Source organism: Streptomyces sp. NPDC005728, assembly GCF_040630895.1.
Taxonomy (GTDB): domain Bacteria; phylum Actinomycetota; class Actinomycetes; order Streptomycetales; family Streptomycetaceae; genus Streptomyces.
In genome coordinates this window covers 1-41,989 of record NZ_JBEXYL010000074.1, presented here as the reverse complement: position 1 = coordinate 41,989, position 41,989 = coordinate 1, and the positions used below count along the sequence as shown (strand labels likewise).

Below are 41,989 nucleotides of genomic sequence, written 5' to 3'. Positions count from 1 at the left end.
ATCTGCCGCAGGTCCCGCTGCAGCCCCAACCGCATGAAGTCAATCGCCAAAGCCATTCTCACCCTGGAGCGGCAACGCTGAAGAGGCTCAGTGAGTACCCGCGCGACATCGAGAAGTGTCCGCGTGCCTGGGCACAGGAGCGGTTCCGACGGATCGTCCGATGGAGGGCACCTGAAGCCGGGGGACATTTTCCCGTCGCTGGAGGTCCCCGAGTATTTCGTCAAGGATCCGCAAGACGGCCTCGCGGCAGTGCTGGCCGCTAACGGTACCTGGTCATGAGGCTGTCGACGCCGACTCCGTGGCGGCGCCCCGCCGGTCGACGAGGGCCTCGACCGCCTCACCCAGCGCGGACGGGAGGTCCTGCCCCTCACCGCCCGGGTGGGCGACGGCGCGTCGGCTGGTGTGAGCCTCCGGGGACGGACCGAGTCGGGTGTCAGCGTGGGCGGAAGAGGTAGGCGAGGTTGAGGACCACCAGTCCGGCCCAGGAGATGAGCAGTGCGGTGGTCCCGCCGGGAGTGAAGGTTGTTGCGACGGTGCCGAGGATCAGTGAGAGCAACAGGACCCTGAGCTCCGCCCTTCGGTCGCGGACCACAGCTCGCTGAAGAGGGCCGGGCTCCGCCAGCCGCTCGGCGCACAACTCGTCGAACGACGCGGCGACGCGGTCGTCGATCCGGTCCCCGAGCCGTTCGACGAACAGGTCCACGATGGCGTTCTCGCCCCCGCCTTCCGGGCGCTCGGCGGGCTTGGGGCGTTTTGCCGGTGCCGGGGGTTGCTCGGTCATCGTGGTCTCCTCCAGAGGTGTGGGCGGGGGCGTGGCGGCAGCACCCGCAGTGACATCGGGTCGGCGATGGTGGGGCGGACGATCGTGGCCGGGGAAGCCGGGGCGGCAGGAAGCGGTGGCCAGCACGACGCACAAGGCCGCCATCGGTAGTTCCGCGACGGCGGCCATCGCGATCGCTGCGGCGAGTTCGGCTCCGCGGGCAGAGGTGACGATGTCGAACCAGGCGTCGACGATCAGCAGCGCGGCGGTTGCCGCCGCGGTGAGCGGGTGCCGAGGATCCCGGCGCAGCAGCAGTGCTCCGGTGGCGGTGAGGCCCAGGGCCTCCAGCGCATCCAGCCCCACCCACGCGGCCGACCAGTGCGGGACGCTGGGTGCGGTGGGCAGCGCGGCCGCCAGCACCAGCAGCCAGGGCAGCAGCGCGAGGCCGCACCCGATCAACGCCATGCCGGGCCACCGCCTCCTGTCGATGGTGCCTTGCTCTCGCAGCACAGCGGTGCGCGACAAGAAGAGCACGTCCGCGATGGCGGCGGGCAGCGCGTCCGCAGCGCCGCAAGCTGCCGAATCGACGAGGGCCATGGGGCTGCGTCTCCTCCCGGATGCGGGCTTGTGTGCCTTACATGGACAAGCTTTCCTGCGGCGGGTGCGCGCGTCGGTAACGCGAAGGTCCGACTTGGGGGTGGTACTGGCTTCACCATCGATCCGGATGCACGGTGCATGGCATGTGCGTCACCAGGCGTTCTACCGTCGAGTCATGAGGAGTTCCCGGACGCTGCGACGCGCATTACTTCGAGCGCGACGGGACACCGGCTTCGTGGCAGCCGGGATTCCGCTGCACCTTGCCCTGGCGTCGCAGTGGGTCTGGGGCGTGACCATCGTCGTGAAGGCGAACGCGTGGGCCGTCGTCCCGATACCGTTCGCGCTGTTCCTCGTCGGCGTTCCGGCGCTCACCGTTGTTCAACGACACCGTTATCGAGCGTTACTCGGTGTGGACGTCCCCCGGCTGACGCCGACGCCGGAACGATGGTGGCCTAGGCGTGCCCTGCGGTGGCTGTCCTCGGCCCAGACCTGGCGACAGGTCGGATACCACCTCCTGCTCGGGCCGTTGCTGGCTGCTATGGAGCTGCTCGTGCTCGCGGCGTGGGCCGCGGCGGTGGCGGGCGCCACCGTCTTCGGGTACGCCTCCGCGCTGCCGGTGGACCAGGCGTTTTTCTGCACCGTCGGCGGCGTCGTGCTGCTGTGCAGCGCACCCTGGCTGGCCGGGGCGACGGCCCGGACCGAGGCCCGGCTCGCGCCGGCGCTGCTGGGGCCGAGCCGGAACGAGCGGCTTCGGCAGCGTGTCGAGCACCTGGCTGAGAGCCGCACCGACCTGATCGAAGCCGTCGACAGCGAGCGCCGCCGCATCGAACGCGACCTGCATGACGGCACCCAGCAGCGCCTGATCTCGCTCGCGGTCAATCTGGGACTGGCCAGGGCAACCCTCACCGACCTGCCGGACGATGCCCGCACCGCCATCGACGAGGCGCACCGCGAGGCGAAGGAGGCCATCGCTGAACTCAACGACTTGGTCCGCGGGTTGCACCCCGCGGTTCTCGAAGACCGAGGACTGGACGCTGCGTTGTCCGGCCTGGCCGCCCGGGTACCGTTGCCGGTAGGCCTGCGCGTCGACATCGGAGAGCGAGCAGCGCCCGTCGTGGAGTCGGTCGCCTATTTCGTGGTCTCCGAGGCGCTGACCAACGTCACCAAGCACGCCCGCGCCACCCGCGCGGAGGTGACCGTCGAACGGATCGGGAAGGTGCTGCGCGTGAACGTCACCGACGACGGGAGCGGTGGCGCCGACGCCTCAGCCGGCAGTGGGCTGAACGGACTGGCCAAACGCGTCGGCTCCGTCGACGGAACGTTCCGCGTCAGCAGCCCCGCCGGGGGCCCGACCACCCTCACCGCGGAGCTGCCGTGCGAGCTGTGATCGCCGAAGACTCGGTGCTGCTGCGCGTCGGGCTCGTCAAGGTGCTCGAGATGGCCGGCTTCATGATCGCAGCCGACGTGGGTGACGCGGACGCCCTGTTGACCGCGGTCGAGCAACACCGGCCCGAACTTGCCCTGGTCGATGTCCGCATGCCACCGGCCTTCACCGACGAGGGAGTGCGCGCCGCGCTGGTGATCCGCCGCCAGTGGCCCCAAACGGCGGTGGTTCTGCTCTCGCAGTACGTGGAGGAGCGGTACGCGGCCGATCTGCTGACCGCCCACACCAACGGTGTCGGCTACCTGCTCAAGCAACGTGTCGCCGACGTGGAGGAGTTCATCGCCGCGGTACGGCGGGTCGCGGACGGCGGCACGGCGCTGGATCCCGAGGTCGTCGCCCAGTTGCTGCTGCGCCGCCACAGCGACCCGTTGGAGCGGCTGACGCCCCGTGAACGGGAGGTGCTGGCGCTGATGGCCGAGGGACGCTCCAACGCGGGGATCGCCGAGGCACTGGTGGTCAGCGACAGCGCGGTCGCCAAGCACATCAACAACATCTTCGCCAAACTCGGCCTGCCCGCCGCCGACGCCGACCACCGACGCGTCCTCGCCGTGCTGCGATTCCTCGGGGTGCCCCCGAACTGACCGGCTACGGGAGAGTGCCGATGGCCGACGACGCGAGCGCGACTGTACGCCCAGCTTGATGCGCCCGACGAGCCGTCGTTCGACGACTATGTGCCCGAGTCGTACGAGCCGGGAAGCGACTGAACCGCACCCCTGCCGAGTATTTGAGGACGGCACGCTGCGAGGAGTCTTCGGCAACTGCCGCGTTGTTCCCGGCTCGGGGGAACGATCCAGTCAACGGCCGAAGCCCCGCACGAGGCGGGGCTTCAGATGGGACGATGATCCAGTGTCCGGGGCTGTTAACGGCAGTCCCGGGCACGCTCTACTTCTGCGGGCTGCGGCCACGGTGTCCCGGAGTTCGTACACCGCCCGACGGGGCACCCTGGCGCGGGTGGCGATCTCGCTGTCACTGCGGCCCCAGCCGATCGCGGCCGTAACCAGATGCAGGCGCTCCTGGCGGGTCGTCTCCAGATTCTTGTCCACGGCGTCCGTCGAGTTCTCCAACTCGGCGATGTCGGCGCCTACGACCGCCAGCCGGTCCCAGCCTCGGTCGCGCAGCTGCTCCCGGTGAGCGGCGGCGGCCTCCCGTGCTCCCAGCAGGCGCCACCCCTGTCGTGCGGCGTTCTTCTCTTCGAGGTCGGCCCAGCGGTCGAGTTCGGCGTCGGTGGAGGTGGACGTGATGTCACCGGCGGCCAGGCGGCCGTGCTCGGCTTCCCAGTCCGGGAACTCCTTGAGCGGGCGGGGGTCACCGTCCATGAGGATGCTCCGATACCAGGCGCGGACGCCGAGGACGTCGTGGCCCTTGTCGCTCCCGTCGCGGTACGGGACGCCGAAGGCCTCGTTGACCTCGGGGTGCCAGTGCTCGTTGCTCCCGAGGTACCGGGTGATCGACTCGCAGTCCTTGGCGAGTTCGTCCAACTGCTGGCGCAGCAGGTTCGGCCGGTATACCTGCGGGAAGCGGGCCACGATCTCGCTGTAGTCGACCAGGTGGGCGTCGGCCTCGGGCCCGGCGGCCTTCCAGTGCCGCTTGCACAGGCGGGTGATGTTGCGGCCGGCCCGGCCGGAGTCGGCGGACCAGTCGAGGTCGGCGTCGCGCCACCGGGTCAGCAGCGCCTGCCCCTCCCCCGCCATTCCGAGGTAGCGGGTGGACCTGCTGTCCTCCGCCATCCGCGCGTGGCGCGCGGCGGAGGGCACCAGGGAGATGGCCCTGCTCATGCCGCTGCCCGGATCGAGCAGACGTCGACGCTGCGGGCAGCGGGGCGCAGAGCGGGCTCCTTCTCGACGTAGCCGCGCACCAGCACCTGGTCGCCGACCTTGAGCTGACGGCCGAGGGACTGCTCGGCCGCGGTGAAGCGGCTGGCTGACACCCGGGCGTGCGCGGTCTCGCCGTCGTCGCTCTCCAGCAGCAGACGTACGTGCCCGGCGAAGCGCCTCACCGCGGCGATCGTCACCGTGGCCTCGATGCGCTCGCCTGCCCGGATCCGCGACAGCGGCTTGAGGGAGGCGCCCAGGCTGTTGTGGTGCTCGACGAGCAGGTCGCCCGGCATCGGCGCGGGCTGGCGAGGATCCGGCAGGATCCTGCCGGCCCGGTAGGGCTCGGCCAGGTGGTCCAGGCGCTGGGGCCGGTAGCCGTCCGGCAGGTAGATGAGGGCGCAGGCACGGTCGAGGCGCCGGTAGAGGTCGCCCAGCTCGTCATCCGCGTCCCACATGGCCTGCCACTGCTCGCGGGTCAACTCGTTGCCGGGGATGTGCCGCAGGGGGTCGGTGGCCCGCTTGACCTCCAGGTAGCGGCGGATCGTGGCCGCGACCTCGGCACGGCTGAGGAACTCGGTCGCGAACTGGCGGGCGTGGTGTTCGTCGCCAGGGCGTCCCTATCCTGGCCGATCTCGCCTACCAGGGCGGTGGCCCCTGGCTGACCACGCGCATCAAACGCAGGCCCCTGCAGGAACTCACCCCTACCGAGAAGACCGTCAACCGGGCTCTGGCCGCGGCACGGGCACCGGTCGAACGAGGCGTGGCCTGCCTGAAGTCCTGGCGGATCTGCCGCAGGTCCCGCTGCAGCCCCAACCGCATGAAGTCAATCGCCAAAGCCATTCTCACCCTGGAGCGGCAACGCTGAAGAGGCTCAGTGAGATTCATCCTTGCTCAGCGAGACGGATGCCCGCCCCGTCGTCGCCGACGCCCTCGGCTACCACCAAGTCACCACCGCCAAGCTGGCTGCTCAGGCCGGCGCTATCTCGAGCCGGTACTCCGCGGGTGACCACCAACGGTCACCAACCGGCTGGACACCACGGCGAACCGAGGACACGAGCCGCGGGCGGCGAAATGAATCACGGGCGCGAGACCAATGGATCGCGCCCATGAGTTGGGCAAGAACTACCTGTAGTCGTCCTCGTCCAGATCAACAACCCGGGTCTGCTCGGCGATGTCAGCTTCGTTCGCAGCGTCCGGGTCGACATGGGTCAGCGAGTCGTCACTGTCCTGGCGAACATCGGGGTGCTGCTCGGCGGCGTCTGTCTCGGGCGTCTCCTGAGAGAGTTCCGCCGCGTCGTCTTCTTCCTGAAAGGTTTCCGGGTCGCTCGGGTCAACAGGCACGCGGATCTCCTCGTTGTTCTCGGTGGTGACGCGTGCCGACCGTATTGGCGTCGCCCGCTTGGCAGCATGGTGGCACTGCGGTCCCAGAGCTGCCGGGCCAGTTCGGCATCGCGGGCCTTTTCGGGGGAGGGGCTGCCTTGTGCTTCTGGTAGTACTCGCCGGGCTGCTGCGCGCAGCCCTGCGCGGCTCGCCCGCCGATGTCGTGGTCACCACTGGGAGCACCGCCGCCGGCCCAGTGGACTTCCTGCACGACGTAGGGCGCCCGGCTGCTGGTCGACTCCGTCGTGGTACGCCCCGGCCACCCGATGTTGCTCGCGGAACTGCCGCTCACCGCCGAAGGCCGGGCCCGTCGGCTGGTCGGCCTGCCCGGCAACCCCCTCGCCGCCGTCGCGGGCACGGTGACCCTGGCCCTGCCGCTGCTCAGGCGGCTGGCCGGACGGCCGGACCCGCCCCGCCATTGCCGCTGCCGAATACCGGGCCCTCCGCGGGACACCCGGTTGCAGCCGGTGGGGCTCGTGGCGCGCACCGCGGTGCTGCTCGCGTTCGCCGGGCCGGCGATGCTGCGCGGACCGGCGCTCGCCGATGGCCTCGCGGTGGTTCCGCCGGGTGGGGTCGCCGCCGGCGCCACCGTCGAGGTTATGGACGTACTCGGCCAGTGATCGGGTCGGCTGCGTGTTGCAGGGGCTGATCGGATGGATGCCGACCTGTTTCTCCGAGCGGCTTCGTTCAGAGCAGGCCGTGGTCGTGGGCGTACAGGGCGGCCTGGGTGCGGTCGCGGAGGTTGAGGCGGCCGAGGATGCGGGAGATGTGGTTCTTGACGGTGCCTTCGCTGAGGAAGAGCCGCGAGGCGATCTCCCGGTTGGTCGAGCCGCCCGCGATCAGGCGCAGCACGTCCACCTCGCGTGCGGTCAGTGCCTCGCCCGGGCCCGGGCCCTGGGGGCCGGGTGCCGGCTCCGGCGCGGGGATTGCCGGACCGGGGGCTGTCAAGGCGGCGGCGAGGCGGGCCATCACCGAGGTGTCGAGCTGGGCGACGCCGGCGTGGACGAGGCGTACGGAGCGGGCGAGTTCGGCGGAGGGGAGGTTCTTGAGCAGGTAGCCGACGGCGCCGGCCCTGAGTGCTCGGGCGACGTAGTCCTGGTCGTCGAAGGTGGTCAGCATGACGACTCTGCAGGAGGGCACCCGGGTGGCGAGGACGGCGGTGGTGTCGATGCCGTCCATGCCGGGCATCCGGACGTCGACCAGGGCGACGTCCGGTCGGTGGGTGACGGCGGCCTCGACGGCCTGCGGTCCGTCGCACGCGGTGGCGACGACGGTGATGCCCGGCTGGATGCCCAGCAGGGAGGCGATCCCCTCACGGACGAGCTCCTGGTCGTCGACGACCAGGACGCGCACCGGCGCACCGGGATCCTCGGGGCTGCTCATGCGACGCTCCCCGCGAGCAGCGGGCTGCGCGGGACGGTGACGGTGACCACCACTCCGCCGGCGGCCGGGGGTGTCGAGCGGTCGTCGATGTCGACGCGCCCGCCGATGAGTTCGACTCGCTCGCGCATACCGCGGATCCCGAAGCCGGTGCCGCTCGGACGCGCGGCCGTGGAGGCGGTGAAGCCCCGCCCGTTGTCGGCGACGATCAGCCGGGCCGTGGACTGGCCGTAGGCGGCCGTGACGTCGATGCGGGTCGCCCGCCCGTGCCGGTGGGCGTTGGTGAGCGCCTCCTGTGCGGCCCGGTACAGGGCGGTGAGCGATTCGGCGTCGTACTCGGTTTCGTCCCCGGTGATGTGCAGGGTCACGGTCAGGTGGTCGTCGCCGAGGTGGCGGACCAGGTCGGTGAGCGCGCGGGTGAGGGAGAAGGGCCGGGCGTCGCGCAGCGCGCTCACGGACTCGCGGACCTCCGTGAGCGCGCGCCCGGCGGACCAGCGGGCGTCCGACACCGCCTTGGCCGAGGCCTGCGGGTCGAGCTCCCGGAACGCCTCGGCCTTCTCCAACTGGATGGCGACGGCGGTGAGATGGTGCCCGAGGCTGTCGTGGATCTCCCGGGCGACCCGGTTGCGCTCGTCGGCCGTGGACAGCTCGGCCACCCGCAGGGCGTACTCGGACAGTCGCGCGTGGGAGCTCGCCAGCTCGGTCAGGACGCCTTCCAGCCGTGCCCGCCCCTGCTGCTCCCGCACGGCGACGGCTGCCATCGACACGGCCAGCGCCAGACCCAGGCCGAACATCAGCAGGTCGGAGACGTACTCCGCCCGCACCCACCACCGGGGCACCCACAGTGTGTAGCCGGTGACCAGCAGGACGACGCAGCCCGCACCGCAGACCAGCCCGGTCCGTCGGCCGAAAGCGAGGTAGGCGGTGAACGGCACCAGGACGAACAGGGCGCGCGAGACACCCGAGCCGTCCAGCACGGCGACGGCCGAGAACAGCACGAGGCGGGCGGCCAGCAGGGCCGCCGCCGGACGGGCGGGGGTGCTCGTCGACCAGCGGCGCCGTTGGACGAGTTCGAGAGTGAGGAGCAGGACCAGGCCCGCCACGAAGCCCGCGGCGCGCCCGAGGTGCACGGGACCGTCCGACACGGCGGTGTGGTAGATCCCACCGGCCAGGACCGCCGTGTAGAGCACGGGCGGAATCCACGGCACGGCGGTCGGCGGCGAGGCCATCCGTTCCCCCTCCGAGTAGCTCTTCACCAGGGACGATACGGGACCGCAGCCGCTGGGTGCAGGTCTCGCCCGAGGTATGGCCACAGGTCATGTGCCGATCGGCAGGGAGGCGGCCGCGGCGGGGTGCCGGATGTCGGGAGGAGTGACCGTCCGGCACTCCTCGACATCCGGCCGCGCGGCCTACGGTCTGCCTGTCCCGATCAACCGCACCACCCATCCCAAGGAGTGTTGGACCCATGTCCCGCCCGATGCCCCGACGTTGGCGCCCCCTCGTCACGCTCCTGCCCGCCCTGCTGGCGGTCGGCCTCCTCCCCGCAGTCGGGGCGAGCGCCGCCGGTCCGGCCTGCGAAGGGCAGCGGCTGCGCGTCCCCGGCGCGGAGCGCCTGGTCAGCCACTGCCTGGACGACCTGACCACGACCGGCCTTCCGGTCGGCCTCACCAACCCGAAGGACTACGAGAACCTCCAGGCGCTGCACACCGTCAACCCCTCACACGTGCCGGGCATCCAGCTCGACGGCTACTTCCCGGACACCTCCACCACCAACACCAACCACGGCTGGAACCACGACAGCCAGTTCGTGATCCGGCTGCCCGAGCACTGGAACGGCGGCCTGGTCGTCGCCGGCCCGCCCGGCGTACGGCGTCAGTACGCCAACGACCAGATCATCAGCGACCAGGTGCTGGCGAAGGGCTTCGCGTACGCCGCCACCGACAAGGGCAACTCGGGCCCCGAGCTGTACAAGGACGGCGTGAAGCCGGGCGACGCGATGATGGAGTGGCACCTGCGGGTCGCCCAACTGACCGTCGCCGCGAAGCAGGTGGCTGTCAAGCACTACGGCAAGGCGCCCACCCGGACGTACGCTGCCGGTCTTTCTGCCGCCGGCTACCTGGTGCGCTGGCAGATCGAGCACTTCCCGCAGCTCTACTCGGGCGGTATCGACTGGAACGGCCTGCTGCTCACCCGGGACGAGCCCAACCTGCTGACCAACCTGCCCCCTGCCCTGCGCACCTACCCCCGCTGGGCGCGGCACGAGCCCGGCGCGGCCGAGGCCATGTACGCCGAGGGGTATCCCAAGGGCTCCGAGGACCTGTGGGCGGCCCACTACCCCCAGTGGGATTCGCTGCAGCGCATCATCCGCGAGGAGCTCGACCCCGACTACGACGGCGCCATCCAGGCCGGCACCCCGTTCTGCCCCGAGGGGACGGGCGCCGGCTGCGACACCGACTACGACTACGCCTCCCGGCCCGACAGGGTTCACGACGCGGTCGAGCGAGTCTCGCTGACCGGCCGCATCACCCGGCCTCTGATCACCATCCAGGGCACCTTCGACGTTCTGCTGCCGATCACCCGGACCGGCGACGTGTACGACCGGATGGTGAACGACTCCGGCCGCGGCGACCTGCACAGGTACTACCGGATCGAGAACGGCACCCACACCGACGGCTTCTACGACCTCGCGCCGAAGGTCGTCCGGCCGATGCAGTCCTGCTTCACCGCGGCCTTCGACGACCTGGTGGCGTGGACCGAACGCGGTGTCACCCCGCCGCCCAGCCGCACCGTGCCCCTGCCCACCGGCAACACGACCACCGGCTGCACCCTCTGACCACCCGGGCTGCGCGGGCGCCGGTCTCCCTCGGGGGCCGGCGCCCGCCTGTGCCGTCAAAGGCGGCAGTGACGCTGCGTCCGGATGGGAGTCCGGTCAGGGCGACGACCGTACGGTGGCAGGCCTGCTCGTCGCCGCCGTCGTGGTGGGCGCAGGAGGCGGCGTCGATGTTCAGCAGCGTGCGGGTCATGGTGCTGGTCGATTTGGAGAGTTCCAGGGCGCGATGCTGGCTCGCGCGGGCGCGGCGGGTGTCGGCGAGCGTGGTGTATGCATGACTCACGTGGACGCAGTGCTTCTTTTCGCTGTAGGTCAGCCACGTGTCCGACTGCTCGCTGCCGGGGAGGCGGTTCATGAGGGCGTCGGCGGCCGTGAGTGCGGCGCGGGCTTGTTCGGGCTGGTGGCTGAGCGCGTAGGCGCGGATGGCGACAGCGGGCGCCAACGTCGCCGTGGCGGTCGGGCGGGCGTCGGCGATGCGGCGGGCCTGTTCGGCGAGGTCGGCCGCCGCCTTCGGGGCGCCGTAGTTGAGAGGGACCATCGCCTCGCGGGCGAGGACCCACGCGTGCAGGCGATCGTCGCCGGATTCGGCGGCGGCCCCGGCGGTGGTGACGAACCAGGCGCGGGATTCGTTAATCCAGGTGTGCCGATGCGGCCCGCCAGGAACGCGGCGAAGCCCGGCTCGGGCGAAGAGGCGCTCAAAGTTGTGGGTTGCCACCGGGCCGCTCGCCGACGGGACCCTGCTGGACCTGCTGTGGCTAACAGGTCTGACAAGGGCCCGCATGCGGTGAGCGGGCCAGGCCGCAGGCGGCCCGCGCGTTCGCGAAGGACTACGGCACCAAATGGCCCAAAGCCGTCGTGAAGATCACCGACGACCTTGACGAGCCTGCTGGCGTTCTACGACTTCCCCGCCGAGCACTGGGTCCATCTGCGGACCACGAACCCGATTGAGTCGACGTTCTCCACGGTCAAGCTACGGACCAAGGTCACCCGCGGGGCCGGAAGCCCGGCTGCGGCCCTCGCGATGGTATTCAAGCTCGTGGAAGCCGCCCAGGCCCGCTGGCGGGCGATCACCGGATCTCACCTTGTGCCCCTGGTCCGTGCGGGGGCCAGGTTCGAGAATGGCATCCTCGTCGAACGTACTGAAACGCGGGCTGCGTGGAGTTGGGGAGGCAGAAGAGACGTGGCGACCTGTTTCATGCTCGTGGTGAACTTTGGCGACGACGCCGAGGCGGCACAGGCGGCCGCCCGCATCGACCCCAAGCCATGGGTGCTTCGCGCGGGCGCCCACCGCATCCCTCTCCACCCGCCGATGCTGGCGAAGGTGGGCTCATACATCGAGCTCTCGATCCTGCCCGTGGCCGTCAGCTGGGGTTGTGGCCTGGACGGTAGCCTCCCCAGATTCCAGCTCACCGCAGCAGAGCTGACCGAACTGGGACACCAACTCTACGAACTGCTCGCGCAGTTCCACGGATACGTCGCCGCGAAGGTCGGCTGGGATCCGGAATCACTCCTGGACCCTGCTGAGCTCAGGTGCGAGTGGTCTGACGAACTGAACGACGGCAGCATCCACGGGCTCGTGCTCTGCGAAAAGCTGCATGCGGAACTCGACCCGAGCACCGACTACGAAGTGTTCCAGCCCGGATACCGGTGGATACCGTATCGCGGGGAGGAACCCAGCAACCTCGCGGCCGACTAACTAAACAAGCCCTACCCAGGCCAGCTCATCCATGCATATTGACAATTACTCGCGAAAAGCGTGACGAGATCCGAGACGAGATCACGCCGTTGAGGCATCTGGTGGACTCGTTGAGTCTCTCTGACGCCGTACTCAGACTGAGGGAGGAACTCCTCGACCCTTGGGATGGACAGCGTCTACCGTCTCCGCGGTCCCTTCCCGACTGGTCCTTGACTGCCCTAAGACGCCGGGCAGGCCGGACGTCGCCGATGACAATAAGATCTACCTGACAGGGCTGCCGAGGGCGGGACTATATCACCGCAGGACAGGTAGGTGACGCGCTGGCCCTTGAGGCGGTCATGGCCAGGATCCGGGTTCCACGAAGCGGCCTCGCAAGGCCGAGAACCCGGCCCGCGATAGTCCTCGCCGATCGCGCCTGCTCATGCCGCGTGATCCGTGGGTGTCTGCGTCGCCGTGGCATCCGGGCCGTCATCCCATAGCCCGCCGACCGGATCGCTCACCGTCTTGGGTGAGGCGGAGCCGGAGACCGGCCGCCCGGCTCCGACGCTGAGGCATACAAGGAGCGCAACGCAGTCGACCGGTGCGTCAACCATCTCAGTCAGTGGCGCGGCCTGGCCATACGAGCCGGCATTCTCGCCATCGCTTGCCAGGCCGCGCTCCGCCTCGCCGTAGCCTCGTCTGGACCCGACACCGAGTCAGGCGGCTTCCCCGACCGGATTGTCAGGCCCATTGACCAGCTTCACGGAATTCACCGAATACCCAGCTTGGCATGGCCGCCGTCAGTCGGTACCCAGCTGTGGCTTGGGGTGGCCGGAATCGGGCTTGCCCACTGGTGGGCGGGCTTGGTGAGGTGATCGTCATGGCGGCCGACAAGGACGACTCCAGCAACTCCTTTAAATCCGGCGGCCGGAGGATGGTCACGCTGGACGACTACCACTCTGCGGCGCGTTGCCTGGTCGAGTCCTCTGCCTGGGACTACATCGACGGCGGCAGCGGTGACGAGACGACCCTACGGGAGAACCTGGCCGGCTACCGGCGCTACCGACTTCGCCCGCGCGTTCTCGTCGACGTCTCCCGCTGCGACATGCGCACCACACTGCTCGGTTCCCCGGTCGCCCTGCCCATCGCCATCGCCCCCACCGGCTTCCAGGAACTGGTCACGCCCGAAGCCGAGCCGGCCTGCGCCCGCGCCGCGGGAGAGGCGGGCACGCTGATGGTGGTCAGCACGTTCGCCACCAGGCGACTCGAGGACGTCGCACAGGTAGCGCGGGGACCGTTGTGGATGCAGTTGTACGTCTTCCGGGATCGCAGGGTCAGTGAGGATCTGGTCAAGAGGGCCGAGGCGGCCGGGTACCGGGCCCTCGTCGTCACCGTGGATGCCCCGGTTCGGGGGCGTCGGGTACGGGATATGCGCAACGCCTTCGCCCTCCCCCCGAATCTGGCACCGGCGAACTTCCCCCACACCCCTGCTGACGGCTTTTCGGCCGAGCTGTCCGCGCAGATGGCCCGGCGCATCGACCCCGCCTTCACCTGGGACGATCTGGCCTGGCTGCGCTCGCTGACCCGGCTTCCGATCGTCCTCAAGGGCGTCCTCACGGCCGAGGACGCCGTCCACGCAGCCGATCTGGGGGTAGCCGCGATCGTGGTGTCCAATCACGGCGGCCGTCAGCTGGACGGCGCGGTCACCGCTCTCGACGCGCTCCCCGAAGTGGTCTCTGCCGTCGCCGGTCGCTGTGAGGTTCTCATCGACGGGGGCATCCGCCGCGGCTCGGACGTGCTGGTCGCCCTCGCTTTGGGCGCCCGGGCGGTGCTGGTGGGCCGACCCGTGTTGTGGGGCATGGCCGTCTCGGGAACCGAGGGCGCACGGGACGTGCTTTCTATCCTGGGCACCGAGCTGGAGACCGCCATGGCCCTCTGCGGACGTACAGACCTTCCATCCGTGGACGCGAGCCTGCTGCGCCTGGCACCCCACCGCTCCTCTGACCGCGCCGACGACACTTCGTGATGGCCGCGTCTCCGTTGGTGGCTGATGCGGGCCCTGGTGCTACTTCTTCGTTGCCAGATCGACCGGTTCTCTGCCCGTTGCAGGGAAGCCTTCGGTGCTTGCACGATGCGGTTCCAGATCTTCCGGACTTCGTTCACCGTTAGGGGGAGCAGATCCGGTGACGGGTTTGACGACCGTGAGGCGGGCCGCCGCATCGGAGTCCTACGGGTCGTCCGGTGAATCGGTTCACGGTGTTCCCGGCGTCCGCGACGACCACGGGCCCCCGGTCCGCGCCCGGAGACATGGCTGCGGCCCCCTCACGTGGCGATGTCGGCGGCCAGAAACGGCTGGAGCAGTGCCAGCAGGGCGTCGGGGCGGTCCAGTGGGATGATGTGGCCGCAGTCTTCGAGGACATGGCCGATGAGGTTGTCGGTGATCGGGCGCAGTTGCTGTTCGAGCGCGGCACCGACGGGGTGCGCTCCGATGGCCATGGTGGGTATCGTGAGCCGGGCTGTCAGGGTGGCGTCCCGGAGTTGCCGGGCGCTGGCAGGCAGGGCGCGGTAGTAGGAGAAGGCGCGGTGCAGGGCGCTCTCACCGGTGTAGGCGGCGATGAATGCCTCGCGGAGCGCGGCGGGGACGCCGCGACCGAGGGTGCCGTTGTCGAGGAACCAGCCGATGTACTGGTCCTCGTGGCCGGTCAGCACGGACTCCGCGAGGCCGGGTTCGGAGTGAAATCCGAACCACCACCTGGGCCCGCCTGCCAGGGGCTCCCCGTCGTCGCTCGGCACTCCGCTGAGGAGTGACTCCATCAGGACCAGGCGGCGGACGAGGTCGGGGCGTCGCAGGGAGAGCAGGAAGGCGGGAGGGGCTCCCGCGTCGATGCCGGCTACCGCTGCGCGTGTGGCGCCGAGTGCTTCCAGCAGGTACTCGGCGTCCCGCGCGAGCGTCGCGGCGTCGTACGCCGCTCCCGCGGGCCCTCCCGTGGAGGCTTCTTGGCCGGTGGCCAGCCACCGCAGGTCCGGTGCGATCACCCGGTGGTGCCGGGACAGCGGGCCGATGACCGTCCGCCACAGTTCCCAGGTGTGGGGGAAGCCGTGCAGCAGCAGGAGGGCGGGACCCTCGCCTGCGAGGGCGACCTTGAACGCCACGCCGTCTACGGCGACGGTGCGTATCTCGACGTCCGGATCCGCGCCCGGATCGTCGGCGCGGTTGATGGGTGGCGGCGTCGAAGCGTGGGACATCACAGCAGCTCCAAGGTGATAACTGATGGTTACAACCTGAACCTAGGTGACTAGACTCGGCCTACCAAGACGGCACTTTCCCGAAAGGCGGTGAGCTCCAGGTGACCACCCGCCCCACAGGTCCCCTCGCTACACGCGGGGACCTCTTCGACCCGGACTGCCCGACGCGCCGGCTGCTCGACAGGATCGGCACGAAATGGACGTCCATGGCGATCAAGGTGCTGTCCGAGGCCGACCCGCAGGAGGTGCGCTTCGCCGAGCTCCAGCGCAGGATGCCCGGCGTGTCGCAGAAGATGCTGTCGGCGACCCTGCGCAACCTCACCCACGACGGCCTGGTTGCCCGCCGAGTCGAGCCGACCGTCCCTCCGCGCGTGCACTACCGGATCACCGCACTGGGGCTGTCTCTGGAGGTGCCGCTCGCCGTGCTCCGGTCCTGGGCCGAGGAACACATGGCCGAGATCGACACTCACCGCCACGCCGAACAGGACGCGACCGACCAGAGCTGAACCGGCTCCGCCGCACGACGGGTTCCCTGAGGCGGCATCTTTCGGGCCCTCGGACGCTTCACCACCTGAATTCCAGCGTGTTGTCCAGGCGCGTGCCCGGCCGGCCGGTCCGGTCAGGCGGTGCTCATGGACCAGGTGCATGGAGAAGGGGGGGTCCGGTTGGGCGTGTTCGAGTACCGAGATCACTGAGGCGTCGGTTGCGGCGGGCTCGCCCGCCCGCAGGCGGGAGGCGTCGGGCCTGTCACGCCGGGCGATGAGGACGCCGAGTTCGTGACGGCTGAGGGCATCGGCTCCCGCCAGGTGGCGCACGCCGTGGGCGTCGGGGGCGGCCAGCTCCAGGAGGGCGGCGGCCAGATCTCCCACAGGGACGGGGCAGCGGACGTCGTCCGTGAAGAGCACTCCGTCTCGCCTTCCCGAGACCAGGTCGTGTACCGCCTGCACATGTTCGGAACGCTCATCGCCGATGATCAGCGAAGTGCGAGCGATGACGGCGCCCGCGTACACGAGGCGGACGCCGGTCTCGGCCGCCGCCTTTGCCGCGCCGTAGGGGGGTGAGAGGATCGGGCAGCCGCCACTCGTCGTAGCTGACGCTGGACCCGGAGCAGGCATCCGCTGGGGACCGGGCCGCCTACGCCGCCGACGTCAGCAGCCGATGCCAGGAACACCAATGAGGAAGCTTCGTCTTGAAATTGCTGGTTACGGGGCTGGTGTGGGTGGCGGCTGAGTGCTCGTTGCGGGCCAGGGCGTTGATCGTCTCGGGGATATCGTCCGTCACCGCTGTACTTCGCTGCTCGTCAGGACGAGCAGGGCCTGCAGGAGGGCGGTCGCGTGGCAGGGACGACCCAGCCGCAGCGTGAAGAGGACCCGCTATCACGGACGCTGCTCATGAGGCGCTCGGCATCCTGGGGCAATGCTGACTACTCCCTACGGTCGATCTCCTTCAGGTTGGCCTCGTAGACCTCCTCGCCGACGCGGTCCCCGCGCAGCCGGCACTCGTGCAGGGCCTTGCGGGTCCATGCCCGGGCCTCGTCGCGGTCGCCGAGGTGGAAGTGGTTCACGCCCAGCAGGCCCCAGAGCTTGCCGAGGAAGCGGCGGGCGGGGGCGTCCTCGGGGTATGCGTCCAGTTCGTCGAGGAGCCGCAGCAGTGCCCGGTTGCTCTCCACGAACAGGGCTCGGTCGCTGAGCCGCTGCGCGTGTGTCAGGGCCTCCCGGCAGGCACCCAGCCGGCGTCCGTCGGTGGTGCCGCGTCGTATCTCGCGGGCGGTGAGCAGGTCGTCGAGGACTTCGGCGGCTCGCGCCATGCTCCGATGACCCGAACGCCGTGCCAGTTCGTGCGCACGGCACGCGTGCTCGATGGCTGTGTCGAGGTCGTTCCGCATGGCCGCGTGCGTGGCCATGCGGGAGTGAATGAGCGCCACCCAGCCGTCGTCGGCCAGCCCTTCGCCGAGCTCTTCGCGGAGCAGTGTGTCGGCGGCCTCGAACTCCCCGTCCTCGGCGAGGACATCAGCCTCGTGGAGCTTCTCCATGGGGTTGCCCGGCTCGTCGGCTCCCGACAGTTGGCGCAGCGCGGAGGGATGGCCCAACCCGTCCAACTCGCGCGCGATCCGCTGACCCGTCAGCATGAAGGGCCGCATGGCCTCCATGTCGCTGCGGAAGCTCTCACGCAGTTCCCGGGGCACGCTCAGCCATACGTCCCGGTCGGCGTCGAGTTCTGCGGCGTGCCGTCGGCACAGTGCGCTGAACCCGGCGTGATCCCCGTCCCGGTCGGCCACGCTGAGGGCGCGCAGCACACGTCCGAGCTCCCCTTCGACGAATTCCCCCAGATGCGGAACCTTCAATGGACCGAAGCCCCCCACTGCAGCAGATGGTGGTACAGATGCATGTACAGCAGCCCGGACGGGTGCTCGTAGCCGGAGCCCCACCCGGACAGGAGGCCGCTGTGCGGTGCGCCGGGCGCCACGTCACCGACGACCTGTTCCACGTTCTCCTCGGTGTGGTCGAGGGACACGGTGATGGCCGGGAGGCGGGCCTCGTACACCAGGCGGCACAGCGCCTGGCCCACGTCGTTCGCCACCAGTCCCGACTTCCCCACCACCACCCACACGTCGGCCCGGACGGGTTGCGCCCGCAGCCGCCCGTGCGGCAGATGCCCGACGGGGACCGGGTCCACCGCGGTCCAGCTCCCCGAGACGACCGTGACCCGCAGCTGCTTCTCCAGCTCCGCCCGGTGCCGTCGTACCCAGGACGAGATGAGCACGGCTTCCCCCTCGCACTCGGCGACGACCGCGACATGGCAGGTCGGCGTGGTGCCGGCGGCGTCCGGACCGGGGACGCGCCAGTACGGCGTCACGTCGGGAGGACCGGCGTCGGCCTGTCTCTCCTCGACGTAGCCCCGCAGGTTCAGGCCGCCCCACCCGTCGAGGGAGCCAATCACGCGGACCGGCCGTCCGCCGTCGACCGGCTGTGACCCCGAGTAGTCCGGCATCGGGATCAGGATCTTGCCCTCCCCCATGTCCGGCAGCGGAACCACACCCGTGACCAGGGCATGCCGGCTCATCCGGCCGTTCGGCACCGCAAAGGAGAGCATGCGGTCGTAGAGGTAGGGAAGGTCGCCCGGCTCCGCCATGGACAGTCCGAGCCGGCGCACGCACTCCTCGCGGGTCTGCAGTCGGAACACTTCGGTGTCCAGCAGCCCGCGCCAGATGACGAGTTGGCGGTCGTTCACCAGGCTGCGCAGCGACTCCGCATCCGTCGCGGGGCCCGACAGCCGCGCCGGTCCACCGGTGTGCAGGATGTCCGGGCGCCCGCCCACCGTGGACGTCAGCGAGGTCGCCGCCTCCAGGCTGCACCAGGCCCGGCCCAGGTAGTCGGCGACGTCGTCCAGCAGCACGAGGGTGCGCCCGGCGAACTGCAGCAGGAACAGCGATTCGAGGGTCCTGCGGAACAGCCCCTGTTCCTCGGGGGTGCGCGGAGCCTGCGGTACGCAGGTGTAGTCGTACCAGATATGGATGCGTTCCAGCAGCGGCCGGAGTGCGGGCAGGGCGTCGAGCAGGGCACTGAGGCGCTCCAGGCCGATGTCCTCCGGCGCCTCGGCCGCGCCGAGTTCGACCGCGTCCAGGCCGACCCGCTCCAGCTCCTGGGCCACCGGCGCGAGTGACGTGTCGTCCAGCACTTCACGCAGGACCCCGACCAGCAGACACTCCGCCAGGTCCGATCCGGCCACTCCGACCGGCATGTTCATCGCGGCGGGAGCCATCTGACGGGGAGTGTGCAGTCCACGCCGGTGGGCGACCCGGACCGCCTCGCACATCGAGGCGACCAGATGCCACGCGACCGTGCGCGCCTGCGTGCCGTCCGGGTCGGGCTGTCCGGCGTCCAGCCAGCGGTGCGAGACGAACACATGGTGCCGGCCGGGGAAGACACCGCGCACCAGCCGGGACGCCTCACGCATCTGGGGGAAGCGGGCGTACCGGATGAGCTCGTCCAGGGGCAGCCAGCGCGACTCGGTCAGGTGCGTCCAGACCGACATGGTGGGCTGGGGACGCACGTCCTGCGGCTCGCTGAGCCCGTCCAGCATGCGGTGGCGAACCGTCAGGGGAAACCTGCCCACGACCTCGCCCCCGGGTTCGGCCATGGCATACAACAGCCCCCGCTCGATGCCGACCCGGAACTCCCCGTCAGGCATGACGAGGTGCCGGTGGGCCAGGAAGTCACGCTGCCCGGCGAGCCGGGCCAGGTCTGTGGGCAGTCCCGTCCGCTGCCGCCGCCGCTCCTGCTCGGCGCGGGCCGCCAGGGTCTCGACACCGAGGAACGGCACCTGCGGGCAGGCGCACAGATAGCGGTACGCGATGTCGTCGTACGTCCGCTCGGCCCCGCCCCGGGCATAGGCCAGCGCCTTGGCGGCCGCCTCGCTCGCGCGCCGGACGTACAGCAGCCGGGGATGCCTCCGTAACTTCTCCGGTGGGATCGACAGCATGGCGTCGACCTCATCGGCCGGCGGTTCGCTCCCAGACAAGCAACTCACCTTCCCTCAAGGGGACTTATGCCCGGCTGTGCGATCAAAGCACGTATCTTTTCAGCAGGGTTGGCGAGCGTGACGACTACGGGGAGATGCCGCCATGGCCGAAATCAGTGACTCACTGTGGAACGACGGTATCGGCGCGGAGGACTATCGCGACGCGAAGGCCATGTATCACACCGCGGTCTTCGAGCAGTACAAGCTGTGCGTGGAGATGGCCGACCGCGTCAGCGCCCGGCGCAACCTCGCCAACACCTTCTTCCTGACCCTCCACACCGGCCTGTTCGCTTTCCTCGGCGCATGGTTGTCCCAGGAACACCACCGCGGGGTGCCGGTCGTCCTCGCCCTCGCGGCCTTGCTGGTCCTGCTGGGTATGTGTGTCACCTGGTGGTTCACCGTCCGCTCCTACCACCAGCTGAACCGGGGCAAGTTCGAGGTGATCGGTGCGCTGGAGGAGCGGCTGCCGGCCCGCACCTTCGTGGCCGCCGAGTGGCGTGCTCTCGGCGAGGGCCGGGACTGGCGCGTCTATCTGCCGCTGAACCGGGTCGAGCGGTGGATCCCCCTCCTCTTTGCCGGGGCCTACGTCCTGGGATTCGCCGCCGCCATGGCTCTGTGAAGCCCGCAGATGGTCCGTGCCGCTCGATCGGCTCAATCGGTGACCGCCACCGGATAGAGTGACGGCCACATCGCCCGGACCGAGAGAGGGATTGCCGCGTGGTCACGGTCGCCGTCACCGGGCACATGGACCTGGCCGACGAGGCAGCCGGACCGGTGCGCACGGCCCTTCATGAACTGCTGACCGGCCTGCGCGGCGACGCACTCGTGGGGCGTTCCTGCCTGGCCCGCGGCGCTGACACCCTTTTCGCCGAGGAAATCCTGGCCCTCGGCGGTCGGCTGTCGGCGATCATCCCGTCCAGGGACTACCGGGACGCGGTGGTGGCCCCGGCAGACCTCATCAGGTTCGACGCGCTGTGCGAGGCCGCCGACGAGGTGGTGATCATGCCGTACGAGCACGCGGGGCGCGCGGCCTACGAAGCGGCCAACTTCCGCCTTCTCCGAGGCGCGGACCGTCTGCTGGCCGTCTGGGACGGCAGCGCGCCCACCGGCCGTGGTGGCGGCACGGCGGACACCGTGGCCGCCGCCCGCTCGGCCGGGCTGACCGTCGACGTCGTATGGCCTCCTGGTGCGCGCAGGTCCGGCGCCTGACACCCACGCTCGATTCCGGCCTTGCTTCCGCATTCTCGTGGGAGGAAGGCGATGATCAGGGCTTCGGCGTAGTCGGGTGGCATCCGATTTGTGCTCAGGCGAGACCGACTTCGACAGATCAAGACGGTTCGCACGAACGCCATGCCACGCGAGCGGCGGTGGCGTCCGTCATGATGCGAAACCACCGCCCATCCTCCGTCCCACCCCTTGCCTATCTTATCGATATTCGATAGATTCCCATCGTAAATCGATGGAAGGGTGGGTCATGGGAAAGCTGGCAGTGGGTGCGTTGCGCGCCGTGCTCGGGGTGGTGCTCGCCGGCACCGTGTTCGTACAGGCATCGATGGTGTGGGCGTTGGTCAGCGGGAGTGACCCGGAGGACGGGTCGCTCCCGCTGACCCCGCTGCGCGTGATCACGATTCTGGGCATGGTGTCGGCCCAGGTCGCCCTGGTCTGCGTATGGCGGCTGGTGGCGATGGTGCGACGCGGAACCGTGTTCTCCCACGCCGCCTTCCGGTACGTGGACGGCGTGATCGGCGCGATCGTGGCGGCCGCCCTCGTGTGGTTCGCGGTCACGGGCCTCAACGCGCCGGGCCAGCGGGACGACCCGGGCGTCACCGTGATCATGGGCGGGGTCGGCGTGGCCATCCTCGGGGTCGCCCTTATCGTGCTCGTACTGCGGATGCTGCTCGCCCAGGCCGTCGCGCGCGACGTCGAAGCGGCGCAGATGCAGGCCGAGTTGGACGAGGTGATCTGATGCCGATCGCCGTCGACATCGACGTGATGCTGGCCAGGCGGAAGATGTCCGTGGGCGACCTCGCGGAACGCGTAGGGATCACGCCCGCCAACCTGGCGGTACTCAAGAACGGCCGCGCCAAGGCGGTGCGCTTCGCGACGCTCGCCGCGCTCTGCGAGGTGCTCGAGTGCCAGCCGGGCGACCTGCTGCGCTGGGAGGTCGAGGACGCCGCGGACGGATGACATGCGCCCCAGGGCGGGCCTGAAATCGCCTGGCACCACCGGCCCGTGACACGGTACGCCCCACCCGACACAGTCCCCACCGGCGAGGACGCTGCGGCCGGAGGGGAGGTAGCGGGCGGCCACTTCCACAGCGGGGTGGGGCGTGCGGGGTTCGGACAGCAGGGCCCGCTGGAGTTCCAGCGCCATGGTGTGTTCGTAGCTGTAGCGGCGCGCGCTGGCGATGGAGACGGCGGCCCGGCCGGCCAGCGCCTGGAGCGTCACGAGGTTGTTGTCGTCGAAGGGCTGCGATGCTGCGGCCCGACCCAGAAGGGCGACGCCGACCGGGCGACCTGCCGTGATCAGCGGGGTGAGGAGAAGCGAGTGGATGCCGGCCGATGGTCGGAGAGGAGGCGGATGAGGGAGAGGCCGGGCTTTCACCTCGCTGCCCTGAAGGTCGGCCTTGGGGGTGGTGGTAGGGGGAGGTAGGCACACAGGACGTCGATGCAGGTCTGGCGCAGGTCACGGGTGGGGGGCGTCGTCGGCCGGCCCGGCAAGGGCGTGTACGGCGCCGAGGCGCACGGCCGGGGACTCGTTGCCGAGCTGGCCGACGGCGCTGGTGAACCGTTCGGTGTGCAGACGGGTGGCCTCGCGCAGGGCGCCGTCCTCGTTGACGCGCCGGCGCCGGTAGGCCCCGACCAGGGCGCCGGCCCGGCGACCACACCGAAGGGCAGCTGCCAGGTCGAACGGAGTCTTGGGTCGATGCGCTGCTCGGGCTTCAGCCCTTCGGCGCCGAGCAGGTGCCACCCGGCGTAGAACACCGCGACGGCCGCGACGACCGCCGCGGCGACGGCCAGCACAAGGGCCCACAGGGCGGGGACCTCGACCCCACGGCGGGCCCTCGGAGCCGGGGGCCCCGCTGACGAGGAACCGACCCACCCCGCCGCCTGACGCGCCCTCACCACGAGCCCGTGAGGGCCCGATTGGGTCTCTCCGGTGTGACGGTTAGGCCGGTATCTGTAACCGCCGCTCTCCGGCGGATCGTATGCCTGGAGCGCCAGGGGGTGGACCTGCTCTGATATGCCTATCTGGGACCAGAGTTGACGCGACGTCGGATGGTGCGATCAGAGCAGCACAGTCTGGCGATCCGTTCGTATGCGACATTGCCACGCAGCTCTCGGGTGGGCACCGTGAGGGTTGGAGCCGAACTTCCCGATCACGGTGGCGAGGGCCGCAACGCCATCGCACCGGATTTCCCGTTCGCCAAGGCGCGGTGACAGTAATGGCCACGCCAAGAGGGTGACAAGCGGTGCGCAGGGGCGTGCGGGGGGTGCCCGCTCGTACCGCCGACCCCGAATCCTTTGCCTGTGCTTGAACTTGGCGACTGGTGCGGTCCGCGAGAGAGCGACGAGTGCCGCGCCTCATACTGCTCGGCCGCGGCCATCCCGCGCGCACGTCGGAGGCAGCGGGTCCGACGGAAGTCCGTCAGCGGCCCTCGATTCGAGGACCGCTCGGTACGCCGTGTGCGTCGACTCGACCCGGAACAGCCGCGGCTGGACGTCGGTGGCGATGGTGGCCGCCTCGTCCATGTGCACCCTGGCCTCGGGGTTGGCGAGCATCGCCTGGTAGTGCTCCTCGCTTTCCCACTGGGCGTAATTGATGACGCGTTCCCCGTCCTGGGAGGCGTGGAAATTGGCACAGATGAAGCCGGGCTGGTGCTTCATCGTCTCCTCGGTGGCGTGTACGAGCAGGGCGATGAGTTCGCTCTGGCGGTGTGGAGCGACGCTGAACACGTTGATGAGCGTCGCCACCGGGCGGTTGCGTCGATGGTTGCGGTAACGGTCATGTTTGCATTTGTCCCCTTACAGTGGTTGTGGGGAGCGGACACGGGCCCAATTTCCGCCGAACGGACGCGCTCCCGCCGGCCACCGTCCGGGCCGAGCCGCGGTACGGCGTCCAGCCTGCCCTCGACCACCACGTCCCAGCGCATCCGGCTGACGCTGCGTCGGCGGATCCCGGCGGTGCGCAAGAGGTACTCGGGAGGGGAGTCGGACTAGAGGGGGAGCGGGGCGAGCATGCGGGCCGGGTGGCGGGGGCCGAGGAACACGACGATGCCTTTGCCCTCGGGGGACGGGTGGGTGGCCTGGGTCCAGCCCTGGCGGCGGTAGAAGGACATGGCCCGGCCGGACTTCACGGAGGTGAGCAGCCAGGAGCGGTCTTCGGGAGCGTCCGCCGTGACCGCTTCCAGGAGCCGGGCCGCGAGGCCGGTGCCTCGGGCGCCGCGGCGGACGGCGAGTTCGTCGATCTCCCGGGCGCCGACCAGCCAGTCGACAGTGTGGTCGGGACCGAGGCCGGCGGCGGCCTGTGGATAGCAGCGGTCGCCGGGGAAGGGGGAGAGGGTCGTCCAGGCCGTGGCGAAGCCGAGCACCTCTCCGCCTTGCACCGCGGTGACGGCGGTAAAGCCCGGGCGGCGTATGTTCACGGGAAGCCGTCCAGCGAACTCCTCGGCCTTGTCCTCGTCCTCGTTCCAGGGCGGGGCGCAGAAGGCGTCGACGTACACGGAGCGCAGGGCATCGGCGTGTGTGAGCAGTTGGTCGCCCTTGAAGACGCGGATGTCGGTGTCCGTCACGCTGTCACCGCCCCGGCCGTGCCCGGGTGCAGGGCCGCGTACTTCAGCGGCGCGGACGGGTCGATCGACACGTCCAGGGGAGCGGGTTCGGCTCCGGCCCGTACGAGGAGGTCGCCGACGGCTGCGATCATCGCGCCGTTGTCCGTGCACAGCCCGAGCGGAGGCACGCGCAGCTCGATGCCGGCCGCCCGGCAGCGCTCCTCGGCGAGCGAGCGCACCCGGGAGTTCGCGGCGACTCCGCCGACCACCACCAGAGTCTCCACCCCGTACTCGGCGCAGGCGGCCACGGCTTTGCGGGTCAGGACGTCAGCGACCGCCTCCTGCAGCGAGGCAGCGCCGTCGGCCACGGGCAGCTCCCGGCCCGCATGGCCCTCGGCCCAGCGTGCGGCTGCGGTCTTCAACCCTGAGAAGGAGAAGTCGTAGGAGCCGGGCAGCGGGCGGGGGAAGGAGACGGCGCGCGGATCCCCCTCGCGCGCCGTCCGGTCGATGGCGGGACCGCCGGGGTACGGCAGCCCGAAGACGCGTGCGACCTTGTCGAAGCACTCCCCGGCGGCGTCGTCGAGGGTGTCACCGAGATGGACGATCGGATCCCGGGCCAGGTCACGCACGAGCAGGAGGGAGGTGTGCCCGCCGGAGACGATCAGCACCATGCAGGGGTTGGGCAGCGGGCCATGTTCGAGGGTGTCGGCGGCGACATGTCCGGCCAGGTGGTGGACGCCGTACAGTGGCACCCCCAGCGCGTAGGCGACCCCTTTCGCTCCTGCCAGGCCGACCTGGAGTGCTCCGGACAGCCCCGGTCCCGTGGTGACAGCGACTGCGCCGACGTCGGACAGCGTGAGGCCGGCGTCGCCGAGCGCGCGCCGGATCACCGGGCGCAGGGCGTGCAGGTGTGCTCGGGACGCGATCTCCGGCACGACGCCGCCGTAGCGGGCGTGTTCGTCCATGCTCGACGCCACCGCGTGGCCGAGCAGCCGTCCGTCCCGGACGAGTCCCACGCCGGTCTCGTCGCACGACGACTCGATGCCGAGCACGATCGGAGAGCCCATGTCCACCCCTTCCTGCGAGATTTAGGTTATTGCAAGAAGTGTGCAATAAGATCTCCTGGGATGTGAACCCGGGCACGGGTGTGCGGGCCGACGCCCAGTAGAGTGCGCCCCCGTTGCCCCCGAACCCTGAGGTGCTGAGCAGTGACCCCCGTCCGACCAGGCCCGACCTGTGCCGTCACCGTCGTCGGGATCGGAGCCGACGGCTGGGAGGGCCTCCCCGACGTCTCCCGCAGGACCCTGCGGGAGGCTGAGGTTCTCATCGGCGGGCCCCGCCAACTGGACCTGATGCCGCCCGAGTGTGCCGGGGAGCGGATCGTCTGGCCCTCGCCCCTGCGCCCTGCCGTCCCCCGCCTGCTCGTCGCTCACGCCGGCCGTCGGATCGCCGTACTGGCCAGCGGTGACCCGATGTTCTACGGCATCGGGCGGGCCATCGCCGAGGAAGTCGACGCACTCCGCGTCCTGCCCCACCCGTCGTCCGTGTCCTACGCCGCCGCACGCCTCGGCTGGCCGCTGGAGGACGTCGAGGTCGTCACGCTCGTGGGCCGCCCCACCACCCGTCTTGCCGCCGCCCTGCACGACGGCCGACGTCTGCTCGTGCTCGGCGCGGACGCCACCACCCCCGGCGAGGTCGCCGCCCTCCTCCGGGACCGCGGCTTCGGACCCAGCCGCATGCGGGTCCTGGAACAGCTCGGCGGCGACCGGGAACGTACGACCGCGCAGACTGCCGCCGACGACTGGTCGATGACGCACCCGCCCGGCGATCCGCTCAACATCGTGGCCGTCGAGTGCCGCCGGGCTCCCGACGCCCTCCGGCTCGGCGCGGTGCCGGGGTTGCCCGACGAGGCGTACGAGCACGACGGTCAGCTCACCAAGAAGCACGTCCGCGCCGCCACGCTCGGCGCGCTCGCCCCCGCTCCCGGCGAACTGCTCTGGGACATCGGCGGCGGGTCGGGCTCGATCGCCATCGAGTGGATGCGCTCCCACCCCTCATGCCGGGCGGTCACCGTCGAACGTGACGCGGTGCGCGCCGAACGCATCGCCCGCAATGCCGAGCGGCTCGGAGTACCCGGACTTCGGGTCGTCACCGGTGACGCCCCCACAGCCCTGGCCGAACTCCCCGCCCCTGATGCCGTGTTTGTCGGTGGAGGACTCACCGCACCCGGCCTCCTCGGCGCCTGCTGGGAGGCGCTGCCGCCCGGCGGACGGCTGGTCGCCAACACCGTGACGCTGGAATCCGAGGCGCTGCTCGCCGACGCCTACCGTCGTCACGGTGGCGAGCTGGTGCGTCTCGCGGTGGCGCATGCCGTGCCCGTGGGCGGCTTCACCGGCTGGCGCCAGGCCATGCCGGTGACCCAGTGGGCCGTACAGAAGACCGTCAACCCCTCACCAGGAGCAGACAGATGACCGTGTACTTCATCGGTGCCGGACCCGGCGCCGCCGACCTGATCACGGTGCGCGGTGCCCGGACGCTCGCCGCCTGTCAGGTCTGCCTGTACGCGGGCAGCCTCGTTCCGCGCGAGCTGCTGGCCGAGTGCCCGCAGGGCGCACGCCTGGTGGACACCGCCCAGCTCAACCTGGACGAGATCACCGCCGAGTTGGTGCGCGCCCACGAGGAGGGCCATGACGTGGCCCGGTTGCACTCGGGTGATCCTTCCGTGTTCAGCGCGATCGCCGAGCAGATGCGGCGGTTGGATGCCGCCGGGGTTCCCTACGAGGTCGTCCCGGGCGTCCCTGCCTTCGCTGCCGCCGCCGCTGCCCTGAAGCGGGAGCTCACGGTGCCCACCGTCGGCCAGACCGTCATCCTCACCCGGGTCGCCAACCGCGCCACCGCCATGCCGGAGGGCGAGGACCTGGCCACCCTCGGCCGCAGCGGTGCGCTGATCGTGCTGCACCTGGCCGCCAAGTACGTGGACCGGGTGGTGGACGAGCTCCTCCCACACTACGGCGCCGACTGTCCCGCCGCCGTCGTCGCGTACGCCTCCCGCCCGGACGAACTGATCATCCGGGGCACCCTGGACGAGATCGTCGGGAAGGTGAAAGAGGCCGGCGTGCTGCGCACCGCGGTCATCATGGTGGGGCGGACGCTGGGTGCGCAGCAGTTCCGTGACAGCCACCTGTACTCGCCGGAGCGGGAGCGGCACTTCAGCTGACAGAACTGCTGACGGGTACCCCTGACACTGTGCCCGTCCGCCCTCTCGTCCGGCAGGACAGGGCTGCAGAGGACGGACGGGCCCTCGTGGGCAGGGCCGCCTCGGACAGGGGCAGAGACGGCCCTGCTTCTCCAGCGCCGCTCCCTCCCAATTCGCCGTACGGGGAACACCGGAGGCCGTGCCCGCTCCCGACGCGTCGGCGTGCGCCAGGAGCGGTGATATGCATCCGGCAGGCCAGCTGCCTGGGTAAGTACAGGTCACGCGCCACGTGCACACGCTGAGCCGACTTGGCGCCGAGGACGACGTACGCGTCGCAGAGCACGCGCCAGGAAATGCCGCAGGGGTACGCTCCAGCGTGCCCCTCCACCACGTCCAGGTCATCGCACGGCCGGACGGAACCCCACTCTGATTCTCGCACCCACGACATGACCGCAGTACGAGCCCACGGCATCGTCCCGGCGTGCCTGACCCGGCAGATCCTCGTGCTCGCGGACCGGGCCTATCAGGGGGCCGGCGCCACCGCTCGCACCCCCTGCTGCCACCACCGCGCACAGCCGAAGCACCACCAGGAGTTCAACCGTGATCACGCCCGGCTGCGGGCTCTTGGAGAACGTGTCTTCGCACAGCTGAAAACCTGGCGACCGCTCCGGCGGGCTAGATGCTCCACCCGCCGTATCGGCACCATTGTCCAGGCCGTCCACACCCTCCTGACCTGTATGTATTCAGGATAGAAGAGGTTCAGTGCTCGCAGAGGGAGAATTCTCGTTCGTAGAGCTGCTCGTTGTGTTCGTCGACGAAGAACTTGCGTTCCTGCATGAGTTGTTCGCGGTAGTTCTTGGCCTGTTCAAGCGTCATGGTCGAGGTGTCGGACCATGGTTGTTGCGGTGGCACATCGGATGTCGAGACGATCTTTTCCGACGGGTCGACCAGGAAGAACGCGAGAATTTTGCGATATCCCGGGCGGGTGGGGTCCGTGAGGCGGAATGAGCCGACGCGGTGTTGCAGGATGTTCGGGAACGCCAGGCAGCGGCCCGCTGGGGTCGATGTCGATCCCAGCATCTGGTTCAGTGCGTCTTCGTCCTCCAGGCCGTAGACCTCACGCAGGCCGTTGTCGTCGTTCTGTTCGTAGTGCGGGTCGTCGAGTGCCGCCCGGAAACTCAGCCGGTTTTCGGTGATGTTCTCGCTGTCCCAGTAGTAGATGCCGGTCGAGACGATCCGCTCGTTCATCATCCCCTCGACATGCCAGGAACCGCCGGGGTACTCGGGCTTGTCCGGGGTGAGATGAATGGTGGCAAGCTTGACGATGACCTGGAGACGGCGGCCGCGCAGGTCGACTCGGGCGGATTCATCCGGCAACTCGGGCGGGGTGAAGGCCGGGGCGTCCGGGATGGCCGGGCGGCGGTTTTCCCACCAGTCGTCCTGGGCCTCTTCCCATGCACGGAGGGCCTCTGCGTGGACCCCATCATCACTGTAGGAGGATTTGTCCGGATACTCCGGCTCCGAGTCGTACCACCCGAAAGGATCGGCCTCGATCCGCAGGGGCCGCGGATGGCGCAGATCGGTGAGCACGTTCTCCAGCAGCGGGCGAAAGCGCGCGAACAAGTCCGGCAGGACGGAGGCTAGTTCGCGATGAGTCTCGGGGTGGACGTTGTTGACGTACGAACGGAAGGCGACATCGCCGTCGTCACTGACGTCGACGTCCGTGGGTAGCCACTGGAATTTCTCCGAGAATTCATACTTCGAGTAGCGGTCCGTCGGGTTCTGCCAAGCCCTCTCAGGCGCACCGCTCACCTCTCTCACGAGGCAGAACAGTGAGGGATGAACCAGATCCAGTACCTGGCCGTCGGATCCGGGATGCCAGTCCTGTTCTGCTTCGGGAACCTGCTCCAGAACCCGAACCGCCTCGCGCAGCCGGGATCTGAGCTTGTCGTCGACCAGTGTGTCCGACTGCCACACCCCGTCGACGGCGGACACCTCGACGCCGGTTCGTCCGTCCCGCAGCGCGGCGTAATGCAGGAGTTCGGCAAGCACGTAACGAACCTGCGCTTCGGTGAGGCCCTGGGCGACCGCTTCTTGCGTCCACCTGGCGACGATGTCGGCATCGTTCATCTTGTCGAACCATCCCGGCTTCGCCCGAATGATTGAGCTGCACTGCATCATCTGAAGTTCCCGCAGCGTTCGGGGTGTCGCGAACGATATGGAACGGGAAGCATGAAAGGGCAGCGGGAAAGCAGACAGGCCGGTCAATTCTCTTGGTCCTCCCAGTCGGTGTGCGGTGGCGGGAAGGATACTTCAGCAGACTGACACCGCAGCCGTGGACCTTGTCATCGCTGGTCCGGGAGCCAGGGCTTCGACGTAGTCGCGTGATGTCCGGTTCGCGCTCATCCGAGGCCGAGGAGCGCGAGGGGGGGGCGGGGGTTGCAGGCGTTGCGGCGTAGGCCGGCCGTGATGTCCTTCACTCCGGCCGTGCGGAGGGACCCGATGTCGGGTCTTGGAGCTTGAGTGGGTCTGGCTGTAGTCGGCCCGTCACACCGTCACAGATAGCGAAAGCAGGGTGAGTCGGGTCCTGTCTGCCGGCGATCGGTGGCCGGGGTCTACTGGATCGTGCTGCGTCCCACGACCGTGCCGGCTCGGTCGATGCAGAGGACGTCCACGGCGACCGGCGCTCCGCGCAGCACGGCCAGTGCCTCGTCACGGGCCGTCTTCGCCACCAGGTCGCCGAGTGGTACCCCGGCGGCCTGGCACAGCTGCAAGGCGGCGAGCCCGGTGTTGGCGGTGGCCACCTCGGCGGCGAGCGTCTCGTCCGCGCCGCCGTGCCGGGCCAGTTCGGCCAGGAAGCCCTTGTCGACCTGGGATCGGCCGGAGTGCAGGTCCAGATGGCCCGCGGCGAGCTTGGAGAGCTTCGCGAAGCCGCCGCAGATCGTGAGGCGGTCCACCGGGTGGCGGCGGATGTACTTCAGCACCGCGCCCGCGAAGTCGCCCATGTCGAGCAGGGCGTCCTCGGGCAGGCCGTACTCGGCGACGACCGTCTTCTCGGACGTGGAGCCGGTGCACCCGGCGACATGGGTCCGTCCGGCCGCCCGGGCAACGTCTACGCCCCGCCGGATGGAGTCGATCCAGGCCGAGCAGGAGTACGGCACGACGATGCCCGTGGTGCCGAGGATGGAGAGGCCGCCGAGGATGCCGAGCCGTGGGTTCCAGGTGGAGCGGGCGATCTCCTCGCCATGGTCGACGGAGACGGTGATCTCCACGTCGCCGCTGACGCCGTGCCGATCGGCGATCTCGGCGATGTGCTCGCTCATCATCCGGCGGGGGACGGGGTTGACGGCGGGTTCACCGACGGGCAGAGGCAGGCCGGGGCGCGTGATGGTCCCCACGCCGGGGCCCGCCCTGAAGACGACGCCCGTCCCCGCGGGCAGCCGCCGAACCGTGGCCCGGACCAGGGCGCCGTGCGTGACGTCAGGGTCGTCGCCCGCGTCCTTCACGATCCCCGCCATCGCGAAATCCCCGGTCAGCTCCTCGGCGGCCAGCGCGAACGACGGTGTCTGCCCCCTGGGTAGTGTGATCGTCACCGGGTCGGGAAACTCCCCGGTCAGCAGGGCCGTGTACGCGGCCGTCGTTGCCGCGGTCGCGCAGGTACCGGTGGTCCAGCCGTGCCGCAGACCGGTGTGCTCCAGCTGGGCGCGACGACCGCCCTTCGCCTGGCCGGAACCTTGCGCCCTGCCAGCACCGCTCGCCTCACCCACGCCTCTACCCTCACTGCTCCTCATGAACGGACCCGAACTCCCATGCACGTACTGATCCTCGGCGGCACCACCGAGGCCCGCCGCCTTGCCGAACTGCTCCACGGCACCCCCGGGCTGAAACTGACCAGCTCCCTCGCCGGACGGGTCGCCAGCCCCCGGCTGCCCCCGGGCGAGACGCGCGTAGGCGGCTTCGGTGGGGCGGAAGGACTGGCGGCGTGGCTGCGTGAGCACACGGTCGACGCGGTCGTCGACGCCACCCACCCCTTCGCCGAGACGATCAGCTTCAACGCGGCACAGGCCGCTGCCGACACCCATGTTCCCTTGCTCGCCCTGCGCCGGCCCGGCTGGGTCCCCGTCGAGGGCGACCGGTGGCACGAGGCGGGTTCGCTGGAGGAAGCCGCGCGGTCACTGCCCGCACTCGGCCGACGGGTGTTCCTCACCACCGGGCGCATGGGCCTGGCCGCCTTCGCGCACCTGGACGACCTGTGGTTCCTCGTCCGGTCCGTGGACGCACCCGAGCCCCCGCACCCGGCCCGCATGGAGGTGCTGCTCGACCGCGGTCCCTTCACTCTCGACGGGGAGCGAGAGCTGCTGCGGCGCCACCGCATCGACATCGTCGTCACGAAGGACAGCGGCGGAGCGGCCACCGCGCCGAAACTGACCGCTGCCCGCGAGGCCGGGGTGCTTGTCGTCGTGGTCCGCAGGCCACCGGTTCCGGAGGGCGTGCCCGTCGTGCCCGATCCCGAGCATGCGGTTCGATGGGTCGGCGAGCGCCTTGAGCAGCGGCCTTTTCGAGCCATTGACTGAAACCTGGCATGGGCTTTACTGCGGCCGTCTTGTAGCTGCAACCTATTCGCAGAAACCTAGGAGCCGCGGCTGAAAACAGCCGCTCGCCGAACAGTAAGGGTCACGCCCCATGACCACCGCTCCTGATTCCGCGTCCGCCCGGCCGACCGCTCCGGCCGCCGGCCGCGGCATCTCGTGGCACCGCATCCGCACGTCGATGACCCGCAAGGAATGGGCCAGGGTTGGCGGGATGGCCGCCTTCATCCTGGCGCTGCACGTCATCGGCTGGTTCACGCTGGTGGCGATCGTCGCTCCCGAGCACTACAGCCTGGGCACCAAGACCTTCGGTATAGGTATCGGCATCACCGCCTACACCCTCGGCATGCGTCACGCGTTCGACGCCGACCACATCGCCGCCATCGACAACACCACCCGGAAGCTGATGAATGAGGGACAGCGGCCGATGTCGGTCGGCTTCTGGTTCTCCCTCGGCCACTCCACCATCGTCTTCGCCCTTGCCTTCCTGCTCTCCCTGGGCGTGAAGGCGCTGGCCGGTCCCGTCGAGAACGACAACTCCGAGCTGCACAGCATCACCGGCTGGATCGGTACGACCGTCTCCGGGACCTTCCTCTACGTCATCGCGATCATCAACCTGGTGATCATGGCCGGGATCTGGAAGGTCTTCCGGGAGATGCGCTCCGGCCACTTCGACGAGGCCGCCCTGGAGGAGAAGCTCAACAACCGAGGATTCATGAACCGGCTCCTCGGCCGGGTCATGAAGTCGATCACCAAGCCCTGGCAGATGTACCCCTTGGGTGTCCTCTTCGGTCTCGGCTTCGACACGGCGACCGAGATCGCGCTGCTGGTCCTGGCCGGTTCGGGCGCCGCCTCCGGCCTGCCCTGGTACGCGATCCTGTGCCTGCCGATCCTGTTCGCGGCCGGCATGTCCCTGCTGGACACCATCGACGGCTCGTTCATGAACTTCGCCTACGGCTGGGCGTTCTCCAAGCCGGTCCGCAAGGTCTACTACAACCTCACCATCACCGGCCTCTCCGTCGCCGTCGCCCTGATCATCGGCACCGTCGAACTCCTCGGCCTGATCGCCGAGAAGGCCGACCTGCACGGCCCGTTCTGGGACTGGGTCTCCGAGCTGGACCTCAACATCATCGGCTACGTCATCGTCGGTCTGTTCTTCGCCACCTGGGCCGTCGCCCTGCTGGTGTGGAAGTTCGGCCGCATCGAAGAGAAGTGGACGGCGGGCCTGGCCCAGCCGGCCACGGCTCAGGAGCACGCCGAGTAGAGCCGGTCGCGGCGCCGCACGAACGTAGCGGCGCCGCTCACCTTCACGCCTCCGGATACCGGCGAGGGGTCCAGACGGTCTCCTCGCCGTCTCCCCGTCGTACCACCTGTGTCTGTGAGGAACCGACCAGCAGGATCGTGCGCATGTCGACCTCGGCCGGATCCAGCTCGCCCAGCCGCACAATCCGTACCCGCTCACCCGAGCCGCCCACGTCCCGCGCGACCACCACCGGCGTGTCCGACTCCCGGTACTCCAGCAGCAGCTCCCGGGCCTTGCCCACCTGCCAGGTACGGCTGCGCGAGCCGGGGTTGTACAGGGCCAGCACCAGGTCGGCGGAAGCCGCCGCGCGCAGCCGCTCCGCGATGACCTCCCACGGCTTGAGCCGGTCGGACAGGGAGATGGTGGCGTAGTCGTGGCCGAGGGGGGCGCCAGCTCGTGCGGCGGCCGCGTTGGCGGCGGTCACGCCCGGCAGCACACGCACAGCTACATCCAGGTACTCGGGCTGAGAGGCCGCCTCCAGGACAGCGGTGGCCATCGCGAAGATCCCCGGGTCGCCGCCGGAGACCACGGCCACCCGCCGCCCTTGCCGGGCCAGTTGCAGGGCGAACTCGGCGCGCTCGGCCTCCACCCGGTTGTCCGAGCCGTGCCGGGCCTGGCCCGCCCGCTCGGGGACCCGGTCGAGGTAGGTCGTGTAGCCGACCAGGTCGTCAGCGGCGGCCAGCGCACCTCGCGTCTCGGGCGTCAGCCACAGCGGACCGGCGGGACCCGTGCCGACCACGACCACTTCGCCCCGCTCCCGTGCGGGCGGTTCGGCGTCCACCCGGCTCGGCAGGACGGCCACCGAGAAGTACGGCACCGACTCCGCGTCCACGTCTGCCAGTTCGGCGACGCGCTCCTTGCTCATGGTGGCCCGCTCCACGTACCGGGCCTCGCCCAGCCGCCCCGAACTCTCCAGTGCACGGCGTACCTTGGGGAAGGTCCGCCCGAGCTTCATCACCACCGCCGCATCCGTCGAGGCGAGCCGCGCGGTCAGCTCCTCCTCGGGCAGGGTGCCCGGCAGGATGGTCAGCACCTCCTCGCCCTCGGCGAGCGGTGCGCCCAGGCGGGCCGCGGCGGCCGACACCGAGGTGACACCGGGGACGACCTCGGTGTCGTAGCGGTCGGCGAGCCGCTTGTGCATGTGCATGTAGGAGCCGTAGAAGAGCGGATCGCCTTCGGCGAGCACCGCCACCGTCCGGCCGGCGTCGAGATGCGCCGCCAGCCTGGTCGATGCCTCGGCGTAGAAGTCCTCCATGGCACCCCGGTAACCGCCGGGGTGGTCGGTGGTCTCCGTCGTGACCGGATAGACCAGCGGTTCCTCGATGTGGTCGGCGCGCAGGTGCTTCGCCGCGATCGAGCGGGCGATGGACCGCCCGTGCCGTGCGCTGTGGTACGCGACCACGTCCGCCTCGGCGATCACCTCGACAGCCCGCACGGTCATCAGAGAGGGGTCACCGGGGCCGAGTCCCACCCCGTACAGCTTGCCGCTCACTCTTCCTCGCTTGCGATCGCGTTGACCGCGGCGGCGGCGATGGCGCTGCCACCGCGACGGCCGCGCACCACCAGGTGCTCCAGGCCGGACGGATGCGCGGCCAGTGCGTCCTTGGACTCGGCGGCACCCACGAAGCCCACCGGGACACCGATGACGGCGGCGGGCCGGGGAGCGCCCTCCTCGATCATCTCCAGGAGGCGGAAGAGGGCGGTGGGCGCGTTGCCGACGGCGACGACCGCGCCGTCCAGCCGGTCGCGCCACAGTTCCAGCGCTGCCGCGCTGCGCGTGGTGCCCATCTTCGCGGCCAGCTCCGGAACGGCCGGGTCGGACAGCGTGCAGAGCACGTCGTTGTCCGCGGGCAGCCGCTTGCGGGTCACGCCGCTGGCCACCATCTGCACGTCGCAGAAGATCGGGGCCCCGGCGCGCAAGGCCTCGCGGGCACGCGCCACGACTGCGGGCGTGTAGGACAGGTCCCGGACGAGGTCGACCATCCCGCAGGCGTGGATCATGCGCACCGCGACCTGGCTGACGTCGGCGGGCAGGCCCGCGAGGTCCGCTTCCGCGCGGATGGTGGCGAAGGACTGGCGGTAGATCGCCGCTCCGTCCTTCTCGTAGACGTGGGTGGTCACAGTGCTCTTCTCGCTGCTCTCGGTCGTCGTACGGCTCATGAGGTGATCGCCGCCAGGGCGGCGTGGATCTGGGAGGGATCTCCTGCGGAGACGGTTCGCTCGTTCTGGCCGGCTGCGGTGGCCGACAGTCGGTATCCGCCGCCCGGCATCGCGACCACGTCGACGTGGTTCCCATGGGGATGCCCGCAGCGGCGTTCACAGCCGGACCAGTACAGGGGGAGGCTCTGACTGCCTGCTGCATCAAGGGCCTGGGCCGCGGCCGCTCGTACGTCGGCGTGTGCCTTGGCGCATCCGGGCCGGCCGATGCAGGCGCCTACACGCAGCCAGGGGGATGCGGGGTCGGTGACGAGTCCGGCTGCGCCGAGACGGGCGAGCGACTCGGCATCCTGCGCGGCGGTCGTACCCGAGGTGGGGACGACGACACCACGCCAGGGGGTCAACCGCAGCTCGGTGCCGGAGACGTGCGCCAACTCCTCCCACTGGTGGGCAGAGAGCCGTCCCAGCGGAACGTGCACGGACAGGGCTGCACCGACGACTCCCGGAGGAGGGCCATCAGCGACGCCGACAGGCTCAGGCTGCTCCTCGTGGCCGATTTGCTCAGCGACCAGACGGCTACGGACCAGACGATCAATCTCGCTTTCGGGTAGGGCAAGTTCGGATACCCGCCAGGCTTTCGTCCCGTGCGACCGTGCTGCCTCCAGGAACACCTCGGCAGCCACCAGCGCAGCCCGCGACGCGTCACCGGCAGCCACACGGACCGCCCCGGGAGCGAGCCACGCGCCCCCGTCCGCAGTCGCCCGCAGCGTGACATCGGCACCAAGGCCGGCCACATCGCCCCGTCCGTCGTCCAGGGCGAACAGGAACCGTCCCGACAGCCCCCTCGCTGCCCTGCTCGCGCACAAGTCCGCGTCCAGGGCCGTCAGCCAGGGCCGTACGTCCTGCCGGCCGTCGCCGTCGAGACCGGACAGGGGCGAAGCGACGACGTTGCGCACCCGCTCGTGCTCCCGCGAGGGCAACAACCCGGCCGCGTCCAGCACCTCCGCCAGCTCCGCACCGCACTCGTCTGGCAGCCCCCGCAGCTGCACGTTGCCGCGTGACGTCAGATGCAGGCTGCCGTCCCCCAGCTCGCGGGCCGCTTGTCCGAGCACCCTGGCCTGACGGGTGGTCAGCACGCCTCCGGGGACCCGGATGCGCGCCAGCGCCCCGTCGTCCGCCGCATGCAAGCGCAACGACCCCGGGCAGGCGTCACCGCGGTCGCGTGAAGCCGGTGTGGCCTGGGGTGATGGAGGAAGGGCAGCCGAGGGCATGGCGGTGAGCATACCTACGATCACACCGAATGTATGCCCCGCTCTACTTCCGTGGCCCTTACTATGCTCCTCGGTGGATCATCCGGTCCACGACCGCCACGACGGCGACAGGGGAGGAAGCCCGGTGCGAATCCGGCGCGGTCCCGCCACTGTGAGCCCGCCCCCAGGGGTCGGGTGAGCCAGGAACTTCCCTTCCCCGCACCTCGGGTTCGTCCGAGCAGGGGAGACCCATTCCGACACCGCCCGGGGCGCGGACCCCGAGGAAGGCCAGGCGCCGCATGCCCACTCCGTCCGGGGAGCGTGCCCCGCACGCCCGCGAGATCCTGCTTCTGTCGACGTCCGACACCGACCTGCTCAGCGCCCGTGCGGCCGATGGCCCGGTCGCCTACCGCTTCGCCAACCCGTCCCGCCTCGTCCTGGACGACCTCCCCGCCCTCCTCGACGGCGTCGACCTGGTGGTCGTACGCCTCCTCGGCGGGATTCGCGCCTGGCAGGACGGCCTCGACCTGCTGCTCGCCGACGGGCGCCCGGTGGTCGTCCTGACCGGCGAACAGGCCCCCGACGCCCAGCTGATGGCCGCCTCCACCGTCCCCGTCGGCATCGCCGCCGAGGCCCACGCCTACCTCGCCCACGGCGGCCCCGCCAACTTGCAACAGCTCGCCCGGTTCCTCTCGGACACGGTCCTGCTCACCGGCCACGGCTTCGAGGGGCCCGCGCCTGCGCCGACCTGGGGCCCGCTGGAGCTCCCGGATCAGCCGACCGATGGTCCGACGGTTGCCGTGCTCTACTACCGCGCTCACCACATGAGCGGCAACACGGCCTTCGTTCACGCCCTGTGCGACGCCATCGAAGACGCGGGTGCCCGGCCCCTGCCCCTGTATGTCGCCTCCCTGCGCGCCCCCGAGCCGGAGCTGATCGACGAACTCCGCGCCGCTGACGCCATCGTCACCACCGTCCTGGCAGCCGGCGGCACCAAACCCGCCGAGGCATCGGCCGGCGGCGACGACGAGTCCTGGGACGCGGGCGCGCTCACCGCCCTCGACGTACCGATCCTCCAGGCGCTGTGCCTGACCGCCTCGCGTTCCGCCTGGGAGGAGAACGACGAGGGAGTCTCCCCGCTGGATGCGGCCAGCCAGATTGCCGTACCCGAGTTCGACGGCCGCCTGATCACCGTCCCGTTCTCCTTCAAGGAGATCGACGCCGACGGCCTGCCCGCCTACGTCGCCGACCCCGAGCGCGCGGCCCGCGTCGCCGGAATCGCCGTACGCCACGCCCGACTTCGCCACATCCAGTCCGCCGACAAGCGGCTCGCACTCGTCCTGTCCGCGTACCCGACCAAGCACTCCCGCATCGGCAACGCGGTCGGACTGGACACCCCTGCCAGCGCCGTCGCCCTGCTGCGCCGCCTGCGCGACGAGGGCTACGACTTCGGCGACACCGACGTCCCCGGACTGGCCTCCGGCGACGGCGACGAGCTGATCCGCGCGCTCATCGAGGCGGGCGGCCACGACCAGGACTGGCTCACCGAGGAGCAGTTGGCCCGCAACCCGGTACGTATCCCGGCCGCGGACTACCGACGCTGGTACGCCACGCTCCCCAAGGAACTCCGCACGGCGGTGGAGGAGCACTGGGGCCCCGCGCCCGGCGAGATGTTCGTCGACCGCAGCCGCAACCGCGAGGGCGACATCGTCCTGGCGGCCCTGCGCTTCGGCAACCTGCTGATCCTCATCCAGCCCCCGCGCGGCTTCGGCGAGAACCCGATCGCCATCTACCACGACCCGGATCTGCCGCCCTCCCACCACTACCTCGCCGCATACCGCTGGATCGCCGCTCCGCAGTCGGACGGCGGATTCGGCGCGGACGCGATGATCCACCTGGGCAAGCACGGCAACCTGGAGTGGCTGCCCGGCAAGAACGCAGGCCTGTCGGCCGCCTGCGGCCCCGACGCCGCCCTCGGCGACCTCCCCCTCGTCTACCCCTTCCTGGTCAACGACCCCGGCGAGGGCACCCAGGCCAAGCGCCGCGTCCACGCCACCCTCGTCGACCACCTCGTCCCGCCGATGGCCCGCGCGGACTCCTACGGAGACATCGCCCGCCTGGAACAACTCCTCGATGAGTACGCGCAGATCGCCTCCATGGACCCGGCCAAGCTGCCCGCCATCCGCGCCCAGATCTGGACCCTCATCCAGGCCGCCCGCCTCGACCACGACCTGGGCCTGGACGACCGCCCCGACGACGACGGCTTCGACGACTTCCTCCTCCACGTCGACGGCTGGCTGTGCGAGGTCAAGGACGCCCAGATCCGCGACGGCCTCCACGTCCTCGGCAACCCGCCCGCCGGCCAGGACCGTGTCAACCTCGTCCTCGCGATCCTCCGCGCCCGCCAGATCTGGGGCGGCGCCACCGCCCTGCCCGGCCTGCGCGAGGCCCTCGGCCTGGACGAGTCCGCTGCGACCCGCACGACGGCCGACGAAGCGGAGGAGCAGGCCCGCGCGCTCGTGCAGGCGATGGAGGACGCGGGCTGGGACTCCTCTGCCGTACCCACCGAGCAAGGCGAACAGGTCGCCGCCATCCTGGAATTCGCCGCCCGCGAGGTCGTCCCGCGCCTGGCCGCGACCACCGCCGAACTCGACCACACCGTCCACGCCCTGGCCGGCGGCTTCGTCCCGGCGGGCCCCTCCGGCTCCCCGCTCCGCGGCCTGGTCAACGTCCTGCCAACCGGCCGCAACTTCTACTCGGTCGACCCCAAGGCCGTCCCCTCCCGGCTCGCCTGGGAGACCGGACAGGCCCTCGCCGACTCCCTCCTGGAGCGCTACCGCACCGACAACGGCGACTGGCCCACCTCCGTCGGCCTGTCCCTTTGGGGCACGAGCGCCATGCGCACCGCCGGAGACGACGTGGCCGAGGCCCTCGCCCTGCTCGGCGTCCGACCGGTCTGGGACGACGCCTCCCGCCGTGTGACCGGCCTGGAGCCCATCCCGTACGAGGAGCTGGGCCGCCCCCGCATCGACGTGACCCTGCGCATCTCGGGCTTCTTCCGCGATGCCTTCCCGCACACCATCGGGCTCCTGGACGACGCCGTACGCCTGGCGGCCTCGCTGGACGAACCGGCCGGGATCAACCACGTACGCGCCCACGTGCAGGCGGATCTGTCGGCCCACGGCGACGAACGCCGGGCCACCACACGCATCTTCGGCTCCCGCCCAGGCACGTACGGCGCGGGACTGCTCCAGCTGATCGACTCCCGCGACTGGCGCACGGACGCCGACCTCGCCGAGGTCTACAGCGTCTGGGGCGGCTACGCCTACGGCCGCGAACTCGAAGGCCGCCCGGCTCGCGAGGAGATGGAGACGGCGTACAAGCGGATCGCGGTCGCGGCGAAGAACACGGACACCCGCGAGCACGACATCGCCGACTCCGACGACTACTTCCAGTACCACGGCGGCATGGTGGCCACCGTCCGCGCGCTGCGCGGCACCGCGCCCGAGGCCTACATCGGAGACTCCACCCGCCCCGAGACGGTCCGCACCCGCACGCTGGTCGAGGAGACCTCACGCGTCTTCCGCGCCCGGGTCGTCAACCCCAAGTGGATCGAGGCGATGCGCCGCCACGGCTACAAGGGCGCCTTCGAACTCGCCGCCACTGTCGACTACTTGTTCGGATACGACGCCACGACCGGCGTGGTCGCCGACTGGATGTACGACAAGCTCACCGAGACGTACGTCCTGGACCCGACCAACCGGGAGTTCCTCCAGCAGGCCAACCCCTGGGCCCTGCACGGCATCGCCGAGCGGCTGCTGGAGGCGGAGTCGCGGGGGATGTGGGCGAAGCCGGATCCCGCGGTGCTGGATGCGCTGAGGCAGGCGTACTTGGAGACGGAGGGAGACCTCGAAGGCGAGGGCTGAGACTCTTATTGCGAATAGGTCGCAATAACGCTTAGATTGCAAGTAGTGGCCGGCCGGGGTGGCTGAAGCGGTGCACCTCAATGTCGGCCTGGTGTGGGGCGTCGTCCCGCCTTGACAGCGTCCGTTCCAAGGACGGCGCCCCGCACCGATAGGCCCGCTCAGTCACCGCAGCGGGCGCAACGGCCGTAGACCAGCAGCGACCCGGAGGCGCCGGGCCTCAGCCCGGTGAACTCCGCGATCCGTTCCACGGCCTCCCTCAATGGCTCACTCGCGAGGGTCCCCACCTGGCCGCACTGCTCGCACACCGTGTGGTGGTGCGGCTCCGAGCTGATGCCGTACCGCTTCGGGCCCGGTCCGTGCACCGCGTGCGTCAGGCCGACGGCCGTCAGTGTCTCCAGGGTCCGATAGACGGTCGCCGGATCGAACGGCGCGCCCAGCCGGTGCAGTTCCGCGCAGGCTTCCGCGGAGGAGAGGTGCAGCCCGGACCTCGAGAGCATGGCCAGCGTGTGCAGCCGGCTGGGAGTGCAACGCAAGCCGTGGCATCGCAGCAGTACCGAGGCATCCGGTGGCGTGGTCGTATCGGTATGCGCCGACGGCGAGGTCGTGGTCACGCTACTGCCTTTCCCGCCGCGAGCGAGGAGTCCGGGTCGCGAACTGCCCTCGCGTGACGGTCGCTGATGGTTCGTCCGCGTGGATGGTGCTGGGGATCGGGCGATTGTCGGCTCGTGTCCCGTACGACACGGGAGGGGTCCTAGGTCCAACGCCTGATCGCAAGGTACCGTTCCTGCTGTTAACGTGCAGCTGCATACCGTTGGCAATAACGTCGGAGGACGTTGAACATGGCGCTTTACACGCTCCCGGAGCTTCCGTACGACTACTCGGCGCTCGCCCCGGTCATCAGCCCCGAGATCATCGAGCTGCACCACGACAAGCACCACGCGGCCTACGTGAAGGGTGCGAACGACACGGTCGAGCAGCTCGCCGAGGCGCGGGACAAGGAGACGTGGGGCTCGATCAACGGCCTGGAGAAGAACCTTGCGTTCCACCTTTCGGGCCACATCCTGCACAGCATCTACTGGCAGAACATGACCGGCCCGAAGGACGGCGGCGGCGAGCCGCTGGCCCAGGACGGCGTGGGCGACCTGGCCGA

General features: G+C 70.1%; 34 protein-coding genes, 11 pseudogenes and 1 riboswitch. Of the genes and pseudogenes, 23 read left to right on the top strand and 22 right to left on the bottom strand.

The features are described 5' to 3' along the window. From ABZ471_RS35265 to ABZ471_RS35255, 3 pseudogenes are all read left to right on the top strand, one after another. Nucleotides 1-81 (top strand): annotated as a pseudogene (locus ABZ471_RS35265) (IS5/IS1182 family transposase); the annotation flags it as partial. Between the two features lie 14 nt (nt 82-95). Further along, nucleotides 96-279 (top strand): annotated as a pseudogene (locus ABZ471_RS35260) (epoxide hydrolase); the annotation flags it as partial. A gap of 27 nt (nt 280-306) precedes the next feature. Beyond that, nucleotides 307-378 (top strand): annotated as a pseudogene (locus tag ABZ471_RS35255) (DNA-binding response regulator); the annotation flags it as partial. A 55-nt stretch (nt 379-433) separates the two neighbouring features. On the opposite strand, the gene ABZ471_RS35250 reads toward ABZ471_RS35255, so the two are convergent. After that, nucleotides 434-1,357: a hypothetical protein gene (locus tag ABZ471_RS35250; RefSeq protein WP_359072314.1), complete on the bottom strand. Its 924-nt coding sequence runs from the start codon at nt 1,355-1,357 to the stop codon at nt 434-436. Nucleotides 1,358-1,532: 175 nt separating this feature from the next. On the opposite strand from ABZ471_RS35250, the gene ABZ471_RS35245 reads away from it, so the two are divergent. Beyond that, on the top strand, nt 1,533-2,744 hold the full coding sequence (locus ABZ471_RS35245; protein WP_359072318.1) for a histidine kinase: 1,212 nt from the start codon (nt 1,533-1,535) through the stop codon (nt 2,742-2,744). After that, on the top strand, nt 2,732-3,382 hold the full coding sequence (locus tag ABZ471_RS35240) for a response regulator transcription factor (RefSeq protein ID WP_359072313.1): 651 nt from the start codon (nt 2,732-2,734) through the stop codon (nt 3,380-3,382). Before ABZ471_RS35245 ends, ABZ471_RS35240 begins: the two co-directional genes overlap by 13 nt. 213 nt (nt 3,383-3,595) lie before the next feature. Here ABZ471_RS35240 and ABZ471_RS35235 read toward each other — a convergent pair whose 3' ends face one another. Both ABZ471_RS35235 and ABZ471_RS35230 read right to left on the bottom strand, forming a co-directional pair. Continuing rightward, nucleotides 3,596-4,576 carry a hypothetical protein gene (locus ABZ471_RS35235; protein ID WP_359072312.1) on the bottom strand — a complete coding sequence of 327 codons (981 nt, stop codon included), beginning with the start codon at nt 4,574-4,576 and terminating at the stop codon, nt 3,596-3,598. Beyond that, on the bottom strand, nt 4,573-5,094 hold the full coding sequence (locus ABZ471_RS35230; RefSeq protein WP_359072310.1) for a hypothetical protein: 522 nt from the start codon (nt 5,092-5,094) through the stop codon (nt 4,573-4,575). The genes ABZ471_RS35235 and ABZ471_RS35230 overlap by 4 nt, the downstream gene beginning before the upstream one ends. A 125-nt stretch (nt 5,095-5,219) precedes the next feature. On the opposite strand from ABZ471_RS35230, the pseudogene ABZ471_RS35225 reads away from it, so the two are divergent. Beyond that, nucleotides 5,220-5,480, top strand: a pseudogene (locus ABZ471_RS35225) (transposase family protein); the annotation flags it as partial. A gap of 257 nt (nt 5,481-5,737) precedes the next feature. Here the strand turns inward: ABZ471_RS35225 and ABZ471_RS35220 are convergent. Beyond that, the gene (locus tag ABZ471_RS35220) at nt 5,738-5,956 is read right to left on the bottom strand and encodes a hypothetical protein (RefSeq protein ID WP_359072308.1); all 219 of its coding nucleotides are present in this window, start codon (nt 5,954-5,956) and stop codon (nt 5,738-5,740) included. 175 nt (nt 5,957-6,131) lie between these two features. Here ABZ471_RS35220 and ABZ471_RS35215 point away from each other — a divergent pair. After that, nucleotides 6,132-6,615: pseudogene (locus ABZ471_RS35215) on the top strand (molybdopterin-binding protein); the annotation flags it as partial. A gap of 67 nt (nt 6,616-6,682) precedes the next feature. Here ABZ471_RS35215 and ABZ471_RS35210 read toward each other — a convergent pair. Next, the gene (locus ABZ471_RS35210) at nt 6,683-7,378 is read right to left on the bottom strand and encodes a response regulator transcription factor (protein WP_359072306.1); all 696 of its coding nucleotides are present in this window, start codon (nt 7,376-7,378) and stop codon (nt 6,683-6,685) included. After that, on the bottom strand, nt 7,375-8,631 hold the full coding sequence (locus ABZ471_RS35205; RefSeq protein ID WP_359072305.1) for a sensor histidine kinase: 1,257 nt from the start codon (nt 8,629-8,631) through the stop codon (nt 7,375-7,377). Before ABZ471_RS35205 ends, ABZ471_RS35210 begins: the two co-directional genes overlap by 4 nt. Before the next feature lie 209 nt (nt 8,632-8,840). Here ABZ471_RS35205 and ABZ471_RS35200 point away from each other — a divergent pair, with 209 nt between their 5' ends. After that, nucleotides 8,841-10,208, top strand: a complete 1,368-nt coding sequence (locus ABZ471_RS35200; RefSeq protein ID WP_359072303.1) for a tannase/feruloyl esterase family alpha/beta hydrolase — start codon at nt 8,841-8,843, stop codon at nt 10,206-10,208. Here ABZ471_RS35200 and ABZ471_RS35195 read toward each other — a convergent pair. Then, nucleotides 10,141-10,920, bottom strand: coding sequence for a hypothetical protein (locus tag ABZ471_RS35195; protein WP_359072302.1), 780 nt, complete (start codon nt 10,918-10,920; stop codon nt 10,141-10,143). The two genes, ABZ471_RS35200 and ABZ471_RS35195, sit on opposite strands and share 68 nt — an antisense overlap. Nucleotides 10,921-11,000: 80 nt before the next feature. On the opposite strand from ABZ471_RS35195, the pseudogene ABZ471_RS35190 reads away from it, so the two are divergent. From ABZ471_RS35190 to ABZ471_RS35180, 3 genes and pseudogenes are all read left to right on the top strand, one after another. Beyond that, nucleotides 11,001-11,343 (top strand): annotated as a pseudogene (locus ABZ471_RS35190) (transposase); the annotation flags it as partial. Nucleotides 11,344-12,191: 848 nt separating this feature from the next. Further along, nucleotides 12,192-12,569 (top strand): annotated as a pseudogene (locus ABZ471_RS35185) (IS5/IS1182 family transposase); the annotation flags it as partial. A 191-nt stretch (nt 12,570-12,760) separates the two neighbouring features. Next, the gene (locus ABZ471_RS35180; protein WP_359072300.1) at nt 12,761-13,906 is read left to right on the top strand and encodes an alpha-hydroxy acid oxidase; all 1,146 of its coding nucleotides are present in this window, start codon (nt 12,761-12,763) and stop codon (nt 13,904-13,906) included. 296 nt (nt 13,907-14,202) lie between these two features. Here the strand turns inward: ABZ471_RS35180 and ABZ471_RS35175 are convergent, their stop codons facing one another. Next, nucleotides 14,203-15,126, bottom strand: a complete 924-nt coding sequence (locus ABZ471_RS35175) for an alpha/beta fold hydrolase (protein ID WP_359072298.1) — start codon at nt 15,124-15,126, stop codon at nt 14,203-14,205. A 101-nt stretch (nt 15,127-15,227) separates the two neighbouring features. Here ABZ471_RS35175 and ABZ471_RS35170 point away from each other — a divergent pair, with 101 nt between their 5' ends. Next, a complete protein-coding gene (locus tag ABZ471_RS35170) occupies nt 15,228-15,632 on the top strand; it encodes a helix-turn-helix domain-containing protein (protein WP_359072297.1) in 405 nt (134 codons plus the stop codon). A gap of 219 nt (nt 15,633-15,851) precedes the next feature. Here the strand turns inward: ABZ471_RS35170 and ABZ471_RS35165 are convergent. From ABZ471_RS35165 to ABZ471_RS35155, 3 genes and pseudogenes are all read right to left on the bottom strand, one after another. Then, a pseudogene (locus ABZ471_RS35165) lies at nt 15,852-16,233 on the bottom strand (sugar nucleotide-binding protein); the annotation flags it as partial. A gap of 316 nt (nt 16,234-16,549) precedes the next feature. Further along, nucleotides 16,550-17,422, bottom strand: a complete 873-nt coding sequence (locus ABZ471_RS35160; RefSeq protein WP_359072296.1) for a hypothetical protein — start codon at nt 17,420-17,422, stop codon at nt 16,550-16,552. Nucleotides 17,423-17,466: 44 nt separating this feature from the next. Then, nucleotides 17,467-19,647 (bottom strand): hypothetical protein, encoded by a 2,181-nt coding sequence (locus tag ABZ471_RS35155; RefSeq protein WP_359072294.1) that lies wholly within the window; start codon nt 19,645-19,647, stop codon nt 17,467-17,469. Between the two features lie 103 nt (nt 19,648-19,750). Between ABZ471_RS35155 and ABZ471_RS35150 the strand changes: the two genes are divergently transcribed. The 4 genes from ABZ471_RS35150 (at nt 19,751) to ABZ471_RS35135 (ending at nt 21,834) form a co-directional block, all read left to right on the top strand. Then, nucleotides 19,751-20,266: a hypothetical protein gene (locus ABZ471_RS35150; RefSeq protein WP_359072292.1), complete on the top strand. Its 516-nt coding sequence runs from the start codon at nt 19,751-19,753 to the stop codon at nt 20,264-20,266. A gap of 98 nt (nt 20,267-20,364) precedes the next feature. Further along, entirely contained in the window at nt 20,365-20,856 is a 492-nt protein-coding gene (locus ABZ471_RS35145; protein ID WP_359072291.1) for a hypothetical protein, read from the top strand. Nucleotides 20,857-21,121: 265 nt separating this feature from the next. Further along, complete coding sequence (locus ABZ471_RS35140; protein WP_359072290.1) at nt 21,122-21,613, top strand: DUF2975 domain-containing protein; 492 nt, start codon at nt 21,122-21,124, stop codon at nt 21,611-21,613. Beyond that, a complete protein-coding gene (locus tag ABZ471_RS35135; RefSeq protein WP_359072288.1) occupies nt 21,613-21,834 on the top strand; it encodes a helix-turn-helix transcriptional regulator in 222 nt (73 codons plus the stop codon). The genes ABZ471_RS35140 and ABZ471_RS35135 overlap by 1 nt, the downstream gene beginning before the upstream one ends. A 231-nt stretch (nt 21,835-22,065) precedes the next feature. Here ABZ471_RS35135 and ABZ471_RS35130 read toward each other — a convergent pair. From ABZ471_RS35130 to tsaD, 5 genes and pseudogenes are all read right to left on the bottom strand, one after another. Further along, nucleotides 22,066-22,251: pseudogene (locus ABZ471_RS35130) on the bottom strand (GAF domain-containing protein); the annotation flags it as partial. An 81-nt stretch (nt 22,252-22,332) separates the two neighbouring features. Next, on the bottom strand, nt 22,333-22,617 hold the full coding sequence (locus ABZ471_RS35125) for a hypothetical protein (protein ID WP_359072286.1): 285 nt from the start codon (nt 22,615-22,617) through the stop codon (nt 22,333-22,335). A gap of 614 nt (nt 22,618-23,231) precedes the next feature. Next, the gene (locus ABZ471_RS35120; RefSeq protein WP_359072285.1) at nt 23,232-23,621 is read right to left on the bottom strand and encodes an antibiotic biosynthesis monooxygenase family protein; all 390 of its coding nucleotides are present in this window, start codon (nt 23,619-23,621) and stop codon (nt 23,232-23,234) included. Between the two features lie 242 nt (nt 23,622-23,863). Beyond that, nucleotides 23,864-24,439 (bottom strand): GNAT family N-acetyltransferase, encoded by a 576-nt coding sequence (locus ABZ471_RS35115; protein WP_359072283.1) that lies wholly within the window; start codon nt 24,437-24,439, stop codon nt 23,864-23,866. Next, nucleotides 24,436-25,485, bottom strand: a complete 1,050-nt coding sequence (gene tsaD, locus ABZ471_RS35110) for a tRNA (adenosine(37)-N6)-threonylcarbamoyltransferase complex transferase subunit TsaD (RefSeq protein ID WP_359072282.1) — start codon at nt 25,483-25,485, stop codon at nt 24,436-24,438. The genes ABZ471_RS35115 and tsaD overlap by 4 nt, the downstream gene beginning before the upstream one ends. A gap of 141 nt (nt 25,486-25,626) precedes the next feature. Here tsaD and cbiE point away from each other — a divergent pair, with 141 nt between their 5' ends. The 3 genes and pseudogenes from cbiE to ABZ471_RS35095 form a co-directional block, all read left to right on the top strand. Beyond that, nucleotides 25,627-26,889 (top strand): precorrin-6y C5,15-methyltransferase (decarboxylating) subunit CbiE, encoded by a 1,263-nt coding sequence (gene cbiE, locus ABZ471_RS35105; protein WP_359072280.1) that lies wholly within the window; start codon nt 25,627-25,629, stop codon nt 26,887-26,889. Continuing rightward, a complete protein-coding gene (gene cobM / locus ABZ471_RS35100) occupies nt 26,886-27,635 on the top strand; it encodes a precorrin-4 C(11)-methyltransferase (RefSeq protein WP_359072279.1) in 750 nt (249 codons plus the stop codon). Before cbiE ends, cobM begins: the two co-directional genes overlap by 4 nt. Nucleotides 27,636-28,002: 367 nt before the next feature. Further along, a pseudogene (locus ABZ471_RS35095) lies at nt 28,003-28,366 on the top strand (transposase family protein); the annotation flags it as partial. 7 nt (nt 28,367-28,373) lie between these two features. On the opposite strand, the gene ABZ471_RS35090 reads toward ABZ471_RS35095, so the two are convergent. Continuing rightward, entirely contained in the window at nt 28,374-29,882 is a 1,509-nt protein-coding gene (locus ABZ471_RS35090; protein WP_359072277.1) for a DUF4246 domain-containing protein, read from the bottom strand. A 347-nt stretch (nt 29,883-30,229) separates the two neighbouring features. Continuing rightward, entirely contained in the window at nt 30,230-31,405 is a 1,176-nt protein-coding gene (locus tag ABZ471_RS35085; protein WP_359072275.1) for a cobalt-precorrin-5B (C(1))-methyltransferase, read from the bottom strand. Between the two features lie 18 nt (nt 31,406-31,423). On the opposite strand from ABZ471_RS35085, the gene ABZ471_RS35080 reads away from it, so the two are divergent. Then, nucleotides 31,424-32,188 (top strand): cobalt-precorrin-6A reductase, encoded by a 765-nt coding sequence (locus ABZ471_RS35080; protein ID WP_359072273.1) that lies wholly within the window; start codon nt 31,424-31,426, stop codon nt 32,186-32,188. Between the two features lie 109 nt (nt 32,189-32,297). Next, nucleotides 32,298-33,467: a HoxN/HupN/NixA family nickel/cobalt transporter gene (locus ABZ471_RS35075; protein ID WP_359072272.1), complete on the top strand. Its 1,170-nt coding sequence runs from the start codon at nt 32,298-32,300 to the stop codon at nt 33,465-33,467. Nucleotides 33,468-33,510: 43 nt separating this feature from the next. Here the strand turns inward: ABZ471_RS35075 and ABZ471_RS35070 are convergent, their stop codons facing one another. Genes ABZ471_RS35070 through cobG form a run of 3 tightly spaced genes read right to left on the bottom strand, consistent with a single transcriptional unit; the run spans nt 33,511 to nt 36,946 of the window. Beyond that, a complete protein-coding gene (locus ABZ471_RS35070) occupies nt 33,511-34,998 on the bottom strand; it encodes a precorrin-2 C(20)-methyltransferase (protein WP_359072270.1) in 1,488 nt (495 codons plus the stop codon). Continuing rightward, a complete protein-coding gene (locus ABZ471_RS35065) occupies nt 34,995-35,666 on the bottom strand; it encodes a precorrin-8X methylmutase (protein ID WP_359072268.1) in 672 nt (223 codons plus the stop codon). Before ABZ471_RS35065 ends, ABZ471_RS35070 begins: the two co-directional genes overlap by 4 nt. Beyond that, nucleotides 35,663-36,946 carry a precorrin-3B synthase gene (gene cobG, locus ABZ471_RS35060; protein ID WP_359072316.1) on the bottom strand — a complete coding sequence of 428 codons (1,284 nt, stop codon included), beginning with the start codon at nt 36,944-36,946 and terminating at the stop codon, nt 35,663-35,665. Before cobG ends, ABZ471_RS35065 begins: the two co-directional genes overlap by 4 nt. A 45-nt stretch (nt 36,947-36,991) precedes the next feature. After that, a riboswitch (cobalamin riboswitch) is annotated at nt 36,992-37,144 on the top strand. Nucleotides 37,145-37,212: 68 nt separating this feature from the next. On the opposite strand from cobG, the gene cobN reads away from it, so the two are divergent. Next, nucleotides 37,213-40,839 (top strand): cobaltochelatase subunit CobN, encoded by a 3,627-nt coding sequence (gene cobN / locus ABZ471_RS35055; RefSeq protein WP_359072267.1) that lies wholly within the window; start codon nt 37,213-37,215, stop codon nt 40,837-40,839. Nucleotides 40,840-40,997: 158 nt separating this feature from the next. Here cobN and ABZ471_RS35050 read toward each other — a convergent pair whose 3' ends face one another. After that, entirely contained in the window at nt 40,998-41,450 is a 453-nt protein-coding gene (locus ABZ471_RS35050; RefSeq protein WP_359072265.1) for a transcriptional repressor, read from the bottom strand. 228 nt (nt 41,451-41,678) lie between these two features. On the opposite strand from ABZ471_RS35050, the pseudogene ABZ471_RS35045 reads away from it, so the two are divergent. After that, nucleotides 41,679-41,989, top strand: a pseudogene (locus ABZ471_RS35045) (superoxide dismutase); the annotation flags it as partial.

Bases quoted from the DNA above. Each gene is read 5' to 3' on its own strand.
- ABZ471_RS35250 (WP_359072314.1), bottom strand. From the start codon at position 1,357: ATGGCCCTCGTCGATTCGGCAGCTTGCGGCGCTGCGGACGCGCTGCCC.
- ABZ471_RS35245 (WP_359072318.1), top strand. From the start codon at position 1,533: ATGAGGAGTTCCCGGACGCTGCGACGCGCATTACTTCGAGCGCGACGG.
- ABZ471_RS35235 (WP_359072312.1), bottom strand. From the start codon at position 4,576: ATGAGCAGGGCCATCTCCCTGGTGCCCTCCGCCGCGCGCCACGCGCGG.
- ABZ471_RS35210 (WP_359072306.1), bottom strand. From the start codon at position 7,378: ATGAGCAGCCCCGAGGATCCCGGTGCGCCGGTGCGCGTCCTGGTCGTC.
- ABZ471_RS35200 (WP_359072303.1), top strand. From the start codon at position 8,841: ATGTCCCGCCCGATGCCCCGACGTTGGCGCCCCCTCGTCACGCTCCTG.
- ABZ471_RS35180 (WP_359072300.1), top strand. From the start codon at position 12,761: ATGGCGGCCGACAAGGACGACTCCAGCAACTCCTTTAAATCCGGCGGC.
- ABZ471_RS35175 (WP_359072298.1), bottom strand. From the start codon at position 15,126: ATGTCCCACGCTTCGACGCCGCCACCCATCAACCGCGCCGACGATCCG.
- ABZ471_RS35150 (WP_359072292.1), top strand. From the start codon at position 19,751: ATGGCCGAAATCAGTGACTCACTGTGGAACGACGGTATCGGCGCGGAG.
- ABZ471_RS35140 (WP_359072290.1), top strand. From the start codon at position 21,122: ATGGGAAAGCTGGCAGTGGGTGCGTTGCGCGCCGTGCTCGGGGTGGTG.
- ABZ471_RS35135 (WP_359072288.1), top strand. From the start codon at position 21,613: ATGCCGATCGCCGTCGACATCGACGTGATGCTGGCCAGGCGGAAGATG.
- tsaD (WP_359072282.1), bottom strand. From the start codon at position 25,485: ATGGGCTCTCCGATCGTGCTCGGCATCGAGTCGTCGTGCGACGAGACC.
- cobM (WP_359072279.1), top strand. From the start codon at position 26,886: ATGACCGTGTACTTCATCGGTGCCGGACCCGGCGCCGCCGACCTGATC.
- ABZ471_RS35085 (WP_359072275.1), bottom strand. From the start codon at position 31,405: ATGAGGAGCAGTGAGGGTAGAGGCGTGGGTGAGGCGAGCGGTGCTGGC.
- ABZ471_RS35080 (WP_359072273.1), top strand. From the start codon at position 31,424: ATGCACGTACTGATCCTCGGCGGCACCACCGAGGCCCGCCGCCTTGCC.
- ABZ471_RS35075 (WP_359072272.1), top strand. From the start codon at position 32,298: ATGACCACCGCTCCTGATTCCGCGTCCGCCCGGCCGACCGCTCCGGCC.
- ABZ471_RS35065 (WP_359072268.1), bottom strand. From the start codon at position 35,666: ATGAGCCGTACGACGACCGAGAGCAGCGAGAAGAGCACTGTGACCACC.
- cobG (WP_359072316.1), bottom strand. From the start codon at position 36,946: ATGCTCACCGCCATGCCCTCGGCTGCCCTTCCTCCATCACCCCAGGCC.
- cobN (WP_359072267.1), top strand. From the start codon at position 37,213: ATGCCCACTCCGTCCGGGGAGCGTGCCCCGCACGCCCGCGAGATCCTG.